Source organism: Collinsella sp. LCP21S3_C7, assembly GCF_052118485.1.
Classification (GTDB): Bacteria; Actinomycetota; Coriobacteriia; order Coriobacteriales; family Coriobacteriaceae; genus Collinsella.
This window is the reverse complement of the sequence record NZ_JBQKHC010000002.1, coordinates 1-55,189: the sequence shown is the minus strand read 5'-3', so window position 1 is coordinate 55,189 and position 55,189 is coordinate 1. Positions and strand designations below refer to the sequence as shown.

The 55,189-nt window shown below is 58.6% G+C and carries 60 protein-coding genes, 1 pseudogene and 1 riboswitch (1 of these 62 cut by a window edge); of the genes and pseudogenes, 52 read left to right on the top strand and 9 right to left on the bottom strand.

Going from position 1 to position 55,189, the window contains the following annotated elements:
• The 15 genes and pseudogenes from ACTQ1E_RS01590 to ACTQ1E_RS01520 form a co-directional block, all read left to right on the top strand.
• Positions 1-437: the 3' portion of a histidine phosphatase family protein gene (locus ACTQ1E_RS01590; RefSeq protein WP_441564444.1), read on the top strand. Its footprint begins 184 nt before the window's first position; the window shows 437 of its 621 coding nt (coding positions 185-621); its start codon lies beyond the left edge, outside the window; its stop codon occupies positions 435-437.
• A gap of 459 nt (positions 438-896) precedes the next feature.
• The gene (gene rplC, locus ACTQ1E_RS01585) at positions 897-1,517 is read left to right on the top strand and encodes a 50S ribosomal protein L3 (protein ID WP_441564443.1); all 621 of its coding nucleotides are present in this window, start codon (positions 897-899) and stop codon (positions 1,515-1,517) included.
• A gap of 46 nt (positions 1,518-1,563) precedes the next feature.
• Complete coding sequence (rplD, locus tag ACTQ1E_RS01580; protein WP_006235032.1) at positions 1,564-2,190, top strand: 50S ribosomal protein L4; 627 nt, start codon at positions 1,564-1,566, stop codon at positions 2,188-2,190.
• Entirely contained in the window at positions 2,191-2,478 is a 288-nt protein-coding gene (gene rplW / locus ACTQ1E_RS01575) for a 50S ribosomal protein L23 (protein WP_006235033.1), read from the top strand.
• Between the two features lie 179 nt (positions 2,479-2,657).
• On the top strand, positions 2,658-3,488 hold the full coding sequence (gene rplB / locus ACTQ1E_RS01570; protein ID WP_427717620.1) for a 50S ribosomal protein L2: 831 nt from the start codon (positions 2,658-2,660) through the stop codon (positions 3,486-3,488).
• A 32-nt stretch (positions 3,489-3,520) separates the two neighbouring features.
• Entirely contained in the window at positions 3,521-3,781 is a 261-nt protein-coding gene (rpsS, locus tag ACTQ1E_RS01565) for a 30S ribosomal protein S19 (RefSeq protein WP_006235035.1), read from the top strand.
• Positions 3,782-3,795: 14 nt separating this feature from the next.
• A complete protein-coding gene (gene rplV, locus ACTQ1E_RS01560) occupies positions 3,796-4,167 on the top strand; it encodes a 50S ribosomal protein L22 (RefSeq protein WP_006235036.1) in 372 nt (123 codons plus the stop codon).
• Positions 4,168-4,173: 6 nt separating this feature from the next.
• The gene (gene rpsC, locus ACTQ1E_RS01555) at positions 4,174-4,884 is read left to right on the top strand and encodes a 30S ribosomal protein S3 (protein WP_154514689.1); all 711 of its coding nucleotides are present in this window, start codon (positions 4,174-4,176) and stop codon (positions 4,882-4,884) included.
• A pseudogene (gene rplP, locus ACTQ1E_RS01550) lies at positions 4,884-5,300 on the top strand (50S ribosomal protein L16); the annotation flags it as partial. The gene rpsC and the pseudogene rplP, both read left to right, overlap by 1 nt.
• Before the next feature lie 86 nt (positions 5,301-5,386).
• Positions 5,387-5,602 carry a 50S ribosomal protein L29 gene (gene rpmC / locus ACTQ1E_RS01545; protein ID WP_006235039.1) on the top strand — a complete coding sequence of 72 codons (216 nt, stop codon included), beginning with the start codon at positions 5,387-5,389 and terminating at the stop codon, positions 5,600-5,602.
• 16 nt (positions 5,603-5,618) lie between these two features.
• Positions 5,619-5,879 carry a 30S ribosomal protein S17 gene (gene rpsQ, locus ACTQ1E_RS01540; protein WP_006235040.1) on the top strand — a complete coding sequence of 87 codons (261 nt, stop codon included), beginning with the start codon at positions 5,619-5,621 and terminating at the stop codon, positions 5,877-5,879.
• Positions 5,880-5,997: 118 nt separating this feature from the next.
• Positions 5,998-6,366: a 50S ribosomal protein L14 gene (gene rplN, locus ACTQ1E_RS01535; protein ID WP_117734331.1), complete on the top strand. Its 369-nt coding sequence runs from the start codon at positions 5,998-6,000 to the stop codon at positions 6,364-6,366.
• Between the two features lie 13 nt (positions 6,367-6,379).
• Positions 6,380-6,685, top strand: a complete 306-nt coding sequence (rplX, locus tag ACTQ1E_RS01530; RefSeq protein ID WP_006235043.1) for a 50S ribosomal protein L24 — start codon at positions 6,380-6,382, stop codon at positions 6,683-6,685.
• A gap of 549 nt (positions 6,686-7,234) precedes the next feature.
• Positions 7,235-8,314, top strand: a complete 1,080-nt coding sequence (locus ACTQ1E_RS01525; RefSeq protein WP_441564442.1) for a Gfo/Idh/MocA family protein — start codon at positions 7,235-7,237, stop codon at positions 8,312-8,314.
• A 3-nt stretch (positions 8,315-8,317) separates the two neighbouring features.
• The gene (locus tag ACTQ1E_RS01520) at positions 8,318-9,064 is read left to right on the top strand and encodes a DeoR/GlpR family DNA-binding transcription regulator (protein WP_427717633.1); all 747 of its coding nucleotides are present in this window, start codon (positions 8,318-8,320) and stop codon (positions 9,062-9,064) included.
• Between the two features lie 451 nt (positions 9,065-9,515).
• Here ACTQ1E_RS01520 and ACTQ1E_RS01515 read toward each other — a convergent pair whose 3' ends face one another.
• Together ACTQ1E_RS01515 and ACTQ1E_RS01510 are read right to left on the bottom strand one after the other, a co-directional pair.
• Positions 9,516-10,175, bottom strand: coding sequence for an RluA family pseudouridine synthase (locus ACTQ1E_RS01515; protein ID WP_441564441.1), 660 nt, complete (start codon positions 10,173-10,175; stop codon positions 9,516-9,518).
• 15 nt (positions 10,176-10,190) lie between these two features.
• Positions 10,191-12,686 carry a DUF3656 domain-containing U32 family peptidase gene (locus ACTQ1E_RS01510; protein WP_441564440.1) on the bottom strand — a complete coding sequence of 832 codons (2,496 nt, stop codon included), beginning with the start codon at positions 12,684-12,686 and terminating at the stop codon, positions 10,191-10,193.
• 299 nt (positions 12,687-12,985) lie between these two features.
• Between ACTQ1E_RS01510 and ACTQ1E_RS01505 the strand changes: the two genes are divergently transcribed.
• Entirely contained in the window at positions 12,986-13,363 is a 378-nt protein-coding gene (locus ACTQ1E_RS01505) for a RidA family protein (protein WP_441564439.1), read from the top strand.
• 245 nt (positions 13,364-13,608) lie between these two features.
• Here the strand turns inward: ACTQ1E_RS01505 and ACTQ1E_RS01500 are convergent, their stop codons facing one another.
• The gene (locus ACTQ1E_RS01500) at positions 13,609-14,265 is read right to left on the bottom strand and encodes a helix-turn-helix transcriptional regulator (protein WP_441564438.1); all 657 of its coding nucleotides are present in this window, start codon (positions 14,263-14,265) and stop codon (positions 13,609-13,611) included.
• Between the two features lie 351 nt (positions 14,266-14,616).
• Between ACTQ1E_RS01500 and ACTQ1E_RS01495 the strand changes: the two genes are divergently transcribed.
• The 7 genes from ACTQ1E_RS01495 to ACTQ1E_RS01465 all read left to right on the top strand — a co-directional run bounded on the left by ACTQ1E_RS01495 (position 14,617) and on the right by ACTQ1E_RS01465 (position 24,338).
• Positions 14,617-16,011 carry a uracil-xanthine permease family protein gene (locus ACTQ1E_RS01495; protein ID WP_441564437.1) on the top strand — a complete coding sequence of 465 codons (1,395 nt, stop codon included), beginning with the start codon at positions 14,617-14,619 and terminating at the stop codon, positions 16,009-16,011.
• 962 nt (positions 16,012-16,973) lie between these two features.
• Positions 16,974-17,714: an exonuclease domain-containing protein gene (locus ACTQ1E_RS01490; RefSeq protein WP_441564436.1), complete on the top strand. Its 741-nt coding sequence runs from the start codon at positions 16,974-16,976 to the stop codon at positions 17,712-17,714.
• A 512-nt stretch (positions 17,715-18,226) separates the two neighbouring features.
• Positions 18,227-19,261, top strand: a complete 1,035-nt coding sequence (locus tag ACTQ1E_RS01485) for a DNA adenine methylase (RefSeq protein WP_441564435.1) — start codon at positions 18,227-18,229, stop codon at positions 19,259-19,261.
• Between the two features lie 2 nt (positions 19,262-19,263).
• Positions 19,264-21,450: an Eco57I restriction-modification methylase domain-containing protein gene (locus ACTQ1E_RS01480; protein WP_441564434.1), complete on the top strand. Its 2,187-nt coding sequence runs from the start codon at positions 19,264-19,266 to the stop codon at positions 21,448-21,450.
• Complete coding sequence (locus tag ACTQ1E_RS01475) at positions 21,441-21,962, top strand: hypothetical protein (protein WP_441564433.1); 522 nt, start codon at positions 21,441-21,443, stop codon at positions 21,960-21,962. The genes ACTQ1E_RS01480 and ACTQ1E_RS01475 overlap by 10 nt, the downstream gene beginning before the upstream one ends.
• 3 nt (positions 21,963-21,965) lie before the next feature.
• The gene (locus tag ACTQ1E_RS01470; protein ID WP_441564432.1) at positions 21,966-23,072 is read left to right on the top strand and encodes an AAA family ATPase; all 1,107 of its coding nucleotides are present in this window, start codon (positions 21,966-21,968) and stop codon (positions 23,070-23,072) included.
• Complete coding sequence (locus ACTQ1E_RS01465) at positions 23,073-24,338, top strand: 5-methylcytosine restriction system specificity protein McrC (protein WP_441564431.1); 1,266 nt, start codon at positions 23,073-23,075, stop codon at positions 24,336-24,338.
• A gap of 490 nt (positions 24,339-24,828) precedes the next feature.
• Here ACTQ1E_RS01465 and ACTQ1E_RS01460 read toward each other — a convergent pair whose 3' ends face one another.
• The 3 genes from ACTQ1E_RS01460 to ACTQ1E_RS01450 form a co-directional block, all read right to left on the bottom strand.
• Positions 24,829-25,251: a hypothetical protein gene (locus ACTQ1E_RS01460; protein ID WP_441564430.1), complete on the bottom strand. Its 423-nt coding sequence runs from the start codon at positions 25,249-25,251 to the stop codon at positions 24,829-24,831.
• An 8-nt stretch (positions 25,252-25,259) separates the two neighbouring features.
• Positions 25,260-25,350, bottom strand: a riboswitch (SAM riboswitch).
• Positions 25,351-25,648: 298 nt separating this feature from the next.
• On the bottom strand, positions 25,649-26,338 hold the full coding sequence (locus ACTQ1E_RS01455; protein WP_441564429.1) for a hypothetical protein: 690 nt from the start codon (positions 26,336-26,338) through the stop codon (positions 25,649-25,651).
• A gap of 124 nt (positions 26,339-26,462) precedes the next feature.
• Positions 26,463-27,116, bottom strand: coding sequence for a helix-turn-helix transcriptional regulator (locus ACTQ1E_RS01450; RefSeq protein WP_427717686.1), 654 nt, complete (start codon positions 27,114-27,116; stop codon positions 26,463-26,465).
• A gap of 267 nt (positions 27,117-27,383) precedes the next feature.
• Between ACTQ1E_RS01450 and ACTQ1E_RS01445 the strand changes: the two genes are divergently transcribed.
• Positions 27,384-27,974, top strand: coding sequence for a nucleotidyltransferase family protein (locus ACTQ1E_RS01445; protein WP_441564428.1), 591 nt, complete (start codon positions 27,384-27,386; stop codon positions 27,972-27,974).
• Between the two features lie 113 nt (positions 27,975-28,087).
• Here the strand turns inward: ACTQ1E_RS01445 and yqeC are convergent, their stop codons facing one another.
• Positions 28,088-28,825 carry a selenium cofactor biosynthesis protein YqeC gene (yqeC, locus tag ACTQ1E_RS01440; protein ID WP_441564427.1) on the bottom strand — a complete coding sequence of 246 codons (738 nt, stop codon included), beginning with the start codon at positions 28,823-28,825 and terminating at the stop codon, positions 28,088-28,090.
• A gap of 102 nt (positions 28,826-28,927) precedes the next feature.
• On the opposite strand from yqeC, the gene yqeB reads away from it, so the two are divergent.
• The 24 genes from yqeB (at position 28,928) to ACTQ1E_RS01320 (ending at position 45,246) form a co-directional block, all read left to right on the top strand.
• A complete protein-coding gene (yqeB, locus tag ACTQ1E_RS01435; protein WP_441535670.1) occupies positions 28,928-29,722 on the top strand; it encodes a selenium-dependent molybdenum cofactor biosynthesis protein YqeB in 795 nt (264 codons plus the stop codon).
• Positions 29,723-29,731: 9 nt separating this feature from the next.
• A complete protein-coding gene (locus ACTQ1E_RS01430; protein WP_441564426.1) occupies positions 29,732-30,775 on the top strand; it encodes an XdhC family protein in 1,044 nt (347 codons plus the stop codon).
• Positions 30,776-31,073: 298 nt separating this feature from the next.
• Positions 31,074-32,387, top strand: a complete 1,314-nt coding sequence (locus ACTQ1E_RS01425; RefSeq protein WP_441564425.1) for a uracil-xanthine permease family protein — start codon at positions 31,074-31,076, stop codon at positions 32,385-32,387.
• A 308-nt stretch (positions 32,388-32,695) separates the two neighbouring features.
• Entirely contained in the window at positions 32,696-33,253 is a 558-nt protein-coding gene (gene rplE / locus ACTQ1E_RS01420) for a 50S ribosomal protein L5 (RefSeq protein ID WP_154516073.1), read from the top strand.
• A 79-nt stretch (positions 33,254-33,332) separates the two neighbouring features.
• Complete coding sequence (locus ACTQ1E_RS01415) at positions 33,333-33,518, top strand: type Z 30S ribosomal protein S14 (RefSeq protein ID WP_022094280.1); 186 nt, start codon at positions 33,333-33,335, stop codon at positions 33,516-33,518.
• Positions 33,519-33,637: 119 nt separating this feature from the next.
• Entirely contained in the window at positions 33,638-34,036 is a 399-nt protein-coding gene (rpsH, locus tag ACTQ1E_RS01410) for a 30S ribosomal protein S8 (protein ID WP_006235262.1), read from the top strand.
• Positions 34,037-34,069: 33 nt separating this feature from the next.
• Positions 34,070-34,606, top strand: a complete 537-nt coding sequence (rplF, locus tag ACTQ1E_RS01405; protein WP_370450587.1) for a 50S ribosomal protein L6 — start codon at positions 34,070-34,072, stop codon at positions 34,604-34,606.
• 75 nt (positions 34,607-34,681) lie between these two features.
• On the top strand, positions 34,682-35,050 hold the full coding sequence (gene rplR, locus ACTQ1E_RS01400) for a 50S ribosomal protein L18 (RefSeq protein ID WP_118270231.1): 369 nt from the start codon (positions 34,682-34,684) through the stop codon (positions 35,048-35,050).
• A 14-nt stretch (positions 35,051-35,064) separates the two neighbouring features.
• Positions 35,065-35,589: a 30S ribosomal protein S5 gene (rpsE, locus tag ACTQ1E_RS01395; RefSeq protein WP_154516070.1), complete on the top strand. Its 525-nt coding sequence runs from the start codon at positions 35,065-35,067 to the stop codon at positions 35,587-35,589.
• A gap of 2 nt (positions 35,590-35,591) precedes the next feature.
• Complete coding sequence (rpmD, locus tag ACTQ1E_RS01390) at positions 35,592-35,774, top strand: 50S ribosomal protein L30 (RefSeq protein ID WP_154516067.1); 183 nt, start codon at positions 35,592-35,594, stop codon at positions 35,772-35,774.
• Positions 35,775-35,777: 3 nt separating this feature from the next.
• Positions 35,778-36,227 (top strand): 50S ribosomal protein L15, encoded by a 450-nt coding sequence (gene rplO / locus ACTQ1E_RS01385; RefSeq protein WP_006235267.1) that lies wholly within the window; start codon positions 35,778-35,780, stop codon positions 36,225-36,227.
• The gene (gene secY, locus ACTQ1E_RS01380) at positions 36,221-37,507 is read left to right on the top strand and encodes a preprotein translocase subunit SecY (RefSeq protein ID WP_370450586.1); all 1,287 of its coding nucleotides are present in this window, start codon (positions 36,221-36,223) and stop codon (positions 37,505-37,507) included. Before rplO ends, secY begins: the two co-directional genes overlap by 7 nt.
• Before the next feature lie 18 nt (positions 37,508-37,525).
• On the top strand, positions 37,526-38,152 hold the full coding sequence (locus ACTQ1E_RS01375) for an adenylate kinase (protein ID WP_154516064.1): 627 nt from the start codon (positions 37,526-37,528) through the stop codon (positions 38,150-38,152).
• Positions 38,149-38,937, top strand: coding sequence for a type I methionyl aminopeptidase (map, locus tag ACTQ1E_RS01370; protein ID WP_329738298.1), 789 nt, complete (start codon positions 38,149-38,151; stop codon positions 38,935-38,937). Before ACTQ1E_RS01375 ends, map begins: the two co-directional genes overlap by 4 nt.
• A 232-nt stretch (positions 38,938-39,169) precedes the next feature.
• On the top strand, positions 39,170-39,388 hold the full coding sequence (gene infA / locus ACTQ1E_RS01365; protein WP_035137443.1) for a translation initiation factor IF-1: 219 nt from the start codon (positions 39,170-39,172) through the stop codon (positions 39,386-39,388).
• A 150-nt stretch (positions 39,389-39,538) separates the two neighbouring features.
• The gene (rpmJ, locus tag ACTQ1E_RS01360) at positions 39,539-39,652 is read left to right on the top strand and encodes a 50S ribosomal protein L36 (RefSeq protein ID WP_006363204.1); all 114 of its coding nucleotides are present in this window, start codon (positions 39,539-39,541) and stop codon (positions 39,650-39,652) included.
• Between the two features lie 14 nt (positions 39,653-39,666).
• Entirely contained in the window at positions 39,667-40,041 is a 375-nt protein-coding gene (gene rpsM, locus ACTQ1E_RS01355; RefSeq protein ID WP_154516058.1) for a 30S ribosomal protein S13, read from the top strand.
• Positions 40,042-40,055: 14 nt separating this feature from the next.
• Complete coding sequence (gene rpsK, locus ACTQ1E_RS01350; RefSeq protein WP_006235274.1) at positions 40,056-40,460, top strand: 30S ribosomal protein S11; 405 nt, start codon at positions 40,056-40,058, stop codon at positions 40,458-40,460.
• A gap of 19 nt (positions 40,461-40,479) precedes the next feature.
• Complete coding sequence (rpsD, locus tag ACTQ1E_RS01345) at positions 40,480-41,076, top strand: 30S ribosomal protein S4 (RefSeq protein WP_006235275.1); 597 nt, start codon at positions 40,480-40,482, stop codon at positions 41,074-41,076.
• A 32-nt stretch (positions 41,077-41,108) separates the two neighbouring features.
• Positions 41,109-42,050, top strand: coding sequence for a DNA-directed RNA polymerase subunit alpha (locus ACTQ1E_RS01340; protein ID WP_154516055.1), 942 nt, complete (start codon positions 41,109-41,111; stop codon positions 42,048-42,050).
• A gap of 30 nt (positions 42,051-42,080) precedes the next feature.
• On the top strand, positions 42,081-42,563 hold the full coding sequence (rplQ, locus tag ACTQ1E_RS01335; protein WP_271742473.1) for a 50S ribosomal protein L17: 483 nt from the start codon (positions 42,081-42,083) through the stop codon (positions 42,561-42,563).
• A 92-nt stretch (positions 42,564-42,655) separates the two neighbouring features.
• Positions 42,656-43,480 carry a tRNA pseudouridine(38-40) synthase TruA gene (gene truA / locus ACTQ1E_RS01330; RefSeq protein ID WP_427717709.1) on the top strand — a complete coding sequence of 275 codons (825 nt, stop codon included), beginning with the start codon at positions 42,656-42,658 and terminating at the stop codon, positions 43,478-43,480.
• 146 nt (positions 43,481-43,626) lie between these two features.
• Positions 43,627-44,676, top strand: a complete 1,050-nt coding sequence (locus ACTQ1E_RS01325) for a glycosyltransferase (protein WP_441049191.1) — start codon at positions 43,627-43,629, stop codon at positions 44,674-44,676.
• Between the two features lie 132 nt (positions 44,677-44,808).
• Positions 44,809-45,246 carry an arginine repressor gene (locus ACTQ1E_RS01320; protein ID WP_154516043.1) on the top strand — a complete coding sequence of 146 codons (438 nt, stop codon included), beginning with the start codon at positions 44,809-44,811 and terminating at the stop codon, positions 45,244-45,246.
• A 172-nt stretch (positions 45,247-45,418) separates the two neighbouring features.
• On the opposite strand, the gene ACTQ1E_RS01315 is transcribed toward ACTQ1E_RS01320, so the two are convergent.
• The gene (locus ACTQ1E_RS01315; RefSeq protein WP_441564424.1) at positions 45,419-47,599 is read right to left on the bottom strand and encodes a transglycosylase domain-containing protein; all 2,181 of its coding nucleotides are present in this window, start codon (positions 47,597-47,599) and stop codon (positions 45,419-45,421) included.
• A gap of 160 nt (positions 47,600-47,759) precedes the next feature.
• Between ACTQ1E_RS01315 and ACTQ1E_RS01310 the strand changes: the two genes are divergently transcribed.
• The 4 genes from ACTQ1E_RS01310 to ACTQ1E_RS01295 all read left to right on the top strand — a co-directional run bounded on the left by ACTQ1E_RS01310 (position 47,760) and on the right by ACTQ1E_RS01295 (position 54,121).
• Positions 47,760-49,718: a U32 family peptidase gene (locus ACTQ1E_RS01310; RefSeq protein ID WP_441564423.1), complete on the top strand. Its 1,959-nt coding sequence runs from the start codon at positions 47,760-47,762 to the stop codon at positions 49,716-49,718.
• A gap of 96 nt (positions 49,719-49,814) precedes the next feature.
• The gene (tyrS, locus tag ACTQ1E_RS01305) at positions 49,815-51,026 is read left to right on the top strand and encodes a tyrosine--tRNA ligase (RefSeq protein ID WP_154516034.1); all 1,212 of its coding nucleotides are present in this window, start codon (positions 49,815-49,817) and stop codon (positions 51,024-51,026) included.
• A 273-nt stretch (positions 51,027-51,299) separates the two neighbouring features.
• Entirely contained in the window at positions 51,300-53,120 is a 1,821-nt protein-coding gene (locus ACTQ1E_RS01300; RefSeq protein ID WP_441044634.1) for an adenine deaminase, read from the top strand.
• 206 nt (positions 53,121-53,326) lie between these two features.
• Positions 53,327-54,121, top strand: coding sequence for a Cof-type HAD-IIB family hydrolase (locus ACTQ1E_RS01295; RefSeq protein WP_427794984.1), 795 nt, complete (start codon positions 53,327-53,329; stop codon positions 54,119-54,121).
• 118 nt (positions 54,122-54,239) lie between these two features.
• Here ACTQ1E_RS01295 and ACTQ1E_RS01290 read toward each other — a convergent pair whose 3' ends face one another.
• Positions 54,240-55,103 carry a Cof-type HAD-IIB family hydrolase gene (locus ACTQ1E_RS01290; protein WP_441049197.1) on the bottom strand — a complete coding sequence of 288 codons (864 nt, stop codon included), beginning with the start codon at positions 55,101-55,103 and terminating at the stop codon, positions 54,240-54,242.
• Positions 55,104-55,189: the final 86 nt, after the last annotated feature.

Sequence of the window (55,189 nt, the reverse complement as noted above, 5' to 3'; positions counted from 1 at the left end):
TGGACACGGCAAGTCTCGTCGCATGCGAGATCCTCGGTCCGGATGCTACTGTCGAGCCCTGCGAAGGCATCATCGAGCGCGGCTATGGGACCTTCGAGGAAGGCCCGCACGACGCATTGCCTACCGACGTTTGGGATCCGGGCGAGGATTTGGTCCCCTTCGGAGGAGAAGGAAGCCGCGCGCTGCAAGAACGCATGGTAGACACCCTCACCAATCTCATGGGCGCCGAGGGCATCGAAACCCTCCTAGCAGTAAGCCACGGCAGCGCCAGCCGCCAATTCATCAAGGCTGCAGCCCCAGAGGGTTTCGAGCTCCCAGCAAAACTCCCCAACTGCGCCATCATGATCTTCGATTTCGACGATGCGCGAGAAGAGGACGATACGCCCCAATGCAAGTTCACCTTGCAGCAAATTGTGGATCCCCAACAATGTCATTAGCCTGAGCGAGCAAGGTTAAGCAGACATCAACGTGTCGTTCCCAGTGTGCGGCGGAGGGGGCGGGCCTGAGACATATTAAGGTTGTCGCGAGTTCCGCACGAACAGGAGAGCACTTAATGTGCTCTCCGTCGTGAGCAGGACTGTAGAGCAGCAACCTTAATATGTCTCAGGCCCGCCCCCTCCGCCGCACACTGGGAACGTGCCACGCACTTTACCTGCGTAAACAATGTGAGTGAAATATGAATCTCGATGGATACGCCCGCAGCCGTGTATACTAAACAGCTGTGTGAAACCAGGGGAGTATTCTGGCTGGACAAAATGCCTGCTTAATAGGGTTGTCAGGTAGTCCGGACGCAATACAAGGCTGGGGAGCACGTCGTGTAAGTAGTGGTCCTCTAGGGGCGTACGCTCGGTGGTGTACGCATTGTCCCAAGACCACGCGAGAGTTGGGATCATATCTTGATCAGCATGATTCTCGGCCGCAAGATTGGCATGACCCAGGTTTGGGACGAGAACGACAACGTCGTTCCCGTCACGGTCATCCAGGCTGGCCCCTGCGCTGTCTCGCAGGTTAAAACTCAGGCAACCGACGGCTATGACGCCGTCCAGATCGGTTTCGGCGACATCAAGGCCAAGAACGTGAACAAGCCCATGGCTGGTCACTTCGCCAAGGCCGGCGTCGAGCCTGTCCGCTTCCTTCGTGAGGTCCGCGTCGAGAACGGCGAGGAGCACAAGGTCGGCGAGGTCGTCACCGTCGCTGATTTCGCTGATGTCGAGAAGGTCGACGTCATCGGTACCTCCAAGGGTAAGGGCTTCCAGGGTCGCATCAAGCGCTGGGGTCAGCGCCGCGGTCCTATGACGCATGGTTCTCGCTTCCAGCGTCACCCCGGTTCTATCGGTCAGTGCGCCTATCCTGCGCGCGTCCTCAAGGGCGTCAAGATGGCCGGCCACATGGGTAACGAGCGCGTTACCGTCAAGAACCTTTCCGTTGTCCGCATCGATGCCGAGCAGAACCTCATCTTGGTCAAGGGCGCTGTCCCGGGTGCCAAGAATGGTCTCGTCGCCATCCGTATGGCCTAAGGGCCCAGCCCATTTAGCCCAGCGTCATACCAAGGAGAACACTTAAATGGCAAAGTTTGAAGTAAAGAACAGCGAGGGCAAGAAGGTCGCCGAGGCCGAGCTCGCCGCTGAGGTGTACGGCATCGAGCCGAACATCCACGTTATGCACCACATCGTCAAGTGCCAGATGGCCTCTTGGCGTCAGGGCACCCAGTCCGCTAAGGGCCGCTCTGAGGTTTCCGGTGGCGGCAAGAAGCCTTGGCGTCAGAAGGGCACCGGTCGTGCCCGCCAGGGTTCCATCCGTGCTGCCCAGTGGCGTCACGGTGGCGTTGTCTTCGCCCCCAAGCCCCGTTCCTACGCTAAGCGTATGAACAACAAGGAGGTCAAGCTGGCTATGCGCTCTGCGCTGTCCGCCAAGCTGGCCGATGGCGAGCTCGTGCTCGTCGACGACTACGGCTTCGAGAAGCCTTCCACCAAGGCTGCCGTTGCCATGCTCAAGGCTCTCGGCCTTGAGGGCAAGCGTCTGACCATCATCGTTCGCGATGAGGACGTCAACGCCTACCTGTCGTTCCGCAACATTCCCAAGACGTTCATCATCACTGCCGACGAGGCCAACACCTATGATCTCGTCAACAACAACGCTGTGCTGATGCCCGCCGACATCGCCGCTCACTTCGGGGAGGTGCTTGCATAAATGACCGCCCACGAGATCATCATCCGTCCGATCGTGTCCGAGCGTTCCTTCTCCGGCATGGAGCAGAACAAGTACACGTTCGAGGTCGCCAAGGATGCTAACAAGTATCAGATCAAGGACGCTGTCGAGGAGATCTTCGGCGTCAAGGTCGTTCGCGTGAACACCCTGACGGTCAAGCCCAAGACCAAGCGCGTGCGCTATGTCGCCGGCAAGACCCGTTCTTGGAAGAAGGCCATCGTTACGCTGGCCGAGGGCGACACCATCGAGGTCTTTGGCAACCAGGCCTAAGACTCGCTGCTGTTGAGTGAGCTCATGCCTCCCAAATAGGGGAGGCGAGAGCTCAAGGTTTTGGGCGTATAAAATGGACACGCCCGGAACCGTGTATACGTCCGGTGTCATCGCACCCGAGGCAAAACCTCGAATCCCTGTCTGCGATGGCTAACGGATACCTATTGAAAGGGATTGTAATGGCTGTAAAGCACCTTAAGCCGACCTCCGCTGGTAGGCGTTGGCAGACGATCTCCGACTTCTCCGAGATCACCTGCACCAAGCCCGAGAAGTCTCTTCTCGAGCCCCTGCCCAAGAAGGCCGGTCGTAACAACAACGGCCGCGTCACCACCCGCCACCAGGGCGGCGGCGTGAAGCGTCGTTACCGCGTGATCGACTTCAAGCGCAACAAGGACGGCGTGCCCGCCAAGGTTGCCACGATCGAGTACGATCCGAACCGTTCCGCTCGCATCGCTCTGCTGCACTATGCTGACGGTGAGAAGCGCTACATCCTGGCCCCCAAGGGCCTCGAGGTCGGTCAGACCGTCATGTCCGGTTCTGACGCCGACATCAAGCCGGGCAACGCTCTGCCCCTCGCCGACATCCCCGTCGGTACGCTCATCCACGCCGTCGAGTTCCAGCCGGGCAAGGGCGCCGCTATCGCCCGTTCCGCCGGTAACTCCTGCCAGCTGATGGGTAAGGAGGGCAAGTACGCCATCGTCCGTATGCCTTCCTCCGAGATGCGCCGCATCCTCGTTACCTGCCGCGCCACCGTCGGTGAGGTCGGCAACGCCGATCACGCCAACATCGTCATCGGCAAGGCCGGCCGTAAGCGTCACATGAACGTGCGCCCGACCGTCCGCGGTACCGTTATGAACCCTGTCGACCACCCGCACGGCGGTGGCGAGGGCAAGAACCACACCTCTGGTCGTCCCTCTGTTACCCCCTGGGGTAAGCCGACGAAGGGCCTTCGTACGCGCAAGAAGAAGAAGGTCTCGAACCAGCACATCATTCGTCGCCGTAAGAAGTAATTTCGGATACCGAGTTTTAGGAGAAAGCACTTATGAGCAGAAGTCTCAAAAAGGGCCCGTTCGTGGAGACTCGCCTTCTCTCGCGTATCACCGCGATGAACGAGGCTGGCAAGAAGGACGTCGTGAAGACTTGGTCCCGCGCGTCCACCATCTTCCCCGAGATGGTTGGTCACACCATCGCCGTCCACGACGGCCGCAAGCATGTGCCCGTGTATGTTACCGAGTCCATGGTTGGTCACAAGCTCGGCGAGTTCGCGCCGACTCGTACGTTCCGTGGCCACAAGGCCAAATAGGGGGTTAACCGTAAATGGCAACTAAGTCTATTGAAACTGAGGCCACCGAGGTTCGCGCCGTCGCTAAGTACGTGCGTGTTTCCCCCAGCAAGGCCCGCCTGGTGGTCGATCTGATCCGCCGCAAGCCTGTCGCTCAGGCCTTCGACATCCTCCACTTCTGCGACCGCGCCGTCGCCGTGGATGTCGAGAAGGTTCTCCGTTCCGCCGTTGCGAACGCCGAGAACAACAACGGTCTGCGTGCCGACAACCTGGTTGTCGCTGCTGCCTATGTTGACGAGGGTCCGACGCTTAAGCGCATCCGTCCCCGCGCCAAGGGTTCCGCTTCTCGCATTCTGAAGCGTACTTCCCACATCACCGTCGTCGTTGCTCCTCGAAAGGAGGCGTAAAGCTGTATGGGTCAGAAAGTCTACCCCACCGGCTTCCGTCTTGGCATCACCGAGAACTGGCGCTCCCGCTGGTTCGCAGAGAAGGATTACGCTAAGACCCTCGGTAACGATCTCGAGATCCGCAAGTACCTCGAGAAGCGTCTCTCCCGCGCAGCTGTCTCCCGCGTCGAGATCGAGCGCGCTGGCGACAAGGTGAAGGTCATCATCTTCACCGCTCGCCCCGGCGTTGTTATCGGTAAGAAGGGTGCCGAGATCGATACCCTCCGTACCGAGCTCGAGAAGGTCGCTGGCGTCTCCAAGGGCCAGCTCTCCGTCGACGTTGTCGAGATCAAGCGTCCCGAGCTCGACGCCAACCTCGTTGCTCAGTCCATCGCTGAGCAGCTCGAGGGCCGCGTTGCCTTCCGTCGCGCTATGCGCAAGGCTGTCCAGTCCGCCCGCAAGGCCGGCGCCAAGGGCATCCGTATCCAGTGCTCCGGTCGTCTCGGCGGTGCCGAGATGGGCCGTCGTGAGTGGTACCGTGAGGGTCGCGTGCCTCTGCACACCCTCCGTGCCAAGATCGACTACGGCACGGCTGTCGCCAGCACCACCATGGGTGCCTGCGGCGTGAAGGTCTGGATCTACCTGGGCGAGAAGCTCCCGGGCCAGCCTGTTCCCAACCCTGCACTCGAGGGCTCTTCCCGTCCTCGTCGTCGTAACTCCGAGAGGAGGGGTCAGTAGTGCTTGCCCCTAAGCGTATTCTTCACCGCAAGGTGCAGCGTGGCTCCATGAAGGGCCAGGCCAAGGGTAATACCGAGCTGCATTTCGGCGAGTTTGGCATCCAGGCTCTCGAGGCCCATTGGATCACCAACCGTCAGATCGAGGCCGCTCGTATTGCCATGACCCGCTACATGAAGCGTGGCGGTCGTGTCTACATCACGATCTTCCCCGATAAGCCCATCACCAAGAAGCCTGCCGAGACTCGCATGGGTTCTGGTAAGGGTAACCCCGAGGAGTGGGTGGCCGTCGTCAAGCCCGGCCGCATCATGTTCGAGGTCAAGGGTGTTCCCGAGGAGGTCGCTCGCGAGGCTCTGCGTCTTGCGCAGCACAAGCTCCCCATCAAGACCAAGATCGTTGCTGCCAAGAACGCCGAGCAGCGCATCGAGAAGGAGATGGCTGAGGAGGCCGCTCTCGAGACCAAGTGGGCTGCTGAGGACGCCGCCGCCGCCAAGGAGGAGAACTAATGAAGCCCGCAGAGATTCGTGAGCTCTCGGACGCTCAGCTCGTTGAGAAGCTGAAGGAAATGCGCGCCGAGCTCTTTAACCTTCGTTTCCAGATGGCCACCAGCCAGCTGGACAACACCGCTCGCGTCAACACCGTGAAGAAGGACATCGCTCGCGTCCTCACGGAGCAGCGCGCCCGCGAGATCGCAGCGGAGAAGTCCGCTGTCGCCGAGTAGGACCTAAGGAGAGAACATGACTGATTCGCGTAACTCGCGTAAGGTCCGTACGGGTGTCGTTACCTCCGTCTCCGGTGCCAAGACCATCGTTGTCACCATCACCGAGCGCAAGCGTCACCCCAAGTACGGCAAGATGATGACCAGCTCCAAGAAGCTGCACGCTCACGACGAGGAGTGCACGGCTGGCGTGGGCGATACCGTCCGCGTTATGGAGACCCGTCCTATGTCCAAGATGAAGCGTTGGCGCCTCATCGAGGTCGTCGAGCGCGCTAAATAAGCAGTCGCTCTTACGACTTGTACGTTTCCGAAGATGTGCGTATGCCTGGCTTGCATACCACGGGCCGCATAAAGGCTGCGCACCTCTCTTCGGTTCTTAGTTCGGAGGAACATCTACCATGATTCAGATGCAAACCATGCTGAACGTCGCCGACAACTCCGGCGCTCGCAAGATTCGCTGCATCAAGGTGCTTGGCGGTTCCAAGCGTCGTTATGCAGGCATCGGCGATGTGTTCATCGGTGCTGTCCAGGAGGCTACTCCTGGCGCCAACGTCAAGAAGAAGGACGTTGTCCGTTGCGTCGTCGTTCGCACCGTTAAGGAGATCCGCCGCAAGGATGGCTCCTACATTCGCTTTGATGATAACGCCTGCGTTGTCATCAACAACGATGGTTCGCCCGTCGGCACCCGTATCTTCGGGCCCGTCGCTCGCGAGCTTCGTGACAAGAAGTACATGAAGATCGTCTCGCTCGCTCCCGAGACCCTGTAGTTAGGGGAGATATATGTATATCAAGAAGGGCGATAAGGTCCAGGTTCTCTCTGGTAAGGATCGCGGCAAGCAGGGCGTTGTCCTGCGTGCTCTCCCTGCCGAGAACAAGGTCGTTGTCGAGGGCGTTTCGGTCGTCAAGAAGGCCGTCAAGCCCAACGCTGCCAACCAGCAGGGCGGCATCGTTTCGCAGGAGGCTCCCATCGATGCCTCCAACGTCAATCTCGTTTGCCCCGAGTGCGGTAAGGTTACCCGCGTCGGTCACGAGAAGGACGGCAAGAACAAGCTGCGCGTCTGCAAGAAGTGCGGCCACAAGTTCTAAGCTGCCCGCAACATCTAAGTTGCTAGCAAAGGCCCGGATGCCACGGCACCCGGGCCTTTTTCTATCCCTACTCATTGGGGACAGACTCATTAGGGACAGACATAAATGAGTGGCCATACTCATTGGGGACAGACATAAATGACTGGTCGTTGGGGACGTTCTTTAACGGCTGGTTGATGGGGACAGTCTTGCCACGAAAGCGTCGTACGGGGAACGCCCCAGGTTTCGGCAGCCTGGGACAGTCCCTATGTGCCGGCAGTTAGGGATGGTCTTTTGATGTCTGATGCCCCTAGGGGGCAGAGTAAGACAGCCTGCTTTCCTTTAGGGGTTTTGGTGTCCCGCCTTTTTCTGCATCATAACGATCGATGCATGCGTATTTACGCACAGAGTCTTGCGCGATAATGCGTATAGCCGCGCAAATATCTGCTAATTATTGTTAATAATGACCGATAAACAAATAAACACGCAAATACAAGCAAATGCGCGCAAATTTGTGCGAATATAAGGCTGTTGGAAATGAAGAACTTCCGGTGACTCAGGAGGCACATGATGACAGATTCCAAACAGGCTCCGCTCGACGCCGAAGCCGCCGCTAAGGCGGCGTTTGCCTCGGTCCAGGATCAGCCGTTCCCTAACGACATCTTTACGGCTCCCGAGCTTCGTTGGGCCGTGATCGGATGCGGCGTTATCGCCAATCAGATGGCCCAGTCTCTCGCCCTTGCCGGTCGCAAGCTTGCGGGCGTCGCCAACCGCACGCTGTCCAAGGCCCAGGCTTTTGCCGAGCAGTATGGCGTCGAGAAGGTGTACGAGACGGTTGAGGACCTCTACGCCGATCCCGACATCGACGCCGTTTATATCACCACGCCGCATAACACGCATATCGCCTACCTGCGCGCCGCTCTGGCAGCTGGCAAGCACGTGCTCTGCGAGAAGGCCATCACCCTCAACTCCGCCGAGCTCGACGAAGCACGTGCCATCGCCGACGAGCACAACGTGGTCCTTATGGACGCCACCACGGTGCTCCACATGCCCTTGTATCGGGAGCTGCGCCGCCGCATGGATGCCGGCGAGTTTGGCCGCATGAACCTCGCTCAGCTCAACTTTGGCAGCTACAAGGAATACGGCGACCTGACCAACCGTTTCTACAATCGCAACCTTGCTGGCGGTGCCATGCTCGATATTGGCGTGTATGCCCTGTCCGTCATGCGCCTCTTTATGGCAAGCCAGCCTGTTGAGGTCGTTTCGCTCGGCAACACCTGTGAGACCGGCGTTGACGTTGCGGGCGGCATCGTCTGCCGTAATGCCGAGCAGCAGCTGGGCGTGGTGAGCCTTACGCTCCACTCCAAGCAGCCCAAGCGCTCGGTCATCAGCTTTGACAAGTGCTATATCGAGGTCAACGAGTATCCCCGCGCCGATCACGCGACCATCGTGTGGACTGCGGACGGGCACCGTGAGGAGGTCCACACCGGCACCGAGGCTTACGCCCTGTGCTACGAAATGGCCGACCTGGAGAAGGCCGTTGCCGGCGATGATTCGAAGCGCGAGCTTCTGGATTATGCTTCTGATGTCATGGAGCTCATGACCAAGCTCCGCGCCGACTGGGGAGTCGTGTACCCCGAGGAGGAGTAAGCGATGCTTGCGGAGGATAGGCTCAACGCGATCGTGTCGATGGTCCAGCAGGCTGGCTCGGTTACTGTGCAAGAGCTTGCCGATACCCTGGGCGTAACGGCGTCTACCATTCGGCGCGACCTGCAGACGCTCGATCGAGCACACCGTATCGCCAAGGTCCACGGCGGAGCGACGAGTCTTGAGCGCGCACACGTGACGCGCGACCTAACGCTCAATGAGCGCAGCGACCTCCATAACGACGATAAGGAGCGTATCTGCGCCCGCGCCGCGGCGCTGGTGGAGCCCGAGAGCTTTGTATACATCGATTCGGGCTCGACGACGCTCAAGCTCATCGAGCATCTTCCACACCTTGAAGATGTCACCTATGTGACCGATTCCGTGCTCCATGCTCAGCACCTCGCTTTGCGCGGCATGCGTACCGTGGTACTAGGCGGCGAGCTCAAGCCCGAGACCGAAGCACTCGTTGGCCCCGATGCCTTGGCAACCTTAGACCGCTACAACTTTAACTGTGGCTTTTGGGGTTCTAACGGCATTGCCGCCGAGCAGGGCTTCACGGCGCCCGATATCGAGGAGGCGCAAGTAAAGCGCATCTCGATGCGCCATACGGCCAAGCGCTTTGTAATCTCGGACGCCAGTAAATTTGGCATGGTGGCGCCCGTCAAGTTCGCGGACTTTCGCGACGCAACGATTATTACCGCAGGCGAGGTGCCCGCCAAGTACCGGGCAATGGACAACGTCATCACGGTCTAGCAAGCAGGAGCAGGCCAAGGCCAAAACCGTCACAAAGGTGCCTGTCCCCATTGTGGTGGTTTGTAACGAAAACCGAGTAGTTTTCTCAATAGAAAAGCGGCAACGTCCATCACAGGCGTTGCCGCTTTCGTTATCCGCCGGTTTGTCTAAGTCTGTAACAACTGGACCGTTAAAAGTGGGTTAGATGTTACAGATTGAGATACTTCCGAACCGCGCCATCCCTTTGTCTCAATCTGTAACATCTGGGATCGATTTTGCCGAGTTATTGTTACAGATCGAGATTTTCCTTAGAGGGGGATTTGAATGTCTCGATCTGTAACAGATAGACCGGAAAATGGGTTCTAACTGTTACAGATCGAGATGTTTTGGGGCCGCGGCTGAGCCATCGTGGCGGCTTGACGTTTGCCCAGATAAAACCTGCCAAAATAAACCTGTCCCTTTTTGGCAGGTTTTAGGGCTCCCAGGGGCAGGGGGCTTCGATGTGGATGTGCTCGCCGGTTACGGGATGGGTAAAGGATACGCTGTGGGCGTGGAGCATGAGGCCACAGGGGCGCGGCGTTCCGTACAGGTCGTCGCCAACCAGGGGATGATGCTCGCTTGCCAGGTGCACGCGGATCTGGTGTTTGCGGCCGGTGAGCAGCTCAACATCGATATACGAACGGGCGGGCAGGCCTCGGCGGCTCTTAAGGCGCTTGAGCACCTTGACGCGTGTCTGCGACGGCTTGCCGCTGGCGCCGACGCGCATCTTGCGGCTATCGTGGCGATCGCGGGCGATGGGCTTGTCGATGAGCTTTTCGTTCCAGTCGATCTTGCCCTCGGCGAGCGCCAGATAGTGCTTTTCAAAGGCGTGGTCGATCACCATCTGGTCAAAGGCGGGCTGCGTCTGCTTGTCGAGCGAGAACAACACCACGCCAGTGGTGTCGCGGTCCAAGCGGTTGAGCGGCTGCATGTCGGTCGCGGCAAAGCCGTCGCCCATCGCCAGCAAAAGGTCGCTGGCATAGTCGGTAAGCGTGCGCTCGCCGGTGCCGTCGCCGTGGACGATCATGCCGGCGGGCTTATCGATGGCCATGAGCCAGGCGTCGCAGTAGAGGACTTGAGGTTCTTCGTTCACGTGTAAGCCTTTCGGTTAGCTAATTCCCACAAACATGCAGCCCGAAGTGGCGCCGCGCAGGCGGGCGGCGGGCTTACGGCCGGCCTGCGCGGCCTCGACGGCTCGACGGACGCGTGCGACGGCGCGGCCAATCTCATCGGCCTCGAGCAGGGTTCCGTCGACCATGAGACGGCGCACGCCGGCGTCGAGCAGCTGTGGAACCTGCGGTGTGAGGTCGATGGGGTAGGCGTCGTACAGGCGCGAGCGGCCGTGGATGTCGGTGCGCACCGGCATGACCTTGCCGTCGATATTCTTGAGCGACAGCTTGCGGGCGCGCAGGCGGCAGTGGGCGCAATCGTGGATGCAGCCATTGGCCACCTGCAGGATGCAGTGCTCGCTCGTCATAACGCGCGGGCGGCCGAAAACGGTGATGCCCAGGGCCGCGGGCGCGGAGGTGCCAAGCGAGATAATCTCGTCGAGCGTGATCTCGGGCGAGAGCCAAAACGCCCCGGCTCCGCGCTCGGCGAGTGCCTCCATGCAAGGCGTGTTGTGCACGGGCAGGCAAGAGCGAATCTCGGCCGTGGCACCAACCTGGGCGGCCAGGGCAAGCTCAGAGATGTTGCCAATAGCGACCGTGGCACCGGCAACGACCCACGGGTCGACGCGCGCGTGGTCGACGGCGCGGCAGACCTCATCGAGCACGGGAACAATACCCTGCTCAAACGCATCGGCGGGGGAGAGCTCGGCCGCATCGAGCGCGTCGGTGGTCATGTAGATGCGCGCGGCTCCCTCCGCGCGCGCTGCCTCGGCGGCCTCGAGTGAGGTGACGGTGGCGCAGATCTGCGGCTCATCGCGGTAGTGCTCGGGCGCGGGGCGGGAATCACTGGTGACAATCGCCGGCAGCTCGAGCGTGTGGGCGCGCTCCTCGTAAGGCGCCAGAATGGCCTCCTCGAGCGCCTTGCAAGCGGCGGCGCGCACTTTGTGCACAGCGGAGAAGCCCATGCCACAGCCCTCATCGAGCGCCACGTCAAAGCTCGCGGCCTCAAAGGGCGAGGAGCCCATGCGGCCCACGTGCTCCACCAGATCGGATGCCTCGACGGCGCGGGTCTTGGCGGCCTCGACGGTAAAGCCGGTGGCGGTGGCGGTGAGCGTGGGGTCGTCGCAGCAGGTGAGCGTGACGGTAAACGGCTCGCCCAGACGCGCCGCGACGGACACGTCTACGGCGCGGCGGCGTAGCACATCGCGCTTGAGCGCGGCGCCGGCAGCGTCAATGGCGCGCTGGCTGCGAATCACACGAACGCGGCAGCCCTCGGGCATGCTGCGGGGCACGTGGCACTCGATGATGTCGCCGGCGGCGGCATCATCGGCGGCGATGGTAGTCAGGAACTGATCGAACTCGTCGTCGTGGCGAAGTTCCAACAAGTCGCCCTTGCCCACGGGCTCAAACAGCTCAATGCGGGCGATGGCGGCGCGGCGACGACGGTCGTCGGGTTTGAGCCCGCGCACGTCGCGGTTGGCCATACGGCTGCCCAGCACCGTGCCCACAATCTGGCCGCGGTTGTTGGAGCGCTCGTAGCTCATCATCTCGTCGCCCGAGGTGCCGTCCTGATAGGCGTGCGTAAAGTCGCGGTTAAAGCAGCGCTTGAGTTGGCGCTGGCGAGCGGCGTCCTCGTCCTTATCTACGACGGCCCCGGCCAGCATGTCATCGATCTGATGACGATACACATCGACGATGGAGTACACGTAATCGGGCGCCTTCATACGGCCCTCGAGCTTGAGCGATGCGGCGCCGGCGTCATACAGGCGGCGAACAAGCTGTGAAGTGTTGGTATCGCGCGGGCATAGCGCGCGCTCGCGACCGGCAGGGGAGAGCGAGTGGCCGTTCTCGTCAATTAGCTCGTAAGGCAGGCGACAGGGCTGGGCGCACATGCCGCGGTTGGCCGAGCGGCCCGCCATGGCAAAGCTCGAGAGCAGGCACAGGCCCGAGTAGCAAAAGCAGATGGCGCCGTGGCTAAAGACCTCCAGGTCAACGTCGGGCGCGGCGTCGTGGATGGCGGCAATCTCGTCGATGGAAAGCTCGCGCGAGAGGGTCACGCGGTCGGCGCCCTGCTCGTGGCACCAGATGGTTCCACGGTCATCGTGGATGTTCGCCTGGGTCGAGATATGGGTCTCGATGCCGGGCATGGTGCGCTTGACCTCAAAGAACAGGCCCCAGTCCTGGATAATGAAGGCGTCGGCGCCCAGCGTGGAGCAGCGATGGATGAGCTGCAGCGCATCGCTCATCTCGGACTGCTTGATGACGATGTTGACCGTGACGTAGACGCGCGACCCGGCCAGGTGTGCAGCGCGGCAGGCCTGCTCAAAGGCCTCATCGGTAAAGTTGGTGGCCTTGCGGCGGGCGTTGAAGCTGCCCATGCCGCAGTAGATGGCGTCTGCCCCGGCGGCGAGCGCGGCGGCAAAGGGCTCCGGGCCTCCGGCGGGGGCCAGAAGCTCGGGCCTGCGGTTGGTGGTTCGGCTGGCGGTTGCGGTCATATCCTGCCTTTCAAAATGCTCAGATACACAAAAGTATAGTGGCGCCGTCGCGATGGGCGATGCCCGCAGCCTAAGCAGGACAAAGTCTTCAGCAGCCTGGGCTGGCTGACCCCGTGGAGAACCGTTCAGCGGTTCGGGGAAACCGCTGGGCGATAAAATATTATCGCAATCTGATAATTATCTTGCATCTGGCAAAATCATCCCCTACTATCCCAATCAAGCGCGGTGTTCAGACCGAACTGTGCCTCCCGGTGCGAACGCCGCGCTCACGCTCTCTATTTGATCGTAAGGAGAAAAACATGAGCAAGACCGTCGTGTCTTCCGATAACGCGCCCGCAGCCATCGGCCCGTATTCCCCCGGTATCCAGACCGGCAACATGGTGTTCCTGTCCGGCCAGCTGGGCATCGATCCCGAGACCGGTAAGCTGCCCGAGGGCATCGAGGCCCAGGCCAAGCAGTCCCTCGCCAACGTCGAAGCCCTGCTGACCGCTGCCGGCGCTACGTTTGCCGATGTCGTCAAGACCACGGTCTACCTGGCTAACATCGCCGACTTTGCCGCCGTGAACGAGATTTATGCCTCCAAGTTTGAGGCCCCGTTCCCCGCGCGCAGCGCTTTCCAGGTTGCCGCTCTTCCGGCTGGCGGTCTGGTCGAGATCGAGGTCGTCGCCGCTCTCTAAGGCGTTGGCAACAACTAAACATGACATGCAAAAAGACCCTGCAGCGCGTGTGAGCTGCAGGGTTCTTTTGTCACGTGGCGGATCGCTCGTGGGGCCACCAAGGGTAGTCTTTTTGGGACGGGGCCATTTTAGCTACCCCTATATGCAGGATTGATTTTACTTGCGGCTCATCGAAATCGCGGGCAGAGGGAGGGTAGCTAAAATAGCCCCGTCCCAAAAAGACTGCCCGCGCTCCATTTTGCTCGTTAGCCTTCCTTGCGGACTTTTTGCAGGTAGCGGTAGACGCTGGGCTCCGAGATGCCCAGCGCGGTGGCAGCGCAGGCAACAGCGCCCTTGAGCATAAATACGCCGTTGCCGTTAAGGTGGCGAATAACGTCCACGCGATCGGCCTGCCCAAGCGAGGCGACATCCTGGCCGTGGCTTTCGAGCAATTCGGAAATGCTGCGGTCGATGAGCTCCTGCGTGGACTCCGAAAGGCGTTCGATCTCGATGGGGGAGGGCTCCGCCTGCCTTGGCACGGCGTCGAAGCAGGCCATGAGCTGCTGAGCCATGGCGTTGATGGAGCGTACCGTGGAAAGATCGGTGTTGACACAGAGCATGCCGACGATCTCGTTATCCTCGCGAATAAAGTACGATGCGGATTCCAACGCCTTGCCACCGGCACCGCGCCCCTCGTAGCCCGTAGTAAACGGCAGGTCGCGATACTTGGGATCGTGCATGATCTTGAGTGCCAGATCGGTGGCGGGACCGCCGACCTTGCGGCCGCTCACGATGCCGTTGCGGATATCGACGATGGCGTGGTCGGGATCCGAGAAATCGTGCAGCACGATTTCGCTGTTTTTGCCGAGTATCTGCTCCAGGAAATCGACCATCGGCAAAAAGCGACGTATAGTCTCGTTCACGGGCAACTCCTTTGGATGAAATCGGAAGTTTCATAACAATTTTTTCTCATGGTAACACGGTGTCTATTGACTCGTATATTCGCAGGTACATTGCGTAATACAGACGAACGGTAGGATTTTGGCGGTAAGCGGTCGACCAAAAGAAAAGTTAGATGTTATTTTGACCAGACACTTTCCTGACCTGCGGAAATGCGTTGTCTCAGCTGAAAAATAGTCTGATAACAAAAAATTATTATTGAGAATGAGAAAATTCTTTAATACGATATTCACCGAAGGCACAACCTCAACCCCGCACTGCGTCACAATAGAGCGCTAGATGCGAAAACAACTACTTCGAGGATTGGTGGTCAAATGGCCCAGGAGACGGTTACGAACGGCACTGAAGCCCTGTTCACTCGCGAAGGCATGCCGCCCGTTAAGGAAATGATTCCGTGTGCCCTTCAGCACGTACTGGCATCGTTTGCCGGCATCATTACCCCGGCGGTCATCATGGCCGGCGTCTACGGCTTTAACAGCCAGCAGAGCACCGACATCATTCAGGTGGCGCTCATTCTTTCGGCAATCGACACGGCCCTTCAGGCCTTCGCTCCTTTCCGCCGCATCGGCGGCGGCCTGCCCATCGTCATGGGCGTCTCGTTCGCGTTCCTGCCGGCCCTGCAGGCCATGGGTGCCTCGGGCTTTAGCTTTGGTGCGCTGCTGGGCGGCGAGATTGTCGGCGGTGCCGTCGCGGTCCTCTTTGGTCTGGCCTACAGCAAGATTAAGTGGCTGTTCCCGCCCGTCGTGACCGGTACGGTCATCTTCTCCATCGGCGTCTCCCTGTATCCCACGGCCGTCAAGTATATGGCTGGCGGTATGGGCACGCCGCTGTGGGGCACCCCGCAGGCCTGGTGCGTCGCTCTTATCACCTTCGCCGTGGTCTTCGCTCTCGCCAACTTTGGCAAGGGTACGTTCAAGCTGGGATCTGTGTTCTTTGGCATGATCGTTGGCATGATCGTCTCCATCCCCTTTGGCATGATCGACTTCTCTAGCGTCGCCACCGCTCAGGTCTTCGCCCTTCCCAAGCTCATGCCCTACGCACTCGAGTTTGATCCCGAGGTCTGCATTACCCTCGCCGTCGTGTTCCCCATGGTTGCCATCCAGGTTATCGGCGATGTCTCCGCCGCCTGCCTGGGCTCCATCGACCGCATGCCCACCGAGCGCGAGCTCTCCGGCGCTATCGTGTCCCAGGGCCTCACCTCTATGGTCGGCGGCCTGCTGGGCGGTCTTCCCACCAGCGCCCTTGGCCAGAACGTGGGCATCATCTGCTCCAACAAGGTCGTCAACAAGTGGGTCTTTGTGATCATCGCGTCCGTCTTTGCCATCGCCGGCCTGTTCCCGCAGCTTTCTGCCGTCCTTTCCGCTATCCCGCAGCCTGTCATCGGCGGCGCGACCGTCGGCGTCTTTGGCACCATCACCATGAACGGCGTGCGCATGTTCACCCGCGAGGGCCTTACGCAGCGCACTACCACCATCGTCGGTACCTCCGTCGTCTTTGGCCTGGGTATCTGGATGGCCAGCGGTTGCCTCGCCGGCGAGGGTATGCCCACCTGGGTGTCCACCGTCATCGGCTCCAATGCCGTAACCCCCACCGCCATCATGGCCATCGTGCTCAACCTGATCCTTCCGCAGACGCCGGTCGTGGCTCAGCACATCGATGCCGCCAAGGATGCCGCTGTGGATCTGGTCTTGCCCGAGAGCAAGAAGTAACCAATTTGGTGCTATTCGTCGGCGGACACATCGCCTCGTCCGCCGACGTCACGAGGCGCCAAGCCGCACTTCAAAGGGTTTGTCCCGTGGGTAAAATAAGGCTGACGGCAGCCCAAGTGGTGAAGAGCTGGGCAGTGTCGTTGTTTAGATTAAGGGGTCGATGCCTTAACGGCGTCGACCCCTCTTTTTATGCTTCGGACGCTGCTTGAGTGCCTCGGAAAGTCCGATGAGCGCTGTGAGGAGCGAGACCAGAGCGGTCAGGAGCTTCCGGAACGGTCCGTGTGCGGTGGTGTACCGCCCCTTTTGCGTGCGCCGCTTGTCGAATTACGTTATAGCTAGCTATATTATCGGAAAGTATAATATAGCTAGCTATAACGTAAAGGAAGCTGAGGGTCCGTCCTGTGTTGTTGGTGACGGGGCTTTGCCCGATCGCGTGGTCTTTAGCATTTGCGGTTGAGTGCTCCGTGGATGTTGAGTGGTGGCTGGAGTAGAGCGACGAGTTGAGCGAACGCAGGAGCGGGCGCCGAGGCCTCGTTACTGAAAATTCATTTGTTAAACCTGGCAACCGTGGGTAGAATGAAGTCGACGGCAGCCCAAGGGTGATAGCTGGGCAGCGCCGTTACTTAGTTCAAGGCGTCAATGCCTTAACGGCGTCGACCCCTCTTCTTTTGCTTCGTACGCTGCTTGAGTGCCTCGGAAAGTTCGATAAGCGCCGTGAAGAGCGAGACCAAAGCAACCAAGAGCTCTACGAGCTCTGATGGGCCCGGGATGACCTCTGATTCAAGTCACCGGGCCTCAATCTTTTTCATGCATCTGAATAGAGCGGGCGACTCCCTTGGGGCCGCCTGCATGGCGTGTGCTTGGCGCATGGCATTGCGCCCCGCTTTCATGTCCGCACGGGCGCCTATCCTTACGGCAATGTAGCCGCCTATGTAGCAAGCGGCAGGCAACGGAGAAAGGCCATGACCGTGTCAGCTGAAAAGACGCCGGGTATCTCGGCTATCGATACGACGAACTTTGCGCGACAGATCGTGCTGGACTTTGAGTTTGCGCCGGTGCCAAAGCAGCGCCAGCGCCGTGGGCTGCGCAATGAGATTATCGAGGTCGGCGCCGTTAAGCTCGATTACCACGGCAACGTTATGGGCGAGTTCTCGCAGTTTGTGCAGACAGAATTAACCGAAGGCGTTGCGTATCCCGTCCGCGAGCTCACAGGGATATCGGCCGTGGACACCGCGATGGCCGATCCGCTCCATGTGGTGATCAAAAGGCTCAGCGATTGGATCGGTCGCTACTCCGCCCAGGTGGTTTGCTGGAGCGGGACGGACCGTCGACAGCTTTTAACCGAGTGCCAGGCAAAGCGCATCGACCTTTCCGCATTTCCTACGGACTGGGCCGACCTGCAGGCGTTTTACACCTCGATCATGGACGTGGGCAGCCATGGGCGCGTTTCGTTGGGCGACGCGGCGATGTGGTTTGGCATCGAGTTCGACGAGTCGACGGGTCACGCCCACAGCGCCCTTGCCGATGCGCGCGTGACCGCCAAGCTGCTCAAGCAGGTGATGGACGGGGACTATCACGTGAGTCCGCGCGCCCAGGAGATCCGCCAGCGGTGGGGGATGGGCGAGCGAGCCGAGACGCGCCTTTCCAGCAAGTGCCCCGAGCTGGGCGACCTGCTGCTGAAGCTGAAAGCGGAGGGGAGGTAGGTGAGGGCAATTAGAGCTGATGGGTGTGGAGCGCGGAGTGGACTAACGGTGCTAAAGTCCATTTGATAGACGTGCCACACTGGACAGACTGTCAGTCGATGATTCCGGGAATAACCCCTGATTCACTCAAGTCGAGGGGGCTAGCTCTGCGTCTATGGGAGCTTTCAGATCAATGAAGAGCTCGCTGCCAGGCGATGGGGGCGCGCTGTAGAGTGGCGGCGTGTTGCGATTCAAGAGAGTGCTTTCGGTAGAGAGCGGTCCGTCCGGCATATCGAGGAGTGTGTAACTTAGCTCTTCGATAGTCTGCTCGACAAGATGCCCTCGTACTTGTTGATGAAATGTTCTCTATCGCCTTGTGCGTGTTGAAAGAAACTGCAGCACATCAAATAACGCACACCGCCTGATAAGCGGCAAGCGCTGCCGCTCATGAATGGTCTTATGGCGCATGCCTTGGGTTATTTGTTCATTTAAGTTTTGCCATAGTAGAATGCCGAAAGTTAGATTGGAGTGGAATGGCCATTCGGTATATAGGTTCTAAGGCTCGGCTGGCAGACGCAATTCTGGATACGATTGGCGATCCTTCAGGCAATTCATTTCGTTTTGTTGATGCTTTTTGCGGAACTGGAATCGTTTCAAAGGCTGCTGCGCTTCGAGGCTGGAGCGTAGTGGAAAACGACTCATTGCTTTCTTCAGCTTATCTTGCGGATGCCGCCCTTTTGTGTGAGGGCGATCTTGATTTTTCACAAGTTGGTTCGTATGAGACCGCAGTTGCCAAACTGAATAACCTGCAGCCTATTGAGGGTTTTATTTGGAAGACATATAGCCCAGCATCGATTAATTTTTGCCCATATGAACGTCGCTATTTTACTGAGCGCAACGCGGGCAAGATAGATGCTGTACGCAACCAGATATCTCTTTGGCACGAAGGCGGCTTAATCGGGCCATCTGAAAATTGCTTGTTAGTCGCTGACCTCCTTGAGGCTGCTAGTGGAATTGCCAATATCGCCGGAACGTATGGCTGTTTTTTAAAAAAATGGACCCAGCAATCACAGGGGGAGCTTGTAATTAAGGAGCGAGATCTTATGCCCCAGTGCGTAGTGCACAAAATGTCTGTTGGGGATGTTTTTGACATAAAAGTGGGGCAGCACGATGTTGTATACCTTGATCCACCGTATACCAAGCGTCAGTATGCCTCTTACTACCATATCCCGGAAACAATCGCCTACCATGATGAGCCGTCTGTAGAAGGCGTCGCCGGCTTGCGTCCTTGGAAGCACAACGCGTCTCCTTTTTGTTATAAATCCAAAGCGCTTCAGGCTATATATGATTGCGTTAATGGGCTGTCTGCTGATCGCATTTACCTTTCATACAGTTCCCAGGGGCATGTTGAGCTTAGCGAACTTGTCAATTGTCTAGTTGAGCTTGGGGGCGTCAGACTGCATAGCCTCGGTGAAATTGGAAGGTATCGGCCAAATAGGGTCGCTGCCAGCAAAGAGGCCGTAGTTGAGGAATACCTTATCGAAGTGGATAAAGCTCCAGGGGACTAGTTGTGGCACGTAATAATACCGTCGAGGCCAAGTTCCTCGAAAAAGTGAACAAAACAATAGATACTTTAATTGCAGGTGAGAAAGATGGTGCAATAGCGCGGCTCTCTCTCCTCGAAGCGGTAGTTTGTCGCAGCATAAGGTTAAATAGTGATGAGTATTATGCTGTAACTCATTATGCGCACGAGTGTCATTGCGACGAGAGCTCCGTTGAAAAGCTAAGACTGGAAATAGTCTCCAGTGGGATACCTTTTTCGCTTGCTTTGGCCGCTCTTGCCAGAATTGATGGTGATGATGTTGCCAACAAGCGTAGCGGCTCTGTTTACACTGATTTCCGTCTTGCAAGGTATATTGCAGAAGATGTGGCTCCCGTCTACCGAGGTGGACCGATAGTTGACCCTGCTTGTGGGACCGCCACTATTCTTGCTGCATGTGCTGAATATCTGTTGAATAGTGAATATGAGCGCAGGGCTTTTGCTGTCCATAATTTATTCGGAGTCGACTTATCGCCACATGCGGTAAGGGGGGCAGTTCTTGCACTTGCCAGTTATGTTGAAACGAGCGATGAATTAAGCCTTTTGGTTTCGCATTTTGTTTGCAACGACAGCCTCGAGCTCGGTGGAACCCTACCGAACGTATTCGGCTTAAAAAACTTCGCTCTCGTTGTTGGAAATCCTCCATGGGAACGTGTCCGTCCGTCTCGAAGCGAGTTCGCATTAGAGAGCGGAATGGATGTGACTTACGGCGGTGAAATTGGAACGCTACCCGAGGGTTACGAGCACGAACGAAAAACCATGCGAGAAAGAGCCCAAAGGCTGTCAAAGAAGTATGGCCTGAAAGGCGGAATGGACCTTTACCGCGCATTTCTTAGCCTGAGCATGCTTATTTGCCGGAATGGGGGCACCGTCGCGCTCTATCTACCTGCCGGAATCATTAGATCAAAGAGTCTTGCTTCCGCACGGAACATCGTTCTCAAATCGTTCTCGGATGTGGGATTCTCCGTCTTTACGAATAGCGCTAGGTTTTTTCGCATTGATTCTCGCTTCAAGTTTGTTCTTGCTCACCTAGAGGGAAAGGGCCTGAAAGGGGAGGGGCACCATATCGATTTCCGCTACTGTTCAGCAGATGATAGTGGCGTAAAGGTCGTTTCTAAACATCTAATGAACGAGCGACTTTTTAACGACGAATCTGGAGAGCTTGGTGCTCCAGAAGTAAGAACTGATATTGAGTCGCGAGTTCTGACGACAATTTGGAAACATGGCGCTCGAATGGGAGAGCATCCACTTTTTAGAAACATTTCACCTGCGCGTGAGCTTGACATGACGCTTGATAAGCATTTGTTCAGGAAGGCCGACGATGTCTCGCCAACGGACAATTTACTGCCCCTCATCGAAGGGCGCATGGTCGCACAATATCGTTGTGGGTGTAAAAGATATAGAAGCGGTTCGGGACGCTCTGCGAAATGGGATTTGTCTTTTTTGGGAGATGGCCGTATCGTCCCTCAGTTCTACGTTGACGCATCTGATCTTGACGCCACCATGCTTAATAGGAGCTCAGCGATTCGTGTTGGGTTTTGTGATATTGCAGGGCAAACCAACGAAAGAGCAATGCAGGCAGCTGTCATTGCTAAGGGGTGTATCTGCGGAAACAAGGTTCCAACCTTGATTTTCGATAATAAAGATGCCGCCATGCTTTGGCTTGGCATTGTTAACTCTTTTACATATGACTGGGTTTTGAGGAGATATATCACTACCACTATCAATTTTTTCATATTGGAGAATCTCCCCCTGCCCAAGATGACATATGAGGACGTCTTGGCAAAGGAAATAATAGAAAACGTGAAATGTATTCTAGAACTTCAGAGCATAAATGCTGAATGGGGCCGTGCCGAACTTTGGCGTTACGCCGTTGCCCGCGCGAAAATTGACGCACAGGTTTTCAGGGCATATGGGCTTGCGCTTTCCGACCTGGATACCGTAATCGCTGACTTTCCGCTTGTCGATAAAGTCAACTCGGGGATATGCGACGGTTTAAGGCCGACAATTGAACTTTTCTACGCATATGTCACGTCCGACGACGATGCAATTGCGCACGTTGCGAATGCCCTCAAAATGGGAGCTTTGCCCTATGTACCAAATGAGCACATGCGCGGTATATTGAAGCTGAGAAGGGGAGGTGCGACATGGCTATAGTCGAAGTACTGTGCCGTGAGATACGCGAGCCTGAGATAAAGAAAGTCAATGCAAGTTCGAATGACGCTCCAACTGGTGGGGGCGCTCGTGATTTGCGTTTTACTCTGGACTATGCTCCGTGCTTGGATCGGTTTTTCCCTAGCAAGGTTACGTATGAACGCGGAAAGCCATATCGTATCGGTTGCTTTGAACATTGCTATAAAGACGGTACGAGAAGATGTGAAAACCTAAAGTATGCATTTAGGCCAACTGATTCGCGTCCAAACGAAGTGAGGATCGCGCAGATCAATAAGGCTGATTTATTCCACGACGTTCCTGAAATAGACAGTGGGGATGGGATGCTGTTCATTGCTTTTATTCGATATGCGGAGGGCATTCCACAGGTTCAATATTTGACAGAACGGCAGATTGAAGACCCATCTAGCAACTCAGTTATTGCATCTGCCATGCGAGAAGCGATAGACAGCCGTCGGGGGGACAATGCCGTTACTTTTTCGGTTAAGCTGGGGTAAATGATGAATGACGAGCTAATTACTAAAGCAAATGAAATCTTAACGTTACTGGCTGATGACAAAAACGTTCTTCTTGCGGGGGCTCCTGCAACTGGAAAAACAACGCTTCTAAATATGGTCGCACAGCTATTTATTGAACGGGGCGAGACCGTCGTCGATCCGTACGGCGTGGCTGCTTTTCCGGAGGGGGAATTGTCTGACGAAACCGCCTTTCCGGGCGGCTCATGCAAACATAGGCGTGTATTCAGAACTACGTTCCACCAGGGCACTAAGTATCGAGATTTTGTTCGTGGACTTATACCTGTTCCTGGAGCCGATTCTGTTAGGTTTGAGGTTTCCGAAGGCCTTCTTTGGAATGCCGCGGAATATGCAAGGCAGCTCGATCATGCCGCACTGGCGATCATCGATGAGATAAACCGCGGGCCTGCCGTTAGTATCTTTGGCGACATGATCTCTGCATTTGAAGCCGACAAACGCCTTGGCGATAACGGCGAGATTATTCCAGGTAAAACTGTGACGGTTCAGGTCCTCGACGATGATGCTAAGCTGGTAGATTACCAGCTTCCTAGCAGGCTGTATATTCTTGCTGCCATGAACCAAGCTGACTCTTCAGTCGAGCCAATGGATGCTGCGTTTATGCGAAGGTGGAAGCGAACGAAAATATATCCTTCAATTGCGAGCCTTTTCCTTTACTTCGGAATCGAAGGTGCGTCTTCTGAGCATCCGTCCGTTCCAGTTGCTGCTGAGGATGTGTACAGGCTTGCCGCCGATGCACTTACTGCCATAAATTATAAAATTCGATTGGGTAGGGGCGAAGACTATCAAATCGGGCAAGGTGTCTTTATGAAGTCGCCGAAAGAGCGTCTGCCCAGGGATCTTGAAGGTGCTCTTCAGTATATTGCTGACTGTTGGCCCGTAATTGATGCTCATGTTGAGGAAGTGTTCTTTAGCGATAAAGAGGCTATAGCCGATGTACTTAACGCGAGAGAAGGTTCTTTCTTTTCGGTGTCCACCTTGACTTTTGCCGGACGACAAGTAACAGCCATAGAACAGCCGACTATCAATGCTAAGAATGTCTACCCCATGCTCTTGTCTTTAGTGGAGAAGTAGTTGGAACGCATCGTCTTGATCGAAGGGCAGTTTTATTCCGAACCGATTCCCCTGCTTGCTCAAAGGCTCGGCTTGGATAGATATTCGCTTGTGGAAAGCCTTTATGGGGTCGATGACTATCTAAATCATCGTCTGTCTGTGTCTGGGACTCTTCGCCTAGATCGTCAACACTTCTCTTTTTCGCGGATTGCAGGCATTTTTCGCGTCAACGATTGTCTGGAGATTGAGGTGGTTCCGAAATTTCTAACTGGAAGCGAAGCATGGCGGGCTGATTTTTTGCTTTTGCTGACGCGCACTCGCTGGGGCGTAACTACTGGGCAACAAATGGTTGGAGTGGCAGCAAGTCGCGAGCATGGGATAAGCGATACGCTTGCCATGGTTTTTCTGGCCATGTTCGACGAAGTCTGCCATGTGCCCGTTCGCTCCTACCAAAGGCGGGTCATTCATAGCTTCCAGGTAATGGGAGACTTGGATGAAGAATCTATTGTGATGCCTGAATTGGACGGCTTTTCACAAGGGATTACTGAGTTTTCCAGATGCAATGAGTTTAATTCCGTTATCTCGCATGCGGCGCAGGTCCTGATGACGGCTACTATAGATTTTAGCCTGCGAGCTAGGCTTCAGAGAGTCATTTCGTTTCTGGGGCCTCAGAGGGGTTTGACGTCTTATCGCCCAAAAAGGGTTCCCTCAAGGTTTGCGAACTGGACTGAAATCTACGATTTGAGTACGGACATATTGGATGGCTATGGAATTGATTATTTGAATCAAGGTGGCTTGCAAAGTCCGGGCTTCGTAGTAAGAACTTCCGATGCGTGGGAAGAATATATTAGGCAGGCTTTAGTCCTTGGCATGAAAGGTTGCGTTGTCTCCTTTCAGGAGAAACATCGTTTTGCTAAGAGAGACCATTCCTTTGTTCAAGTTAGGCCAGACTATGTTGTTCGCGCCGACGATGGGCGGGCGGTTTTGGTCGATGCAAAATACAAATATTCAGACGCTAAAGCAAAGACGATAAGCAACGCAGATATCTACGAAGGATGGGCGTTCATGAAAGCGACCGGAATACCAAGGCTTCTTTTGCTCTATCCCTATGCCGACGGAGACATGGAAGAGAAGTTCGAGCTATTTCAAAGCGTCGCCGATGAGGAGAATGAGATATTTGGAATACGCGTTAACCCCCAGATCCGTAAGTCTTCTGGGCCTACCGTTTTCGCTGATGAACTGGCTTATTACATATCGTCATTCATGTTGCCATGCGATGTGCGCTAAGCTATGGGGCATATTATGGTCGACCAGCAGTTGATGCCCCTCTTTTCTGCTCACTCGCGCTTCGGGCTGTTGTGGTCTGGAGTCCAGTTTCCCTATGCGCATTCGCGCCATTGGACCATGCCATATTGAATCGGTTATGAGACATCCCACGGTGAATCATATAGATGGCTTTATCGCAATGGCCAGAACAACACTTGATTCGTTAATGACATACCTTGCTATGGTGAAGCGGCCGTTGGGCGGTTGACGGCGGAGCTGAAAGTGAAGAAATAAGACTGGTACATGCCTTTCGCTGTATTTAAGCGAAGTCTAATTATAAGGCGTGAATGAATCGCGTCCGGCTGTTCATCGGGCGGCAAAAAGGCGTCTGTCCAAATAAATGAACTTCGCTGGCACTTGTGCATGTCAAAAGGCATACACAAGTGCCAGCCTTTTGACATCGTGCGGTTTGTGCGGCGGTGTGCTATGGCTGCACGCCGCCTGCGTCTGCCTACACTCCCGCAATCCCGCGCGCCGCGCTCAGCAGCTCGTACTCCCTCTGGCTCCACTGGCGCAGCTCGGCAGCCTCGACGGCATCGCGACACAGGTCCAAAAACACCTCTGCACCCTCGCAGAAGCACTCGCGTGCAAAGGCGCCAGATCCGTCCGCAACGCACTTGCCGTCTGCAAACAGCTCCCAGCTAGACGGCTCACGCGAGTCGTTTCCGAGCAGCTTGATCTGCAGTACGTGCGGATTGCCGGCGGCGCAAAGCTCTTCCTCGAGCTTCTCCACCGTAAAGCGCATCTGGTGGGAGAGACTGCTCTTGACCATGGCCGAGGCGTAGCCATTTGGCTTATCCAGAAGATGCATGTGATTCGGTTTGACGACCAGATTGTGGAAATTGGGCTCGCTGCGCACGGAGAAATTGTCCATACGGACTCCTTTCATCGATGTTGGCAGGGCCACCGTGCCTCTTGGCCGGTTGGCGTCGGGATCGTGGAGCCAACTCTCTACCCCGACTCTGGATAAAACGCGCCCGCTCCTTTCGGGCACGATGGAGTCTATCAGCGCGCGCGGACACAAATCAAGCGTTGCCTGCGAAATGATGTGCAGACGGCGCTTGATTACGCGGCAATTATTCGGCCAACATTCGGAAAAGTGTCGAAATCATCCTTATAAAAGTACGGAAAAGTGTCGAAATCGGCACCTCAAAAGTACGGAAAAGTGTCGAATCTGACGGTCTCAACATCTGGAAAAGTGTAACTGGATAACAAAACAGCACGTAGAAGCTGGTGCTACATATGGACGCTTCAGCCGCCCCCAGCCCTCGCTACTCGTCCCCGTCGTTGGGGTCGCCCTTGAGGTTGTTGACGTCGAGGTAGTCGTTGCTCTCGTCCTCTTTTTGCTGCGTTGCCGATTCGGACTCGACGGGGCTGCGGAACAGCTGGAATCCCTCAAACGCAATGACGCCAAGTAGCACCACGACAATCGCTATAAAGATAATCTTTGCTACTGGATTGAAATCCAAAAAGCGCGGCACCTCTTCCGCGGCGTAGTAGTCGCCATAATAATCGTCGTTGTCAGTGTGGCTATCGGTGTATGAGGATGTGGGCATAGCTTGCGCATGGTCGTCCGGCTCGTATTCGGAAGCGGACGCGGCGACAAGCGGATTTACCGGCTCGCCGAGCGTCGGCGCGCCGGCAGATGTTTCGTCCAGATCGGCATCAGCCCAGGAATCGAAGGCAAACTGACGGGTCGCAAAGTCGTCGAGATCTGCAACGGGCGGTTCGGGCGCAAGATGCTGCGCCGCGGCGATAAACGATGCCGTCTCGGAAGGATCGCCTGCCGAATGGGTTTTGCCGCTCATGGGCTCGTCGGCGGTCCCGGGGCGGTCGCTCATCACGTCGTCGAGGCTCAACGCAAACAGATCGTCTTCGCCCTCGTCAAACGCGCGTTTCGCATGCCTGGCGGCAGAAGCGAAGCCTCCGTGGTCGTTGCGCGATGCGTTGCTCGACCCCATCTTGTTCCATCCTTTCGAACTGTCTAGTCCTTCGATTATATGGAACTTGCCTTGCGGCCGAGTCTTGGATTCGTGCATTTTGGAACTCACACCCAAAAGGGGAGGGGTGATCCGGCCGAGTTGCCTACTTGTCGCCGGCCGCCGCCTTTGCCTCGTTGAGGTAGCTATAGAAGCTGTACTTAGAGATGCCAAAGAACTCGCAGGCACGCTCGCTCGACTTGGAAATGAGGAAGGCGCCGCGACGGTCGAGGTAGCCAATGGCGCGAATGCGCTCATCTTTGGTCATAAGGGCTGCGGGCTTGCCCACGTATTGCTCGCACTCGCGCAGCAGATCTTCGAGCAGGTCGCCGATGGTTTTGGTAATGGGCTCGGGCTCGGTGTAGCCCGTGCCGTCGGTGCCGGTAAAGGCATCGAGCGAGCGCTCAAAAGCTTTCATGAGCGTAATGTCAAAGTTAATGCCCAAAATGCCGACAGGCTTGCCCTCGTCGTTGCGGATAAAGATGGTCGAGGACTTAAGCAGCTTGCCATCGGCGGTTTTGGTGAGGTATGGCTCGCGGTCGTGCACGTCGGTGGTGTCCTCGTGCATGGACTCAAACACAATATGGCTGGGACCGTCACCCAGTTTGCGCCCGCTTACATGGCCGTTTTCGATCACTACGATGGAGTGGTCCACGTCCTCGGTCTCCAGGTCGTGGACGACGACTTCGCAGTTGGGGCCAAACTGGAGCGCCAGGCCGTGTGCAAGGCGCTTATAAAACTCAATCTGTGCGGGGGTCATGGGTGCCTTCCTAAAAATTAGTTTGGTCACACTTTGCCATAAACCCCACTTGTTCGCAAATAACGAAAGTGCCGCTGCGTTATGAGCGCAACGCCGTCCGTTGGTTTCAGGTCTAAAGCCGGGTTGAGGTAAGCCATGTAAAGGGGGCGCTCTGCCAACCGGCGGGATGCCCCCTTTTTGCATCGTGGGCGTGCGGGATAAGCGCTTTCGATGTAGATGCCCCGCGACGCGCGTTATGGGTACGATGGCTTCAGGGGAGGTATCGCCATGAAACTTGGTTGCGTCATTATGGCTTCGGGCGAGGGCAAGCGGTTTGGCTCTAACAAGATGCTTGCCGATATCTATGGCGAGCCGCTGATTGCCCGGACCATCGATTCGGTTCCCCGGGGCTTTGACGTTGTGGTTTCGACGCGTTGGCCCGAGGTTGCTCAGATTTGCGAGGACAAGCATTGCCCGTGCGTGCTGCACGAGGGCGAGCTGCGCAGCGAAAGCGTCCGTGCGGGCCTTTCGTGGGGAGTCGAACGCAACTGGAAAGGTTGCCTCTTTTTGCCGGGCGACCAGCCGCTCGTGAGTTCGGATTCCTTTGAGGCACTCGCCGGTGCTTTTAAGGCCAACGGCGGTGTCGCGCCCGTGCGTCTTGCCCTGAACGGCGAGCCGGCCTCTCCGGTGCTGTTCCCCGCGAGCTTCTTTCCTAACCTTATGGGGCTTAAGGGCAAGGACGGTGGATCGTCGCTGCTGCGTGGCCGTGCCGATATCCAGTTGGTCGAGGCACGTGCCTACGAGCTGTGGGATGTCGACACCGCCAAGGCCCAGCGCCGCGTCTCAGAACACGTTGCGGCCTGCTACGCGCCTCGCTAGCAGGGGGTGCCTCCAGGGTAGCTAATTTGGGACGGGGCTCTTTTAGCTACCCTGCCTACCTGATGATTTTTCTCTCAACATGGGGTAGCTAAAAGAGCCCCGTCCCAAATTAGCTACCCCTGGAGGCTGGTGGCGACGACGGGGCGGCCGAGGGCTGCTTCGAATCGGTCGGCCATCGTGGGGTCGCTGAGCGCGTCGACTTGGTTGAGTATGACGCGTGCGGCGTCGAGCCTCAGCGCCTGCATCTCGGCATTGAGCACCTGGGCGACGCGCTCGGGCGTGGCGATGTCGGTGGTCTCGCAGCCGCAACGCTCGCAAAAGAGCTCGGGGCGGTGGACGGCTTCGTTGATGGGATTGCCGAGCCCCGAGGCGCCAACGATCCAGACGATGTTGGCCGTGCCAGAGGGAATCACCGGCTCCCAGGCGGCGTGGGCCTTGAGCGGGAGCCGCTTGCTGCCGTCCGCCTCGGCCAAGACGTAGTTAAAGCGCTGTGCCAGCTCGCCGAGCGGCTCGGCGGGGGCGGAGAGCTTGCCCGTCTCGGGGTCCAAGACACCTGCTTGGCAGATGCTTCCCCGCGCAAGGCCCGCGCAGGCCTCGCAGGTGCAACCGGGGACATGTGAGGCGCCCGGCTTCCAAGGTGCGGCGTCCAGGCGACGACTCGACCCGTCCCATGGCACGCCGGCGACGGGAAACATATGCGTGGTGGTGCAGAGGAGCACGCGGCCGCCCGCGCGCATAAGCTCAAGGCCGAGCGTCTTTAGCAAGGTCGACTTGCCGCCACTGCCGATAATCGCGGTGATGCCCGGCTCGAGCTTGAGCGCCGAGGCGAGAATGCCGCTAACCGTTTCCATCTGTTCACCGCCGTATAATACTGTGATAATAAATAATCATCAGAGTAGCGGTCGAACCGCTTTTGCTCTGCTCAAACCGTAGCACAGGGAGGTGCCCCGGAAATGCTCGTTTATGTTCGTGGTGCCGGCGATATCGCCACGGGTGTCGCCGCCCGCTTGGTGCGCGCCGGCGTGTCGGTTGTCATGGCCGATATCGCAGTCCCCACGTGTATCCGTCGCACGATCAGTTTTTGCGAGGCCATTCGCCTGGGCGAGGTTCAGGTCGAGGGCATTCGCGCCCGCTTGGCGCAGACGCCGGCAGAGGCGCTTGCAATTACCCAGGCCGGAGATGTTGCCGTTGTGGTGGATCCCCAGGCCAAGATGCTCGGCGAACTTAAGCCCGCTGCCGTGGTCGACGCGATCCTGGCTAAGCGCAACTTGGGCACCACGCGCGATATGGCGCCTGTCGTCATCGCCGTGGGGCCGGGCTTTACCGCGCCGGTCGATTGCGATGCTGTGGTCGAGACCATGCGCGGTCATTTTCTCGGCCGCGTCATCACCCAGGGCTCGCCCCAGCCCAATACGGGCGTGCCGGGTGTCATCGCCGGGTATGGCAAGGAGCGCGTTATCCACAGCCCCGCCGCCGGCGTGTTTAGGTCCGACCATGTGATCGGCGACATCGTGAGTGCCGGTGATGTGATTGGCTACGCGGGCGACACTCCCATGGTCACGCAGATTGACGGCTGCTTGCGCGGGCTTTTGGCCGACGGCGTTCTGGTGACCGAGGGCTTTAAATGTGCCGACGTCGACCCGCGCGGCGACGCCAGCTATATCAACTATATTTCGGACAAGGCGACGTCGGTCGGCGGCGGCGTACTCGAGGCGCTCGCCATGTTCACCGACGTTTTTAGGGGATAGGAAGCGACGATGGAAAAGCTCGATGTGGTGAATGCTGCGCTTGGCGCTCTGAAGGCCGGTAAGACGTGCGAGCTGGTGGTAGTGGCCGGCACGGCAGGGTCATCGCCGCGCGGCGTGGGCGCCTGGATGGCCGTCTTTGCCGATGGCAGCCAAGCGGGCACCATCGGTGGCGGTAAGATTGAGCTCCTTGCGCTGGACGAGGCGCGCGAGCTGCTGGCCGCAGGGCAATCGCGCCTGGTCCGCTACACCATGGGCGGCGAGAACTCCGATACCGGCATGATCTGCGGCGGAGCCATCTGCCTGTGTTATCTGCACCTGGATGCATCGCAGGCGCCGTTGTTCCAGTCGGTTGCCGACGTCTTGGCGTATCGACGCATGGGCGACTTCGTCATCGACTTTGAACCGTTTATCGCAAGCGCGCTCGAAGGCGACGCTGCCGAATACCATGGCGAGGAGTCGCGCCGCACCATTGTGGGTTGCCCCGGGCTTTCGCTGACGGAAGAGGGGAGTAAGGTCACCTACACCAACGCCGCCTCCGAGATTCCCCCGGCGCACATCGAGACGCTTTGCCCCGAGGGCCTGACCTACATCTTTGGCTGCGGTCACGTGGGCGCCGCGACGGCGCGCGTGCTCACGGCGGCGGGCTTTGCCGTCGTGGCGTGCGATGACCGCCCCGGCACGCTGACGCCCGAATGGGCGCCCGGCGTCTACGACCGTCGTCTGGTCGACTACAAGAACCTGAGCAAGCAGTGCCCCATCGGGCCGCGCGATCTGGTAGTCGTCGCCACGGCGGGCCACAAGTCCGATATCGATGTGGTGATTCAGGCCTTGCGCGCCAAGCCCGCCTATTTGGGTTGCCTGGGTTCGCGCCGCAAGACGGCCTTTGTGCGGGCTCGCTTGGAGCAGGAGGGCTTTACGCAGGACCAGATCGACGAGCTGCACCTGCCGATCGGCGTTGCCATTCAGGCCGAGGACCCCGAAGAGATCGCCATCTCCATCGCCGCCGAGATGATCCACCTGCGTCGCACCAAACTCGTCCCCCGCAAGCGCTAGTCGCATCCCAGGGGTAGCTAATTTGGGACGGGGCTCTTTTAGCTACCCTGCCTGCTCGATGATTTTTCTGGGACGGGGATTAAAAAATATTTAGGTACGCAATGATTTTTAAATCCCCGTCCCAGAAAAATCATCTCGAGGCGTTCGCTCACTGTTGGGTAGCTAAAAGAGCCCCGTCCCAAATTAGCTACCCCAGCCCTCTGCCGCATGCGGGTCAAAATGCTACCTGTGCCACATGCCCTATAATGTCCGCCCGTTGGGCGGCATAGGGCCGCTGCCTAGGGTATGGGAGGCGCAAATGGCAGAGTCGGTGGCAGGGGACGCCCTGTTCGAGCGTACGGGAAAAGTTTCGTTTGTGCAGGTATTGCCCCATGCACTGCAGCATGTGCTGGCGGCATTCGCGGGTATCGTCACGCCCGCTATCATCATCGCGTCGGTCTGCGGCTTCACGCCTCAAGAGGAAGCCGCCGTCATTCAGGCGTCGCTGGTCCTCTCGGCGCTTGACATTTTCCTTCAACAGTTGCCCATAAAAGGCATCGTTGGTTCGGGCCTGCCCATCGTGATGGGCGCGAGCTTTACCTTCGTGCCGGCACTTAAAGCGGTCGGTCTTGAGCTTGGTTTCGAGGCCGTGCTGGGCGCTCAAGTTATCGGCGGCGCGCTCGTCGTACTCTTCGGTCTTTTGTTTAAGCGCGTGAGCTTTCTGTTCCCAGCTCCGGTGCTCGGCACCGTAATCTTTGTCATTGGCCTGTCGCTGTGCCCGGTTGCCGTGGCGTCCATGGCAGGCGGGGAGGGCGCGGCCGATTTTGGCAGCGTCACCAACTGGACCGTCGCGCTCGTGACGTTTGTCGTCACCTTTATGGTCGGTAACTACGGCAAGGGCGCGCTCAAGCTGGGCAGCATCCTGGCCGGTATCTGCGCAGGTTTTGTCGTTGCGGCGGTGTTGGGCATGGTCGACTTATCGGCTGTCGCGACTGCAAGTTGGTTTGCCCCACCGGCGTTTGGCGCCCATCGTCTGGTGTTCGATCCAGCGGCGTGCGCCGTGGTGGGCGTTGTGGCCATCGTGAACGCCGTGCAGGTTATGGGAGAGTTTGCCGCCGTGTCCTCTGCGGCGCTCGATACCCCCGCGACCGATAGTCAGATCTCGGGCGGATTGATCGCCAATGGTCTCGTCGGTATGCTCTCGGGCTTTTTGGGCGGCGTCCCCACGGCAACCTTTGGCCAGAATGTGGGCATCATCGCCGAGAACAAGGTCGTCAACCGTATGGTCTTTACGCTCGCAGCCGCCATTCTGCTCGTCGCGGGCCTGCTGCCCAAGTGCGCGGCAGTGCTCACGTCCATTCCGCAGCCGGTGATTGGCGGCGCCACCATTGGCGTGTTCGCAACCATCGGCATGAACGGTGTGGTCATGTTTTCCCGCCACGGCCTGTCTCAGCGCGATACCACGCTCATGGGTCTCTCTATCGCCTTTGGTACGGGCATTGAGCGCACGGCCGGCGCACTTGCCGGCGCTGGATTCCCCGCATGGGTCGACACCGTCTTTGGCGGATCCTCCATTGCCGTCGCCGCACTTGTCGCCGTCGTCCTCAACCTGGTCCTGCCTCGCCAAAAATAACGCCCCATATGATGAGTTACGGTGAAATACGGATTGTTTAAGCCTGTTAGGCCGCCAAACAGTCCCTATTTCACCGCAACGGCTTTTTGGGACCCATTTGTGCGAGGGAGTTGTGGAGTTGTGCAGGCAGACGATGTTTTTCTGGAAATACGCACCCAATGCGCGTATAGTACCGATTGTTTTGTCGGCTCCTGCTGCGTCGAGTCCAAACCGCGAAATGCCATGAGCGGCGCGGATGCAGTCAGGAGGCACGAGGACAACCCACCGTGGCCACGCCCCGTGCTTAAAACCCCAAGAAGGAGTGAACAATGGCAGAAGAGAAGTATGTGCCGCGTCTGAAGGCCAAGTACAACAACGAGGTCAAGCAGCAGCTTCAGGACAAGTTCCAGTACGAGAACGTCATGATGATCCCCAAGTTTGAGAAGATCGTCGTGAACATGGGTGTCGGCGAGGCCGCTACCGATTCCAAGGCCATCGACGGTGCCGTGCGCGACCTGCGCGCCATCACCGGCCAGCAGCCGATGATCACCCGTGCCCGCAAGTCCATCGCTACCTTCCGCCTGCGCGCTGGTATGCCGATCGGCTGCAAGGTTACCCTGCGTGGCGACCGTATGTGGGAGTTCTTCGATCGTCTGACCTCCGTCGCTATCCCCCGTATCCGCGACTTCCGCGGCATCTCCGCCAAGAGCTTCGACGGCCGTGGTAACTTCTCCATGGGCGTCACCGAGCAGCTCATCTTCCCCGAGATCGACTTTGACTCCGTCGATCACCAGCGTGGTATGGACATCACTTTCGTGACCACCGCCAACACCGATGAGGAGGCCAAGGCCCTTCTGGACGCCTTTGGTTTCCCGTTCAAGAAATAGGTTCACCTGCCCTATAAGCGCCGTTCCCACAAGGGGGCGGCGCTTGGGGCGAACAATACTCTATGTGAGGAGGATATAAGTGGCTAAGACATCGATGATCGTCAAGTGCAATCGCAAGCAGAAGTTCTCTACTCGTGAGTACACGCGCTGCCAGCGCTGCGGCCGTCCGCACTCTGTGTACCGCAAGTTCGGCCTGTGCCGTGTCTGCTTCCGCGAGCTTGCACTCAAGGGCGAGCTTCCCGGCGTTAAGAAGGCCAGCTGGTAAGTCACTACCAGCGTTTCAAGCATCCGTTTGGAACAGGGAAAACGTGCTAGTTAGGCTTTGCCGTTAAGGGCGGCGAAGAACCAAGAGCACGTGTTCATCAAGAACGAAGGAGAATCTGTATGAACCTTACAGACCCGATCGCAGATATGCTTACGCGCATTCGTAACGCTAACTCTGTGAACAAGGCCACGGTCTCCATGCCGAGCAGCAAGAAGCTCGTCGAGATCGCTCGTGTTCTGCACGAGGAGGGCTACATCGAGGGCTACGATGTCGAGGACACCGTTCCCCAGAAGACTCTGCACATCACGCTTAAGTATGGTCCCAAGAAGGCTAAGGTCATCAACGGCATCCGCCGCATTTCCAAGCCGGGCCTGCGTAAGTACACCGGCGTTGCCGACATGCCCCGCGTCCGCGGTGGCCTTGGTACCGCCATTATTTCCACCAGCCATGGCGTCATGACCGACCGCGATGCTCGCAAGCACAACGTCGGCGGCGAGATCATCGCTTACGTCTGGTAATTCGCTCGGTAGGTAGAAGGAAAGGAGATCACCGTGTCTCGTATCGGTAATAAGCCTGTCCAGATTCCCGCCGGAGTCGAAGTGGCAGTCAACGGCAACAACGTTGTCGTCAAGGGCCCCAAGGGCCAGCTCGAGCTCGATGTCTATGAGAAGCTCGCTATTAACATCGAGGACAACGTCCTCACCGTTTCCCGTCCCGACGACGAGCGTGAGACCCGTGCCCGCCACGGCCTCACCCGCGCCCTCATCCACAACATGGTTGTTGGCGTTTCCGAGGGCTTCGAGAAGAAGCTCGAGCTCGCCGGCGTCGGTTACCGCGTGCAGCAGAAGGGCAAGAACCTCGAGTTCTCCCTGGGCTTCTCGCACCCCGTGATCGTCGAGGCTCCCGAGGGTATCACCTTCGAGGTTCCCGACAACACCCACGTGAACGTCAAGGGTATCAACAAGCAGCAGGTCGGTCAGATCGCCGCTGAGATCCGCGGCCATCGTCCTCCCGAGCCTTACAAGGGCAAGGGTATCCACTACGTTGGCGAGCACATCCGCCGCAAGCTGGGTAAGGCCGCCAAGTAGTCGTAACCGACTCACTCGCATAAGACCAGCACCCCGTTAGGTGCTGGCAAGATCAACCTTTTTAGGAGTTTACGTATGAACAAGCATAAGGCGAAGCTGGAAGGCCTCAAGCGTCGTCAGCGTCGTGTTCGCGGCAAGATCTCGGGTACCGCCGAGCGTCCGCGTCTTCGCGTGACCCGTACCAACGCCAACATCTATGCCCAGATCATCGACGACAGCAAGGGCTCCAGCCTGACGCTCGTCTCTGCCTCGACCCTCGAGGCCGAGTTCAAGGGCACCCACACCTCGAACAAGGAGGCTGCGGAGAAGGTCGGTCAGCTCGTTGGCAAGCGTGCCATCGAGGCCGGCATCACCAAGGTCGCCTTCGATCGCGGTGGCCGTATCTACCATGGCCGCGTCAAGGCCCTCGCCGACGGTGCTCGTGCCGCCGGTCTCGAGTTCTAGGAGGTATGTAGCACATGGCTCGTAATCAGAAGCAGCAGCGCGAGGCCTCCGAGTTCGAGGAGCGCGTCGTTTACATCAACCGCGTGTCGAAGACCGTTAAGGGCGGTCGTCGCATGAGCCTCGTCGCTCTCGTCGTCGTTGGCGATGGCAAGGGCAACGTCGGCGTTGGCATGGGCAAGTCCGCTGAGGTGCCCATGGCCATCTCCAAGGCGTCTCTCGATGCCAAGAAGAACATGTTCCACGTGCCGGTGACCGAAGAGGGCACCATTCCGCACGAGGTTATCGGCCACTTTGGTGCCGGCCGCATCATCATCAAGCCCGCTGTCGAGGGTACCGGCGTTATCGCCGGCGGCGCTGTGCGTCCTCTCTTCGAGCTTGCTGGCATCAAGAACGTCCTGTCCAAGTCCCTCGGTACCGACAACGGCCTCAACATCATCAAGGCTGCCGTCGAGGGCCTCAAGGAGCTCTCCAGCCCTGAGGACGTCGCGGCTCGCCGTGGCCTGACGGTCTCCGAGATGTTCGTCGGTAAGGAGAACTAAGCATGGCTGACACCATCAAGATCAAGCAGGTCCGCAGCACCAACGGTTGCAAGCAGGACCAGGTCCGTACTGTCCGTGCCCTCGGTCTCCACAGGATCCGCGAGGTTCGCGAGATTACTGACAACGAGTCCGTCCGCGGCATGATCTTCAAGGTCAAGCACCTTGTCGAGATTGTAGAGGAGTAGCAAATGCAGCTTCACGATCTTACTCCCGCGCCCGGTTCCACCAAGAACCGCAAGCGCGTTGGCCGTGGCAATTCTTCGGGTCACGGCACCACTTCTGGCCGCGGCCAGAAGGGCCAGGGCTCTCGCTCTGGCGGCACCAAGGGTGCCGGCTTCGAGGGTGGCCAGACTCCGCTGGCTATGCGCCTGCCCAAGCTTCCGGGCTTCCGCAACCCCCGTCGTATCGAGTACACCGCTGTTAACGTTGAGCGTCTCGAGCGTAAGTTCGAGGATGGCGCTGTGATCGACGGTGCCGCTCTTAAGGCCGCTCGCATCACCAAGAGCGAGTTCGAGCCCGTCAAGGTGCTCGGCAATGGTGAGCTTACCAAGAAGTTCACGGTCAAGGTCGACAAGGTCAGCGCTTCTGCGCAGGCCAAGATCGAGGCCGCCGGCGGAAAGGTCGAGCTGCCGTGCTAAATGGTCTTAAGAATGCTTTCCGCATCAAAGAACTGCGCGAAAAGATTCTTTTTACCATAGCTATGCTCGTCGTGTACCGCATTGGTGCGCACGTTCCTGTGCCCGGCATTCCCTTCCAGGGGATGCTGGGCCTTTTCTCGACCGATAACAATTCGGTCGCCGCAGGTGCTATGGCCCTCCTGAATCTTTTCTCTGGCGGCGCGTTGAGCTATGTGTCGGTGTTTTCGCTGGGCATCATGCCCTACATCACCAGCTCGATCATCCTCCAGATGCTCCAGGCCGTTGTGCCTTCCCTGCATGAGCTTGCCCGCGAGGGCGAGGTCGGTCAGACCAAGATTACGCAGTATTCGCGTTACCTCACCCTGGCTCTGGCAATCCTCAACTCCGTGGGTTACCTCTTCCTCTTTAAGAGCTTCGGCATCAGCTTTAATGGCGCCGCCGCTCCCGAGATCATCTTCGACCTCATGATCGTCGGCACGCTCACCGCGGGCGCCATGCTGATCATGTGGATTGGTGAGCTCATTACCCAGCGCGGTATCGGCAATGGCATGTCGCTGATCATCTTTGCGAACATCATGGCCGGTCTACCGCAGGCGATCTTCTCCAGCACCGAGGGCAATGGCGGTGGCATCATCACTATGGTGATCATCTGCGCCATCATCCTGCTGGTTATCCCGCTGATTGTTTTCCTTGAGCGCGGCCAGCGCCGCATTCCGGTCTCCTACGCTAAGCGCGTCGTGGGCCGTCGCATGATGGGTGGCCAGACCACCTACCTGCCCATCAAGGTCAACACCGCGGGTGTCGTGCCGATCATCTTCGCTTCGGCGCTGCTGTACTTCCCGGCTCAGGTTGCCGTGTTCTTCCCCGGCATCGGCTGGATTCAGGCAGTTGCCTCTGCGCTTTCGACCGGTTGGCTCAACTGGGTGCTTAACGTTGTCCTCATCGTGTTCTTCGCGTACTTCTACACCTCCATGGTGTTCAATCCCGATGACACGGCCGACAACCTTAAGAAGCAGGGCGGCTTTATTCCGGGCGTTCGTCCGGGTAGGGCTACCGCGGCCTACATCAAGAACGCGCTCAACAAGATTACGCTTCCCAGCGCTGTCTTTTTGGCGCTCATCGCCATCGTGCCTTCGATCATCTTCTCCTTCACGGGCAATCAGCTGATCCAGGCATTTGGCGGCACGTCCATCCTCATCATGGTCGGCGTCGTGCTCGACACGGTCGACAAGCTCGAAGGCCAGATCAAGATGTATGATTACGATGGATTCTTTAAATAGGCTAGAGGAGGATTGCTCATGAACCTCGTATTGCTCGGAGCTCCGGGTGCCGGTAAGGGCACCGTTGCACAGGAGCTCGTCGCCGAGTTTGGCGTCGCTCACATCTCCACGGGCGACCTGCTGCGTGCTGCCGTCAAGGGTGGCACCGAGCTTGGTATTCAGGCTAAGAAGTACATGGACGCTGGCGAGCTCGTTCCCGACCAGCTCGTGATCGACCTTGTCAAGGAGCGCCTTGCCGCCGATGACGCCCAGCAGGGCTTCATCCTCGACGGCTTCCCGCGCAACACCGCCCAGGCTGTGACGCTCGATTCCGAGCTCTCCACCATGGGTCGCGAGATCGACTGCGCCCTTCTGGTCGACGTTGCCCCCGAGGTCATCATCGATCGTCTGTCTTCGCGTCGCACCTGCCGCGCCTGCGGTTACACCGGCACTGCTGCCGATGTTACCTGCCCCAAATGCGGCGGCGAGATGTATCAGCGCGACGACGATAAGCCCGAGACCATCAAGAACCGTCTCGACGTCTACGAGAAGTCCACGAGCCCGCTTGTCGATTACTATCGTGGCCAGGGTCTGCTCAAGTCGGTCAACGGTGACCAGGCTCGCGAGACCGTATACGGGGATGTCAAAGAGGCCCTCGGTCTATGATTAAGATTAAGTCTGCAACGCAAATCGAGCAGATGAAGAAGGCAGGAGCGCTATCTAAGATGGCGCTCCGCCACGTTGGAGCCATGGTGCGTCCCGGCGTTTCGACTTTTGAGCTCGATCAGCTCGCGGAGCAGATTATCCGCATGCATGGCGGCACCCCGGCCTTTAAGGGTTACGGCGGGTTCCCGGGGACCATTTGCGCATCGATCAACGATGCCGTGGTCCACGGTATTCCCAACCCCGATATGATCCTGCGCGATGGCGATATCATCTCTATCGATACGGGAGCCGTTGTCGACGGTTGGGTTGGCGATAACGCATGGACGTTTTTCGTCGGCACCCCTACGCCCGAGGCCAAGGCCCTGTGCGAGGTCACGCGCGATTGCCTTAAGGCTGCCATTGAGCAGGCTGTTCCCGGTAACCATATCGGGGATGTTGGTTATGCCGTCCAGTCCCTCGCCGAGTCTCACGGTTATGGCGTGCTTCGTGACTATGTGGGCCATGGCATTGGCCGCGTGATGCACGAGGACCCCAACGTTCCTAACTATGGAAAGAAGGGGAGGGGCGTTCGCCTCCAGGCCGGTATGGTCATTGCCATCGAGCCGATGGTAACGATGGGTTCCAACCATGTGAGCACGGGCTCCGACGGTTGGATCGTCACCACCAACGACCACCTGCCCGCCGCGCACTACGAGAACACCGTCGCCATCACCAATGACGGTCCGGTGATTCTCACCACGGATGCGCAAGGATCCTGGTGTTCGCTCCAAGGCGGAGAAATGTAAAAGTCGCCGCCCCCTGATGCCCAACCTCGCCTTTCAATTTCGAAGGCATGACCCCAAGGTCTATGCCTTCTCATTTCAAGGCGATCTTGGGCATCAGGGAACGGCTTTGTTTTACATTTCAAATGTAATAAGTTCACCGTAGTTGTGGAGCCATTACGAAGTTATTACGATGCGTGTATACGTGTTGTAGAATACTCAATCGCTGTCGTTTTCTAGAGAAAGATGATTGCTTGTGAAGAAGGAAGACGCAATTGAGCTCGAGGGTACGGTAAAGGAACCGTTGCCTAATGCCATGTTTAAGGTCGAGCTCGAGAACGGTCATTCGGTTCTGTGCAACATTTCTGGCAAGATTCGAATGAATTACATCCGTATTCTCCCCGGTGACAGGGTTGTCGTGGAGCTTTCCCCGTACGACCTGACCCGCGGCCGCATCACCTATCGCTACAAATAGCGGCACGCATACACACACTCTATTTCCGACTGCAGGCTTAGCTCAACCTACGGTCGGATTGTGTGTGAAGACCAGCCATAGTTTTAAACGCCTGCGGCTGGGCGAGTAGATAGTAGGGAAGTAGTTTGAGCGCTACCGAAAGGAAGAACGATGAAGGTACGTCCTTCGGTCAAGAAGATGTGCGATAAGTGCAAAATCATTAGGCGCCATGGCAAGGTCCTCGTCATTTGCGAGAACCCCCGTCATAAGCAGCGTCAGGGTTAAGAGAGGAGACTACGTTGGCCCGTATTAATGGTGTCGACCTCCCGCGTGAGAAGCGCGTTGAGATCGGTCTGACCTACATTTACGGCATCGGCCGCACCACTGCGACGAAGATTTGCGTCGAGTGCAACGTTAACGTGGATACGCGCGTTAAGGACCTCACCGAGGATGAGGTTAACGCCATCCGCGAGTATATCGACAAGAACCAGATCATGGTTGAGGGCGACCTCCGCCGTGAGCGCAACCAGAACGTCAAGCGCCTTATGGACATCGGCTGCAACCGCGGCCTTCGTCACCGCAAGGGCCTCCCGGTCCGCGGCCAGCGCACCCACACTAACGCTCGTACCCGCAAGGGCCCGAAGCGTCAGATCGGTGCTAAGAAGAAGAAATAAGGAGCGCTAGATAGATGGCTACTGCTAAGAAGAACGTTCGCGCTGCCCGTCTGAAGCGCGCGGACCGTAAGAACATTTCCGTGGGCCAGGCTCACATCCGTTCTACGTTCAATAACACGATCGTTTCGATCACCGATCCCCAGGGCAACGTCATTTCCTGGAAGTCGGCTGGCCAGGTGGGCTTCAAGGGCTCCCGTAAGTCCACGCCGTTCGCTGCCCAGATGGCTGCCGAGGCTGCTGCCAAGCAGGCCATGGAGCACGGTATGAAGAAGGTTTCCGTCTTCGTCAAGGGCCCCGGCTCCGGTCGTGAGACCGCCATCCGCTCCCTCCAGGCTGCTGGCCTCGAGGTCTCGAGCATTCAGGACAAGACCCCCATCCCGCACAACGGCTGCCGCCCCAAGAAGCGTCGCCGCGTGTAACTGAAAGGATCGTATCAATATGGCAATCGACAGGACTCCTGTTCTTAAGCGCTGCCGTCAGCTCGGGATCGATCCCGCTGAGCTCGGTTACAGCAGCAAGAAGGAATCTATCCGTCAGCCCAAGCGCCGTCGCAAGGAATCTGAGTACGGCATGCAGCTGCGCGAGAAGCAGAAGGTCAAGTTCATCTATGGCGTTCTGGAGAAGCAGTTCCACGGCTACTTCAACAAGGCCCGTAAGATGAACGGCGTCACCGGTGAGAACCTCATGATCATCCTTGAGTCTCGCCTCGACAACGTTGTTTTCCGTCTTGGCTTCGCTCGCACCCGTAAAGAGGCTCGTCAGTCCGTCCGCCACGGTCACTTCACCGTGAACGGCAAGCGCGTGGACATCCCGTCCTACCGCGTCAAGGCCGGCGACGTCGTCGCTGTCGGCGAGAAGTTCCGTGACCTCCTCCCCATCAAGGAGGCTCTGATTTCCTCCGAGCGCTTTGAGGTCCCTGGCTGGCTTGAGGTCGATATCGAGAAGCTGTCTGGTAACGTGCTCGCTCTGCCGACGCGTGAGCAGATCAGCGGTGATATCAACGAGCAGCTCATCGTCGAGCTCTACTCTAAGTAGTCCATCCGGGCTGCTGAGGCTGGAGGTAATACATGTCAGAATTCATTAGGCCTCAGGTTCAGGTCGAAGAGATCAACGAGACGTCTGCTCGTGTCTCCGTCGAGCCGCTCGAGCGCGGTTACGGTGATACGCTGGGCAACTCCCTGCGTCGCGTTCTTCTGTCCTCGCTCGAGGGTGCCGCCGTCGAGGCTATTCAGATCGATGGTGCGCAGCACGAGTTCATGACCATCCCTAACATGGTCGAGGATGTCACTGACATCGTCCTGAATGTCAAGGGTCTTGTCTTCAGGGCTCTCGGCACGACCGACGAGGCGACCGCCACCATCTCGGTTGACGGCCCCTGCGAGGTCACCGGTGCGGACTTCTTTATTCCGTCCGAGTTTGAGTTGGTCAACCCCGAGCAGCACATCGCTACGCTCACCGAGGGTGGCCATCTCACCATGAGCATGCGCATCGGCTATGGCCGCGGCTATGTCTCTGGCGAGGCCAACAAGCGCGACAACGATCCCATCGGTGTGATCCACGTCGACTCGCTGTACTCGCCGGTATCCCGTTGCGCCAAGCTCGTTGAGGCTTGCCGTGTCGGTCAGCACACCGACTACGACCGCCTTGTCCTCGAGATCGAGACCAACGGCTCCATCGCCCCGCGCGACGCCGTGGTCCAGGCTGCCAATATCATCAACCAGCATATGGCTGCCTTTATGAACCTTGCCGAGACCCCCGAGGTCGAGGAGGAGGTTTCGATCTTCGCTCCCGAGGTCACCAACGACAACGCCGAGCTGGACAAGCAGATCGAGGATCTGGACCTTTCTGTCCGTTCCTACAACTGCCTTAAGCGTGCCAGCATTCACTCGGTCCGTCAGCTCGTTGAGTTCTCGGAGAACGATCTTCTGAACATCCGCAACTTCGGTGTTAAGTCGATCGAGGAAGTGAAGGACAAGCTTGAGTCCATGGGCCTGAGCCTGAAGGCTTAATGCTTCGCATATTTGAGGAGAAACTAGACCATGCGTCACAACGTTAAGAAGGGCCTGAAGCTCGGCACCGATGCGAGCCACACCAAGGCCATGAAGAAGAGCCTGGCCAAGGCCCTCTTCGAGAACGACCGCATCAAGACCACCGAGACCCGCGCTAAGGCGCTGCGTTCGGTTGTCGAGCCGATCATCACCTGGGCCAAGAAGGGCGACCTGCACTCTCGTCGTCTGGCTATCGCCAAGCTCGGCGATAAGCAGCTCGTTGCCGAGATCTTCGACAAGGCTGCTCAGGGCATGTGGCAGGATCGCAACGGCGGTTACACCCGCATCATGAAGCTCGGTAACCGTAAGGGCGACAACGCTCCCATCGTTATCATGGAGCTCGTCACCGAGCCTTGCACGCCCAAGGCCAAGAAGGCTGCTCCGGCCCCCAAGAAGGCCGCTGCTCCCAAGAAGGTCGAGGCTGTCGAGGAGACCGCTGCCGAGGAGGCTCCTGCTGAGGAGACCGCTGAGTAGACAATTCGTCTGCATAGGCTATATTCGAGGGGTACGTTCGCGTACCCCTCTTTTTTTGTCACGATATCGTTGTTTGTTTGTTGGGAGCGCCCATGACCGCGCCGTCTGATTTCAATTTGACTCCAGAGCTCGATGCCACGTTGGTGTTTCGTGTTGCCTATGACGGCTCGTCCTATAGCGGATTTGCCGAGCAGCCGGGGCAGACGACGGTTGCCGGAGAGCTGCGTCTTGCCATAGAGACGCTCTTGCGCCGTTCAGTCGATTTGACGTGTGCCGGGCGCACCGATGCAGGGGTGCATGCGGTGGCCCAATACATCAGCGTGCCCGTTACGGATGCTGAGCTCGCTTTAACGCGCCGCAGGTGGCTGCGAGCTATGGACGCGCTGCTGCCCAAAGATATCGCCGTTAATGAGGTCTACAAGGCCCGTAAGGGCTTTTCTGCGCGTTTCGACGCACGTTCTCGGACCTATACCTACCGCATTGCCGATCGCGATGCGCGTCCGGTGCTATCGCGTGGTGCGGTATGGTGGCATCGTTATCCTTTGGACGTGGATGCGATGGCAGCCGCCTGCCCAGCGCTTTTGGGCGAACAGGACTTTAAGAGCTTTTGTAAGGTCGCTTCTGCCGTGGGCAAGCCAACGCATCGTTGCGTGATGCGTGCCGAGTTTGGCCACGAGGTCGCCTTTGGCGAGGATATCCTCACGTTTACCATCGAGGGCAATGCGTTTTTGCATTCGATGGTGCGCACCATCGTGGGAACGCTCGTCGAGATCGGCATGCATCGCCGCGATCCCGAGTGGATGCGCGAGGTGATTGACGCTTGCGATCGTACTGCTGCGGGTCCCACGGCGCCGGCGTGCGGCCTTACCTTTATGGGCGTAGATTATGACCCCACCGAGCTCGTCGCGCTCGAATAGGTGAGAAGCGAGAGCCATCTAAGTATGCTGCTCGTGTGGGCGAGCCGTGTGCAACATCTGTTCTTGGCGTGCAGCGCATCAGGCGACTCATTGCGTTTATTGCCGGGGTGTACCATGAACGGCAGTTGATTATTCCTGTCGAGAGGATGGATAACTTGCTTCGACGTGGCTCGCTTCCGCGACTTTCGGTGATCCTTGTTGTGGAGGGTTCGCCCAGCTACGCGATGCGTGCACTCGAAAGCGTCCAAAACCAAGACCTCTACGATATGCAGATTGTCGTTGCATGTCGCAACGCTGCGCCGGGCGTTCGTCATTCGCTCGATGTTGCCGCGGGCAGAGATATTCACATCGATTTGATAGACGTTGACGATCCGTCGAGCGGAGCTTGCCTTCGCGAGGGTTTTGCCGCTTCGCGCGGGGCCCACATTATCGCTATGAGCGCCGACGAGTGGTTTGCGCCGCACGCGTTTTTGGCAATGCTCGATGTCGCTTGTGAGACCTCGGCAGATATCGTATTTCCCTCGGTGTCGCTCGATCGCTACGATACGCATCGGGAACGCCATTCTCGTATGTTGGACGCGCAATCCATTGCTCTTGCCGACGATGGAGACCGGGCTTTAGGCCTGGCCAAGTTGGTCGAGAGCGGTCTGGTTTGTCAACATTCCGGCGTGATGTATGAACGCTCCCTGTTTGAGTTGTGTCTGCAGCATGCCGAGTCGTATCGTGCGATCGCCTTTTTGGCGCCTGCCCTTTCGCATGCGGAACGCGTATTTGGGTGCGCCGAAGCTTGTTTCCATACGGCCGCGCCATCGGTTGCGGATTCATTCGACCCCACCATGTTCTCGCGACTTTCCGATGACGCCAAGGCGCTTGAAGAGCTTTGCGTGCCATTTGACGCAATAGATGACGATAACCATCTAAAGCTGGCCTGCCAACGGTTTTACTATGGCCGCTTGGTTGCTTGTATCGAGAATTTGTGCCTGAGCCCCCATGGGGTGTCTTCAATTGAGCGCACGGCACGATTGCGTGATATGCTCAACGACGTGCGGACCCGCCAGATGGCGGTGGCCCTTAAGGGAGAGCGCCGAGGCCTTGGGCTTTTGTTTGGGCCGATTGCCAACGTTAAGCCTATGCGCTGCGTTATGTATGCGCATCTGGCTGCTTTTTTGAACAGAACGGGCGCAAGGATAGCCTAGCTGTGTCATATTCGCAAATAATTTGCATAGAATTGTTTCGAAATGCGTTCTTATTCACAAATAGCCTCAAATAGCGCTAAACTATTCAATCACTGATAGATTGTCTTCGCCATCTATGGAGTGAGGTTTTATATGGCTAAAAAACGCAACGGGCGCCAGGATGCCATCAGAGATATCGTGCGCAATAAAGACGTGCGTACGCAGCGCGTGCTGGTGGACGAACTCCGCGCCATGGGCTTTGATTGCACGCAGGCGACGGTTTCGCGTGACATCGCCGATATGGGGCTGCGCAAACTGCCCGAGGGCATCTATGTTCTGGCTGAGGACCTGCACCTGCAGCGCATGGTCTCCGAGCTGGTTACCGGTGTGTTGCGCACCGACAACTTGGTTATGATTAAGGCTCAGCCCGGCACCGCCTCGGGCATTGCCGCGGCTGTCGATGCGGCCGAGCTGCCCGATGTGCTCGGATCGCTTGCCGGCAATGACACGATTTTGGTTATCGCTCAGACTGCCGAGGATGGCGAACGCCTCGAAGCGCTGATTAACAAGCTCAGTGCCGCGCGTAAATAGCTTTACGCGCGTAAACAACGCCAGCTAAGACGGTGGAAATACAGGGGCGTCGGTTTTGAGCCGACGCCCTTTTTGTGACGCTCCTGTCGTGGCATCTCGATTGCGCGCGATATGCCATGTATGTCCCAGCAAAAAGCGCCCGAGCATTTGAGCTGCTCGGGCGCTTTGCTATCTACTGACCTGTGGAAGGATCGGGGGTCGGGCTAGGGCTGGGATCGGGGGTCGGGCCAGGGTCGGGGCTGGGGCTGGGGCTGGGATCGGGGCTGGGGTCGGGAGTAGGGGTGGTACTGCCGCCATCGCCTTCGCCGCCGGTGTTGCCGCCCTCGTTGCCGCTCCCGCCGGTGGTCTCCGTCTCTTCTTCCTCGTCTTCGTCCTTATCCTCGTCCTCTTCCTTCTTCTTGTTGTTTGTGCCGTAGAACTTCCAGACGTTATTGTTCTTGTACGTGGGAGCCGTTCCGGTCGGGAACTCCTCGCGCTCGGCGCCCGCAAGAACGGTGTTCATGAACTTCTTAAAGACGGGCAGGTTGGTGCTGTCGCCCAGCAGGTCCGAACCGTACTTTTGGATGGGAATCTCGCCTGCGGAATAACCGGTCCACAGGGCGCATGCCAGTTGCGGCGTGTAGCCGCAGAACCACAGGTTGGTGGTGTTGTCAGTGGTGCCCGTCTTGCCGGCATAGGGCTGGTTGACGCTCAGCGCGCCGGCGGCACCCGTGCCGCTGCCCTGCATGACGCCGGATAGAACGTCGGTAACCGCGGCAGCCTCACCTTCGGTGAGCACCCGCGTGGGATTGTCGGTGTGCTGGTACAGAACCGAGCCGGTACGCGAGTCGATCTCGGTGATGGCGATCGGCTGGCGATAATAGCCGCCGTTGGCAAAAGCGGCGTAGGCCGATGCCATCTCGAGCGGTGAGATGGACCCGGTGCCGAGCGTCATGACGGGAACGTCCTCGATATTGTCCTTGGCGGGATCGATGCCGAGCTTTTTGACGAGCGACATGATCTTGTCATTGCCGATGGCTTCGGCCACCTGAATATAGCCGGTGTTGGATGAGTATGCCGTTGCCTGCTTAAGCGTGATGTTGCCATAGCTCTGCTTGTCATAGTTTTGCACCTCGGTCGTGGTGCCCTTGGCCTTGAGTGGCGAGTTGCAGTTGAGAATAACGTTGGGGTTCATGCCGTTTTGGATGGCAGTTGCCAGCGTAAAGGCCTTAAACGTGGAGCCCACGGGGCGCTTTGCCGTAGCGTGGTTCACGTGATTCTCGTCGGCGTTGTAGTCGTAGCCGCCCACCATGCACTTGATGTAGCCGGTCTTGGGGTCAACGACAACCATGCCCATGTCCAGGCCATCGAGCGAAAGCGTGTCGAGCTGTGAGCGCACAGCCTCCTCGGCCACCTGCTGCATGGTGGGGTCGATGGTGGTCTTAACAGTCAGGCCACCCTTAAAGAGTACGTCGGTGGAGAACTCCTGCTCGAGCAGCTGCTTGACGTAGGAGACAAAGTAGGGCTGTGAGTATACGTCGACGCCGCTGCCCGAGATCTCGGTCACGTTGAGGGTGATGGGCTCAGCCTGCGCGGCATCGTGCTCTTCCTGCGTGATGTGGCCCAGGCGCAGCATGTTGTCGAGCACCTTATTGCGGCGGGAAAGCGCCAGGTCGGGATTGACCGTGGGGTCGTACTGTGAAGGCGAGTTGGGCAGACCGATGAGCAGTGCGGCCTCGCTCAGGGTGAGGTCGGAAGCACTCTTGGAGAGATAGGTCTCGGCGGCGGCCTCGATGCCATAGGCGCCGTGGCCATAGTAAATGGTGTTGAGGTACATCATGAGGATCTCGTCTTTGGAGTACATGTCCTCCATCTTGATGGCGATATAGGCCTCGCGCACCTTACGCTCGATGGTCGAGTCGAACTGTTCCTCCTGCAGGATGGTGTTGCGCACCAGCTGCTGGGTGATGGTCGAGGCTCCTTCGTGGCCGCCGGCAAGGGTTGCCACCGAGGCACGCGCGATGCCCAAGAGGTCGATTCCGCCGTGCTCGTAGAAACGCTCGTCCTCGACGTCGATCGTGCCCTGCAGGACGTACGGGGAGACCTGGTCCTTGGTGATGGACTTGCGGTTTTGGGTATAGAAGCTGGCGATCTTGTTGCCGTTGCAGTCAACAATCTCGGTAGGCTCGCTGACCAGATAGGCGTTGGCGTCGGTGTAGTCGGGCAGGTCGGACAGCCAGCGGTTGACGTTGCCGATCATGCCGATGCCAAATGCTACGCCCGCGATGAGCAAAAAGCCCAAAAGCGAAAGCAGGATGACGGGCAGGACGTGCGTCTTAGAGCGACCGTGTCCCTGTCGTTGGCGAGGACCCATATGTTGACCTCCAAGTATGTCGTGCCAGGCGGCGGGTGTGCGTCGGGCAGGATGGACATAAGTTATTACACGATAAACCAATCGAGCCGCGCGAAGCCTCGTGTATGCTGGTTGACGGCAATTAACAGAGCGATTGCATACCTTGGTAAGGAGTTTGCCGATGGCGATTTGGGCGACTGAGCCTAGCAGACAATGCGGGAATGGGACGCCAACATCGGGGCTGGCACTGCCCGAGCTGTTGGCTCCGGCTGGCGGGCTCAATCAGATGCTCGCCGCGATCGCGGCAGGTGCCGATGCCATTTATGCCGGGTTGAGCGGATTTAACGCCCGCGTGAGTGCGCACGGGTTTAGTGATGACGAATTTGCGCGCGGGTGTGCCGTGGCGCACGCCCATGGTGCGCGCGTGTACGTGACGCTCAACGTATTCGTGTTCGACGACGAGCTGTCCGAAGCCGTGGCACTGGGGGCACATGCGCATGCGCTGGGCGCCGATGCACTGATCGTGGCAGATGCGGGCCTAGCCCGCGCGCTGCATGCGGCAATTCCGGGGGTCGAGATTCATCTGTCCACCCAAGCGGGCGTCCATAGCAAGGGCGCCGTGCGTTTGGCGGCTGACGAGCTGGGGGTCGAGCGCGTGACGACGGCGCGCGAGCTGACCGTGGCAGAGATTGCGACGCTCTGCGCTACCGGTGTGCCCATCGAGGTGTTCTGCCATGGCGCCATATGCATTGGCTATTCGGGCGCGTGCGAGTTTTCGGCCCTGCGGCGCGGACGGTCGGCGATGCGTGGCGACTGCACGCAGCCGTGCCGCCTGGCATACGATTTGGTAGATGAGGCTGGGGAGAGCGTCGTTGCCGTCGAAGGCGATCGTCTGCTCTGCCCGCGTGACTATCTGGGCATTGCTCATTTACCCGAGCTTGTTGCTGCCGGGGTGGCGTCGCTCAAGATCGAGGGGCGTATGAAGAACCCCGACTACGTCTACAACGTGGTGCGGGCGTGGCGCCGGGCGCTCGATATGCTGCGTGATGGCGCGTGGGATTCCGATGCCGTGCAGGCGCTCGAACGTGAGCTGGGAAGATCGTTTAACCGCGGGTTTACCGACGCGTATCTGCGAGGCCGCTCGGGCGCGGAGCTTATGAGTTTTGAACGCGCGATCAACCAGGGCGTGCGTGTGGGCCGTTTGGTTGCCGTGGGACACGAGGAAGTGACCGTCGAGCTCGATGCCGCCGTGGCGGCGGGCGATACGCTCGAGATCAGGTTTTACCCGGGCGCCGACGCGCGTCCCGATGTACCTAAACGCTGGCCGCAAGTTCCCTGCCCGGTGGATGCCGCGGCGGGGGAGCGCATCGTTGTCCATTGCAAGCGCAAGGTCGACGCGGGCTGCGAAGTGTATCTGATTCGCAGCGCTGGTGTGCTTGAGCAAACGGCGGCGGCGCTGGAGCGCATGCGGGCCGAGGCCGATGCGGCCGTGCTTGCGAAACGCGCTGTCGAGACGCTGCCGTTTGCGGGCGTTCTGATGGATAGCGGTACGCAGCCGGAAGAACCTGCAGAGTCTGTCGCCGCTCGCTTGGTCTTTGCCTGGCAGCTGATGGACCAGGACCCGAACGAAGAGCTCGACCTGTCCGGTGCGACTGTTGTGCTCGACGAGGTCTGCCGTGTGGGCGATATCGAGCGCACTCGGTCGCTCATGCAGCGTGCCGGCCGCATCGTCTGTCGTAATCTGGGACAAGTGGCGATAGCTCGCGAACTGCGCGTCGCCTTTGACGTGGCAGCGCCGGTGTTCTGTGCGAACCGGGCAACGCTCGCCTGGTTGCGAGGGCTTGGGGCGCAGCGCGTGTTTTTGCCTGCCGAACTTGTCGCTCACGATGCGAAACGCATTGCCGAGCTTGCCGCCTGTCCTGGCGTCCTGGGCCCCGTCGATACCGATCGTACCGAGCTCATGGTGTGCGAGCACTGCCTGCTGACCGCCGAGGGCGTCTGTGCCACCGATGCGACGGGACAGGCCTGTTGCCGCGACTGCTTGCGTCGCCGGCAGACGCGCTATCTGGTCGATCGTGACGGTACACGTCTGCCAGTTGCCATCGACGCATGCGGCAGGACGAGGATTTTCCTGTCGTAGGTGCCGCGTCGCGTCAGTTTGTTATCATATGAGAGTTTATGGACTTCCAGCACCGCCGTTTTCGGCGAGGGTGCTATAGCAAAAGGAGGATACCCAATGCTGTCTGTTGACGAGCAAATGCGTATCATCACCTCGGGCGCCGCGAAGATCGTCCCCGAGGCCGACCTTCGCAAGAAGCTTGAGAAGGGCGAGCCCCTCAACATCAAGCTCGGCGTCGATCCCACCAGCCCCGACCTGCACCTGGGCCACGCCGTGCCCCTGCGCAAGATGCGCCAGTTCCAGGACCTGGGCCACAACGTCACCCTGATCATCGGCAACGGTACCGCGCTGATCGGCGATCCTTCGGGCAAGAACTCCACCCGCCCGCAGCTTTCTCAGGAGCAGATCGAGGCCAACGCCGAGACCTACGTGAGCCAGGCCATGAAGATCTTGGACCCCGAGAAGACCACCATCGTGCACAACGGCGACTGGATCTTGTCGATGGACCTGGCCGGTCTGCTGCAGGTGTGCTCCAAGTTCACCGTCGCCCGCATTCTTGAGCGCGATGACTTTACCAAGCGCTATCAGTCCCAGACGCCGATCGCCCTGCACGAGTTCCTGTATCCCGTGATGCAGGCATACGATTCGGTCATGATCAAGGCTGACGTGGAGATGGGCGGCACCGACCAGCTTTTCAACCTGCTCGCCGGCCGTGAGCTCATGGAGAAGATGGGCATGGAGCCGCAGATCGCGCTCACCATGCCGCTGCTCGAGGGCACCGATGGCGTCCGTAAGATGTCCAAGTCCTATGGCAACTACATCGGTCTGACCGACGCGCCCAAGGATATGTTCGGCAAGACCATGTCCATCCCCGACGAGATGATCGGCAAGTACTACCGCCTGGCGAGCTCGCTCACCCCGGCCGAGGTCGACAAGATCGACGCTGCCCTGGCCGATGGCTCTGCCGATCCCTATGAGCTCAAGCGCGCTCTGGGCCGCGACCTGTGCGACACCTACCACGGCGCCGGTGCCGGCGACGAGGCTCAGGCCGAGTTCGACCGCGTGTTCAAGGAGGGCCAGCTCGCCGACTTCCCCGAGAAGCATATTGAGCTGACCGTAAACGACGAGGGCCAGATTTACCTTGCCGGCCTGCTCAAGGACCTGGGTCTTTCGGCCAGCGCCGGCCAGGCTCGTCGCGACATCGATGGCGGCGGTGTCAAGATCAACGGCAAGGCCGTGGCTCCCAAGAGCTACAACATCGACCCCAGTGCCCTCAAGCTGGGCGACACCCTCTCCGTGGGCAAGCGCAAGGGCTTCAAGTTGGTCTAACGAGCAAGTTGACCTCACAAGTGCAACAAGGCCGCAGCCGGGATTTCCGACTGCGGCCTTTTTGGCACTTAGGGATGATCCTTTTGTGCCGGCACTTTGGGACACTCCTTGTCAGTGGTGCAAAGCAACCTGTCCCCATTGCGCCAAGTGGTGCGTGCCGTTAAGCAGAGGGGCGTATTGCTGGCCCATCGTTTGGGCATACAATGGCTATTGGCTTGCTGCGGTGAAGGTCTGTCCGCTCCGCAGCTTTTTTCTACGGTTAAAGGAGTATGTATGTCCGTTGAGGTCATGAGGTCTGTGATCGATGCCGCCGAGGGCCGCGTGCCCGTCGACACGCTGTTTGCCAACGCACAGATCGTTGATGTGTACGGTCAGCGCGTGGCGCCCGGTAGCGTCGCCGTCAAGGACGGCGTGATTGTCGGTGTTCTCTACGATGGTCGAGATGACGCTGCTGGCACGTACGAGGCAGCTGAGGTTATCGACTGTCAGGGTCGCTATCTCGCACCCGGCTTTATCGACGGACATCTGCATATCGAGTCCTCGAACATCCGTCCCGCCGAGTATGCGCGCATGGCGGCGACGCGTGGCACCACCACCGCTATTGCCGACAGCCACGAGATCGCTAACGTTTCCGGCCTAGACGGCCTGCGCTTTATGATTGAGGACGGTTGTCGCGCGCCCATCTCCATCAAGTACATGATGCCTTCGTGCGTGCCCGCACTGCCCGACGAGCAGGCCGGTGCCGTCATCACTGCTGCCGATATGCAGGCGTTTTTTGCCGAGCATCCGGGCGACGTCTTTGGTCTGGGCGAAATGATGAACCTGCCGGGTGTCTTTATGGCCGACCCCGAGACCTGCGCTCGCATCGATGCTGCCAACCAGACACCGTCCAAGCAGGTTGACGGTCATGCTCCGCTTGTTGCCGGCAAGGATCTCAACGCCTATGCCGCGGCGGGTATTATCGCCGACCACGAGTCGACGATTCCCGAGGAAGCGCTCGACAAGCTATCCCGCGGCATGTATGTCATGCTGCGCGAGGGCACCTGCAGCCATGATCTTGCCAACCTGTCGCCTATGCTGCTGGAAAACCCCGCCCGTGCCCGCCGCTGCTGCTTCGCGACCGATGACCGCGCTCCCTCCGATGCACTTTCGACCGGCATGATCGACAATGCCTGCCGCGTGGCTATCGAGGCCGGCATCGACCCGGTGGTCGCCATCTCCATGGCGTCCCTTTCCACGGCCGAGGCCTTTGGCCTGGACCACGGCTGTCGTGACCCGCATGAGCTCCGCGGCGCCATCGCTCCGGGCAAGCGTGCCGACCTGCTGGTGCTCAACGATCTGACGTTTGCCACGGCCCCGCATCGCGTATATGCCGCCGGTGCTCTGGTGGCGCAGGATGGCACCTTTGTGGGCGAGATCGCACCCGAGATGGCTGAGGTTGCAGCCCTTGCCGATGAGCTGCGCGCCTCTGTTAAGCTGCCGAAGCTTTCGCTCGACGTTTTCGACTATGCCTTTAAGCCGGGCGAGGCTGTGATTGACGTGGTGCCGGGTAAGGCCATCACGGGTATGGCTCGCCCCGAGAGCGCCGAGGGCCTGCGCCGCATTATGCTGATTGAGCGCCATGGCCGCGGCGTGTCGCTGCAAGCCGAGGGCGTCGACGGCGACGGCCCCGCTGGCCTGGGCCTGGTCGGCAAGCATATCGGTCGCGGCTGGGTGCGCGGTTTCACCATCACCGGTGGCGCCATTGCCTCCACAATCGGCCACGACTCGCACAACGTGTGCGTGGTGGGCGACAACGCCGCCGATATGATGGCTGCTGTTGAGGCCGTGGGCCAGGGCGGTCACGTGCTGGTGCGCAACGGCGAGGTCGTGGCGCGCATTCCGCTGGCGCTCGGTGGCCTGATGAGCGAGGGCACGGCCGAGGATGTCGCGGCGCAGCACGACGACTTTATGGTCAAGGCGCGCGCCATGGGTATTGAGCCGCCGCTCGACCCCATCATGGGCATCATCTTCCTGCCCCTGCCGGTCATCCCGACGCTCCGCATCCGCCCCGAGGGCATGTTCGACGTCACGACCTTCACCTACGCCGACTAGTCATCGGGGACGTTCTTAAACGACTAGTCGCTGGGGACACTCTTTGGCGTGTCGCCTGACGCCGCGACCGTGGGCTCTCTGGCGCGCGTGAGCTATTTGCCAGGTCTATGTAACGTTTATGACTGCGGGGTCTTATTTGAGCTCCCTTTGGGTACGTTGGAATCGGATACACGTTCGATTCCAGCAAGCCCGAAGGGAGCTTTTCTATGTTTAAGCTGATTGCATCCGATATGGACGGCACGTTGCTTGACGAAAACGGCCAGGTGCCTCCCGAGACCTACGAACTGATTTTGGCGCTACGCGAGCATGGCGTGCATTTTGCCGCATCGTCAGGCCGCCGCTACGATCGCCTGTGCGAGTTCTTTGCGCCCGTTCGCGACAAAATGGACTTTGTCGCAGCTAACGGTGCCCAGGTCTACGCCGACGGCAAAATGGTAGGCCGTGAGGTGTATTCGCACCTGGCGATTCGAAAGCTAGCCCAGGCCGTCGCGACGTTTCCCAATCTGCATCTTGCGCTCTTTGACCGAACCAAGTCCTTCTTGCTCGATGACGAGAGTAAGTTCGTGCGCGAGGTGGATAAGGACCTTCCCAATGCCGAGCGCATTTGGGAGCTGCCCGATCCCAGCGTAAATATCATCAAGGCGAGTATCTTTTGCGATGATGGTGCCGTTATGGACAGCGCTTACGTACTGCAGCGCGAGCTCGGCCAGTTCTTTACCTTTGCGCCTTCGGGCAACGCGTGGATCGATGCCATGCAGCCCGGTGTGTCGAAGGCCTCGGGCATCGCACAGCTCATGGAGCACTATGGCGTCGAACGCGACGAGGTCATGGCTTTTGGCGACTCGATGAACGACTACGAGATCATTCGCTTTGTCGGCACGGGCTGCGCGATGGAAAACGCGCGCCCCGCGCTCAAGGCAGTCGCCGATCGCGTGGTGGGGTGCAACCGCGACCACGCCGTCCAGCAGGAGCTCCGTCGCGTGCTGGAGAGTCTCGCCTAATTCGGCAGATGGGGACAGTCCTTGCAGCGCCCCGCGAAGAGTGCCCCCAACGACTACTGTGACCAGGGTAGCTAAAAAAGCCCCGTCCCAAATTAGCTACCCTGCCGGGTTGCTGCTGCTAGGCGAGGGCGGCCATGATGGTGTGGGCGACGCCGTCGTGGTCGTTGTCGTGTTCGGTGATGGCGTCGGCGGCCTTGCGGTCCTCGGGCTCGGCGTTGATCATGGCCATGCCGTGGCCCGCCGCCTGCAGCATGGGTATGTCGTTGATGTTGTCGCCGAACGCCCAGGCGTCGGCGAGAGGCTCGCCCAGATGCCCACATAGCCAAGCCAATGCCGTTCCCTTGGTGGCGCCCCCGCCCATGACCTCGATATTCATGGCGTACGAACGCGTGACCTCAATGCCTTCGAGTGTGTCGAGCGCCGCCACGATAGCATCGCGGTCGGCTGAGTCGTGCCAGTACATGGCGATGCGTTCGAGCACCTCGACCTCGTCGATTTTGCTGTCGATATCCATGTCGATCGGCGTTCGCGTGCGCTTGAGCGAAGCCGCGATGTGAGGATCTCCGCCGCAGAATTCGTCCAGGCGCGTGTAGAGCGAGCGGGGGAGGAAGCACCGCCCGTCCGCGAAGATATCGAAGGTCACATCGTGGCCGGCGGCAATGCTATGGACGCGGTGGGCGATGGCGCGGTCGAGCGGTCGGCTCAATATGCGCGTGGCGCGTGAGGCATCGGTGGGCACATCCTCGTCGAGCTGCCAGACGCTAGCGCCATTGGCGCAGACTGCGTAGTGCACGGCAGGATGGGCGAGGATGGCCTCAAAGACGCCCGACAGCGGACGCCCCGTGCACGGTACAAACTCAATGCCGCGACGTGCGAGCTCGTCGAGCATCGTCCAGGTGGCGTCGCTCATCTGCTTGTCACTCGTCAACAGTGTTCCATCCATATCGGAAAAAACAAGAGGCTTCGGTAGTTTGTGTGACAAGGGGCTAGCCTAGGCAGCAACGCTCTTCGCTCCCTTCACGCCCTTCTTCCTCGCCTTCACCGGGCGACCCGGGAGCTGGGGCTGGC

Bases quoted from the DNA above. Each gene is read 5' to 3' on its own strand.
- ACTQ1E_RS01485 (WP_441564435.1), top strand. From the start codon at position 18,227: ATGGCCATTCGGTATATAGGTTCTAAGGCTCGGCTGGCAGACGCAATT.
- rpsK (WP_006235274.1), top strand. From the start codon at position 40,056: ATGGCTACTGCTAAGAAGAACGTTCGCGCTGCCCGTCTGAAGCGCGCG.
- ACTQ1E_RS01470 (WP_441564432.1), top strand. From the start codon at position 21,966: ATGAATGACGAGCTAATTACTAAAGCAAATGAAATCTTAACGTTACTG.
- ACTQ1E_RS01510 (WP_441564440.1), bottom strand. From the start codon at position 12,686: ATGACCGCAACCGCCAGCCGAACCACCAACCGCAGGCCCGAGCTTCTG.
- rplN (WP_117734331.1), top strand. From the start codon at position 5,998: ATGATTCAGATGCAAACCATGCTGAACGTCGCCGACAACTCCGGCGCT.
- rpsE (WP_154516070.1), top strand. From the start codon at position 35,065: ATGGCTCGTAATCAGAAGCAGCAGCGCGAGGCCTCCGAGTTCGAGGAG.
- ACTQ1E_RS01520 (WP_427717633.1), top strand. From the start codon at position 8,318: ATGCTTGCGGAGGATAGGCTCAACGCGATCGTGTCGATGGTCCAGCAG.
- ACTQ1E_RS01450 (WP_427717686.1), bottom strand. From the start codon at position 27,116: ATGACCCCCGCACAGATTGAGTTTTATAAGCGCCTTGCACACGGCCTG.
- rpmC (WP_006235039.1), top strand. From the start codon at position 5,387: ATGAAGCCCGCAGAGATTCGTGAGCTCTCGGACGCTCAGCTCGTTGAG.
- ACTQ1E_RS01445 (WP_441564428.1), top strand. From the start codon at position 27,384: ATGAAACTTGGTTGCGTCATTATGGCTTCGGGCGAGGGCAAGCGGTTT.
- yqeC (WP_441564427.1), bottom strand. From the start codon at position 28,825: ATGGAAACGGTTAGCGGCATTCTCGCCTCGGCGCTCAAGCTCGAGCCG.
- rplR (WP_118270231.1), top strand. From the start codon at position 34,682: ATGAACAAGCATAAGGCGAAGCTGGAAGGCCTCAAGCGTCGTCAGCGT.
- ACTQ1E_RS01525 (WP_441564442.1), top strand. From the start codon at position 7,235: ATGACAGATTCCAAACAGGCTCCGCTCGACGCCGAAGCCGCCGCTAAG.
- map (WP_329738298.1), top strand. From the start codon at position 38,149: ATGATTAAGATTAAGTCTGCAACGCAAATCGAGCAGATGAAGAAGGCA.
- rplW (WP_006235033.1), top strand. From the start codon at position 2,191: ATGACCGCCCACGAGATCATCATCCGTCCGATCGTGTCCGAGCGTTCC.
- ACTQ1E_RS01340 (WP_154516055.1), top strand. From the start codon at position 41,109: ATGTCAGAATTCATTAGGCCTCAGGTTCAGGTCGAAGAGATCAACGAG.
- ACTQ1E_RS01430 (WP_441564426.1), top strand. From the start codon at position 29,732: ATGGAAAAGCTCGATGTGGTGAATGCTGCGCTTGGCGCTCTGAAGGCC.
- rplE (WP_154516073.1), top strand. From the start codon at position 32,696: ATGGCAGAAGAGAAGTATGTGCCGCGTCTGAAGGCCAAGTACAACAAC.
- ACTQ1E_RS01310 (WP_441564423.1), top strand. From the start codon at position 47,760: ATGGCGATTTGGGCGACTGAGCCTAGCAGACAATGCGGGAATGGGACG.
- ACTQ1E_RS01495 (WP_441564437.1), top strand. From the start codon at position 14,617: ATGGCCCAGGAGACGGTTACGAACGGCACTGAAGCCCTGTTCACTCGC.
- ACTQ1E_RS01425 (WP_441564425.1), top strand. From the start codon at position 31,074: ATGGCAGAGTCGGTGGCAGGGGACGCCCTGTTCGAGCGTACGGGAAAA.
- rpsS (WP_006235035.1), top strand. From the start codon at position 3,521: ATGAGCAGAAGTCTCAAAAAGGGCCCGTTCGTGGAGACTCGCCTTCTC.
- rplQ (WP_271742473.1), top strand. From the start codon at position 42,081: ATGCGTCACAACGTTAAGAAGGGCCTGAAGCTCGGCACCGATGCGAGC.
- rpmJ (WP_006363204.1), top strand. From the start codon at position 39,539: ATGAAGGTACGTCCTTCGGTCAAGAAGATGTGCGATAAGTGCAAAATC.
- tyrS (WP_154516034.1), top strand. From the start codon at position 49,815: ATGCTGTCTGTTGACGAGCAAATGCGTATCATCACCTCGGGCGCCGCG.
- yqeB (WP_441535670.1), top strand. From the start codon at position 28,928: ATGCTCGTTTATGTTCGTGGTGCCGGCGATATCGCCACGGGTGTCGCC.
- rpsD (WP_006235275.1), top strand. From the start codon at position 40,480: ATGGCAATCGACAGGACTCCTGTTCTTAAGCGCTGCCGTCAGCTCGGG.
- rpsH (WP_006235262.1), top strand. From the start codon at position 33,638: ATGAACCTTACAGACCCGATCGCAGATATGCTTACGCGCATTCGTAAC.
- ACTQ1E_RS01295 (WP_427794984.1), top strand. From the start codon at position 53,327: ATGTTTAAGCTGATTGCATCCGATATGGACGGCACGTTGCTTGACGAA.
- ACTQ1E_RS01505 (WP_441564439.1), top strand. From the start codon at position 12,986: ATGAGCAAGACCGTCGTGTCTTCCGATAACGCGCCCGCAGCCATCGGC.
- ACTQ1E_RS01320 (WP_154516043.1), top strand. From the start codon at position 44,809: ATGGCTAAAAAACGCAACGGGCGCCAGGATGCCATCAGAGATATCGTG.
- rpsQ (WP_006235040.1), top strand. From the start codon at position 5,619: ATGACTGATTCGCGTAACTCGCGTAAGGTCCGTACGGGTGTCGTTACC.
- rplB (WP_427717620.1), top strand. From the start codon at position 2,658: ATGGCTGTAAAGCACCTTAAGCCGACCTCCGCTGGTAGGCGTTGGCAG.
- rpsC (WP_154514689.1), top strand. From the start codon at position 4,174: ATGGGTCAGAAAGTCTACCCCACCGGCTTCCGTCTTGGCATCACCGAG.
- truA (WP_427717709.1), top strand. From the start codon at position 42,656: ATGACCGCGCCGTCTGATTTCAATTTGACTCCAGAGCTCGATGCCACG.
- rplX (WP_006235043.1), top strand. From the start codon at position 6,380: ATGTATATCAAGAAGGGCGATAAGGTCCAGGTTCTCTCTGGTAAGGAT.
- ACTQ1E_RS01325 (WP_441049191.1), top strand. From the start codon at position 43,627: ATGGATAACTTGCTTCGACGTGGCTCGCTTCCGCGACTTTCGGTGATC.
- rplD (WP_006235032.1), top strand. From the start codon at position 1,564: ATGGCAAAGTTTGAAGTAAAGAACAGCGAGGGCAAGAAGGTCGCCGAG.
- ACTQ1E_RS01490 (WP_441564436.1), top strand. From the start codon at position 16,974: ATGACCGTGTCAGCTGAAAAGACGCCGGGTATCTCGGCTATCGATACG.
- ACTQ1E_RS01475 (WP_441564433.1), top strand. From the start codon at position 21,441: ATGGCTATAGTCGAAGTACTGTGCCGTGAGATACGCGAGCCTGAGATA.
- rpmD (WP_154516067.1), top strand. From the start codon at position 35,592: ATGGCTGACACCATCAAGATCAAGCAGGTCCGCAGCACCAACGGTTGC.
- ACTQ1E_RS01375 (WP_154516064.1), top strand. From the start codon at position 37,526: ATGAACCTCGTATTGCTCGGAGCTCCGGGTGCCGGTAAGGGCACCGTT.
- ACTQ1E_RS01460 (WP_441564430.1), bottom strand. From the start codon at position 25,251: ATGGACAATTTCTCCGTGCGCAGCGAGCCCAATTTCCACAATCTGGTC.
- ACTQ1E_RS01455 (WP_441564429.1), bottom strand. From the start codon at position 26,338: ATGGGGTCGAGCAACGCATCGCGCAACGACCACGGAGGCTTCGCTTCT.
- ACTQ1E_RS01315 (WP_441564424.1), bottom strand. From the start codon at position 47,599: ATGGGTCCTCGCCAACGACAGGGACACGGTCGCTCTAAGACGCACGTC.
- rplV (WP_006235036.1), top strand. From the start codon at position 3,796: ATGGCAACTAAGTCTATTGAAACTGAGGCCACCGAGGTTCGCGCCGTC.
- rplO (WP_006235267.1), top strand. From the start codon at position 35,778: ATGCAGCTTCACGATCTTACTCCCGCGCCCGGTTCCACCAAGAACCGC.
- ACTQ1E_RS01300 (WP_441044634.1), top strand. From the start codon at position 51,300: ATGTCCGTTGAGGTCATGAGGTCTGTGATCGATGCCGCCGAGGGCCGC.